The following is a 42,860-nucleotide window of genomic DNA, read 5'->3' on the forward strand; positions in this document are numbered from 1 at the left end:
GACATGGTCGACGTCGATCGACGTCTTCAGCAACTCGCGCACCGTCTCTACATGGCCATAGTGCGCTGCCGGAATCAATGCCGTGCCACCATAACGGTTGGTGCTCTTCAGGTTGGCACCGGCGGCCAGCGTCAGCCGCAAAATCTCCAACCGGCCCCGCGCTCCGGCGTAGAGGAACGGCGAGTCCTGCTGATCGTCCTGCGCATTCACGTCTGCGCCACGCCCGATCAGCAGCTGCGCCGCCTCGACCCGGTTGGCATGGGTGGCAACCAGCAGAGCCGTGCGCTGGCGCGTGCCGCGCGCATCGACCGGCGTTCCGGCATCGAGCAGCCGCCGCAGCGCGGCCACGTCACCGGCTTCGGCTGCAGCCTGCAGCGCGTCTGCCGAAGCGCGCGCCACCACCGGCCAGGCCGCCGCAGCGGCAAGCAAGCCGCGACGCCTCATCGTGGTGCGCCGCCGTCGGTGAGCGCATCGCCGTACACCATGCGCGAGATGCCGGCCCAGCCGGCTGCGGCTTCGCACATGCGGCAAGGCCGCGAGGTGGAGACGAGCACGCAGCCCGAAAGATCGCGAGTGCGCAATTTCCGCGCGGCGTCGCGAATGGCCTCCATCTCGGCGTGCGCGGTCGGGTCCAGCGAGGTGACGACTCGGCTTGGTGCCGCACCAACGACGACGTCACCGCGAAGCACCACCGCGCCATAGGGTTGGTCGCCAGCACGCGAGGCTTCGTCGCGCAGGGCCGCAGCTTGGCGCATCGCCTGCTGCAGCGGGCTTGCAGGCCAGGCTGGCGCGGCCACCAGCCACGGCAGCGCCACCAGCAGGCAACTGCGACGGCGGATGCCCGTTGGGCCTTGAAGCAGAAGCATGCGGTTATTCTGCCGCTAGAGCACCTCGTTGTCCAGCCACTGGCTGGCACAAAAACACAGGGGCTCTGACGTGTTCCGTCACCTCATCCCTGCATAAAAAAGGGCTCGCAGACCGCTTTTCTATTGGCGTCAACCGTTCAGTCCGCCTTGATGCCGTTGTCCTTCACCACCTTGGCCCAGGTGTCGATCTGCTTGTCGATGAACACGCGGGCCGAGTCGGATGAACCGCCGACAATTTCAATGCCCTGGGCGCTGAGTTTTTTGGCAATCTCGGGGTTTTTCAGCGCTATGTTGACTTCCTCGCTCATGCGCTTGATGACATCGGGTGGCGTTTTGGCTGGTGCCAGGATGGCCCACCAGGCTGGCGCGTCGAAGCCAGCAAAGCCGCTTTCGGCCAGCGTTGGCACATTCGGCAACTCGGGCGCGCGTTTACTGGTTGTCACGGCCAATGGGCGCAAGCGGCCGCTGTCGATGTGCGGTTTGGTCACGAACACCGAACCGATGGACAGTGGCACATGGCCAGCCACCGCGTCGGTCATGAGCGGGCCGCCGCCCTTGTAAGGAATGTGCTGCCAATCGATGTTGCCGCTTTTTGCCAGCAGCGCCATCGCCAGGTGGCCCAGGCTGCCTGAGCCGATGCTGCCGTAGCTCACGTTCTTTTTGGCCTTGGCGGCTGCCACCACGTCGGCGAAGGTTTTGTACTCCGATGCGGAAAATGTCGCCAGCACCATGGCCGAGGTACCGATCAGCGTCACCGGCGTCAGGTCCTTGCGGGTGTCAAAAGACATGCCCGGGATCAGGCTGGGGTTGACGCCGTGGGTATCGAACACAAAGGCAAAGGTGTAGCCGTCGCCTGGCGCGGCCGCCACCGCCGCCGTGCCGATGGAGCCGGACGCACCGCCCTTGTTTTCAACAATGATGTTTTGCCCGAGTTGCTGCGACAGCGGCACCGCAAGAATGCGGGCCACCTGATCGACCGAGCCGCCGGGCGGGAAGACGGCAACAAACTTGATCGGCTGTTTGGTGGGCCAGGCCTGGGCCATGGCGCTCATCGATGTGGCGCACAGCGCGGCAGCCGTGACGGCCAGGGCGGTTCTGGAGATCCAGTGTTTCATGGTGAAGCTGTCCTGCAAATAAAGTGACGCCCAGTATCGACAGCACGCCCAGGGAAAGCCATTACGGTTAATACTTAGCATGCTATCGATTTCTAGTCTCATTAACACCGTGCAGCTGTTTCGCGCAAAATCAGGCCATGGTCCGACCTTCCCAACTCCCCTACCCGCAGCGCGAACCCGCGCCCACCCGCCCTGCCGCCACCGTGCTGTTGCTGCGCGACAGCCCCGCAGGTATTGAAGTGTTGATGACGCGGCGCTCCATGACGGCCAGCTTTGCGCCTGGTGCCTACGTGTTTCCCGGTGGGGGTATCGACGCGGCGGACCTTGCTGCGCATTCCCAATCGACACGGCGACCCACCCAGAGCGATTTGCATCTCACACAGGCGATAGCTGCGATCCGAGAAAGTTTTGAAGAGCTGGGCGTGCTGCTGGCCCGCCATGCCGACGGCAGCTACGCCACCACGGCCGACATCGCAGCGTTGGACCGCCTGGCGACGCTTGCGGCGTCAGACAAGACTTCGCCCTTTGCAGAGCAATGCCGTGACAAAGGCCTGGTTCTCGCCGGTGACCAGGTGTTTGTGCTGGCGCACTGGGTCACCGACCGCGATCTACCGCGCCGCTTCGACGTACCCTTTCTCGTCGCGCGCATGCCTGAAGGCCAGGAGCCGGTTGCCGATGAAGCCGAACAGTTCGAACCCTGCTGGGTGCGGCCAGCAGACGCGCTGGCGCGGCACGCGGCCGGCGGTTTTTTCATCATCTTTCCGACCATACGCACGCTGCAGCGCCTGCAGCATTTCAAGACTGTTGAGGCTGTGCTGCAAACCTGCGCCGCATCAGAACAACCGCTGTGGACATCGTGCCCGCGCGCGGGCTTTCTGGAAGGCGCCGAGGCGCGTTACATGGAGCATGAAGCGCCATATGGCGAACTGGCGCTGACCAGCCCTGACGGCCAGATGGTGCACAGCCTGGACTGGCAAACCGCGCAACCCGTCACGCTGCTGAAAAACCTGATGCGCCTGACCGCGCCCAACCCCGGCGTGATGACCGGCCCCGGCACCAACAGCTACCTGGTAGGCGACCCGAACACCGGCTACATCGCCATCGACCCCGGCCCTGCGGACATGGACCACCTCGAGCGCCTGTGGCGCGCGGCGGGTGGCGACATCCGCATGATTGTGTGCACCCACTCACACGCTGACCACTCGCCCGGCGCCAAGCCGCTGCAGGCCCTGTGCAGCAGCCCGCCGCCCATCCTGGGCTTGCCGTCAGCGCCCACGGCGCGCGCCGCCAGCCAGTTCACCCCGGATCGTTCGCTATCAAATCAGGAGCTTCTTGCGCTTGTGGGACAAGGGCCAAAGGGCGAAATGACCCATACCCTGAAGGTCATCCACACCCCCGGACATGCCGCCAACCACCTGTGCCTGGTGCTGGTCGAAGACGGCATCCTGTTCAGCGGCGACCACATCCTCAACGGCAGCACCACCGTGGTGGACCCGCCCGATGGCAACATGAACGCCTATCTTGAGTCGCTCGACGCCCTCAGCGCCGCCTGCGATGAACACGGCATCGCCTTCATCGCGCCCGCCCACGGTTATGTGATCGGCGAGGCGAAAACCGCGATTGCCCAGCTCAAGGCCCATCGCCTCAAGCGCGAGGCCAAGATCATTGGCGTGATGCAGGCGCAGCCTGAAGGATCGCTGGACGACTGGGTCAAACTCGCCTACGACGACGTAGACCCGCGCATCTGGCCAGTAGCCAAACGTTCATTGCTAGCGCATGTGGAGCGAGTCAATGGACTCGGATTGATGAATCAGGACTAGCTGGATTCAAGCGGTCGCCCCACCCAAATAAGCCTGCGCCAGCGACCCATCGGCCAGCAACGACTGCGCCGTGCCTTCAGCCACCACCCGCCCTGACGCCAGCACATAAGCCCGATCCGCCAGCGACAAGGCCAGCGCCGCCATCTGGTCCACCAGCAGCACCGTCAGCCCTTCGTTGCGCAAGTTGTCCAGCGCAGCGAACAACTCTTCAATGACCTTGGGTGCCAGACCCAGCGACGGTTCGTCGAGCAGCAGCAACACCGGCTGACTCATCAGCCCGCGTGCGACGGCCAGCATCTGCTGCTCGCCGCCTGACAGGAGGCCGGCGCGCTGGTGCAGGCGTTCACGCAAGCGCGGAAAGCGCTGCAGCATTTCTTCCATGCGTGCATCCACGCCCTCGGGCTTGAGGAAAGCGCCGAGGCGGATGTTGTCACGCACGCTGAGCTCGGGAAACACCTGGCGGCCTTCGGGCACCAGCACCAGGCCGCGCGCCACCATCTGCTCGGCGCCCTGGCCGGTCAAGTCCATGCCTTCCAGATGCATGCCGCCGCTCAGCGGCTTGTGCAAGCCGGCCAGGGTGCGCATCAAGGTGGACTTGCCGGCGCCGTTGGCGCCCAGCAGGGCCACCAGTTCGCCGCGCCTGACCTGCAGGCTCACCTGCTTGAGCACCGGCTCGGCGCCATAGGCCGCTGTGAGTTGGCCCACGCCCAACAGCTCGGGCGCTGGTTGAGCGTGTGGTCTGGTGCGCTCGCGCGCCGGAACAGCACCTTCGGCAGTACTACCGAGGTAGGCCTGCTTGACCGCCGTGTTGTCGCGTATCTCGCCAGGGGTACCAACGGCGAGCAACTGGCCGTCGGCCATCACCACGATGCGGTCGGAGACAGTCATCACCAGCGACATGTCGTGTTCAACCACCACCACGCCGATGCCGCTGTCGGCAATGCTGCGCAGCAGGCGGCCCAGAGTCTCTTTGTCTTCGCTGGACAACCCCGCGGCCGGCTCGTCGAGCAGCAGCACCTGCGGGTCGGTGGCCAGCGCACGCGCAATCTCGACCAGACGGCGGTCCACATGCGGCAGGCCCGACGCAGCCATGCGCGGTGAACCGGTGTAGCCGCAGCGCGCCAGCAAGGCCCGACTCTGGCTGCGCAATGCGCCGGTGTTGAACCTGCCGGCACTCAGCGGGTTGCCCAGCCGCCCGCGGCACAAGGCCAGCGCCACGTTGTTTTCGACAGTCAGTGAGCCGAACAGCTGCGAGGTCTGGTAGGTGCGTGCCACGCCACTTCGCGACAGTTGCCAGGCAGCCGGGCCTTGCAGGGTCTGGCCCTGCAAGGCAAACGAGCCGGCCGACGGTTTGTAGAAACCGCTGAGCATGTTGAGCACCGTGGTTTTGCCCGCGCCGTTGGGGCCGATCAGGCTGGTCACGCCGCCGGCCAGGGTCTCAAAACTCAGTTCATGCACGGCACGCACGCCGCCGAAGACCCGGCCCAGCCCGGTCACGGTCAGCGCGCCGCGCGGCGCCACGACAGGTGCCGGCAGGGTTTGCGCCTCGGAAGCGCTCAGGGGCACGTCAGCCGGCAACGGCCTCACACGCCGCCACAGGCCACCCAGCAGCCCCGCCATGCCTTGCGGCGCTGCCCACAAGACCAGCAGCAGCAGGCCGCCGAAAAACAGCAGGCGGTACTCTTCCAGGCTGGCCAGCAACTCGGGCAACACACCGACAATCACCGCGCCGATGACGGGCCCGAGAATGGACCCCGCCCCGCCAACCATGACCACCAGCACAAACAGGATGGACTGCAACATGCTGAAGCCCTGAGGCGTGACAAAACCCGACAAGGGCGCAAACAGGCCGCCAGCCAGGCCGGCCAGCGCGGCCGAGACCGCAAAAGCCACCGCCTTGATCAGCAGCGGGTTGATGCCTACTGATTCGCAGGCGGTTTCGCTGTCCTTGACCGCCCGCATGGCCGCGCCCCAGGCACTGCGCGAGAGCCAGCTGTAAAGCGCCAGCACCACGCCGCAGGCGACGATGGAAAGCGCTGCCACACCGCGCACATCAAACTTGAGCGCACCCAGCACCGGCGCGGCCACACCCATGATGCCGTTTTGTCCGCCCGTCATGCTGCGCCACTCGACGATGCCGTGCTCAACGATGAAGCCAAAGGCAATCGTCACCATGGCCAGGTAAGGCCCTTTCACGCGCAAGGCGGGTAAGGCCAGAAGAAAACCCAGCAAGGCGCTAAGCAGCACACCCAGCGGCCAGGCCAGCCAGAAGTTCATGTCGAACTTGGTGGTCAGCACGGCCACCGCATAAGCGCCCAGCGCATAAAACCCTGCATGGCCAAAAGACACCTGACCGGTCAGGCCCAGCAACACATTCAGGCCGATGCCGACAATCGCCAGCAGGGCCACATTGGCCAGCACATAAACAAAATAGCCGTTGACGGTCCAGGCCAGGCCCAGCGCGACCAACATCAGCACGGCCAGGGCGGCGACCGCCGGTGCCGGGCCCAGCCCCCAGAGCAGCGATGGAGGGGTAGAAGGTCGGCTCATACCTTCTTGACCTCCAGCCGACCAAACATGCCGTTAGGGCGCAGCGCCAACACCACAATCACCAGCGAAAACATGATGATCTGCGTGTAGCTGGAGCCCAGCGTGGAGGTGATCAGCGCCTCGCCGACGCCAAACAGCAACCCGGCCAGCATCACGCCCCACGCGCTGGTGATGCCGCCCAGAATGGCGACTGCAAAGGCCTTGAGACCGAACAGCGTGCCCATGTCGGAGTGCACATTGAACAGCGGCGCAACCAGCGCACCCGCCACGCCGGCAAACACCGTGGACAACGCAAACGCGACCAGTACCACCACCTTGACCGGGATGCCCATCAGGCGCGCGGCATCACGGTTCTGCTCGACCGCGAGCAGGGCCACACCCCAGCGCGTGCGACGCGCCACCAGATGCAGCGCACCCGCCAGCGCGAGGCCAACCACCGGAATCAGCAACTGCAGCGGATAGACACCGAGGCCGACTTCACCGAGCTGTATCGGCGTCACAGCCAACGGCGACGGCAGGTTGCGCGGCTCCTTGCCGAAGGTGAACATGACCACGTTGTCGAGCACGATGCCAAGTGCCACGGTGGACATCAGCCAGGCGTTGGAGCCGCGGCTGACAAAGGGCCGCACAGCCACAAACTCGACCAGCATGCCGTACAACGCACACAGTGCCAGCGCGGCCGTCAGCGCCAACGGCCAGGGCCAGCCCAGGGTTTGCGAAAAGGTGTAGGTCAGGACAGCACCGAGCATCATGGAACTGCCCTGGGCAAAGTTCACCGTCGCCGAGACGGCATAGGTGATGTAAAAGCCCAGGGCCATGAGGCCGTACATGCTGCCCAGACCGAGGCCGCTGATCAGCGCCGAAGTCAAAAGCATGAAAGTCTCCTGTCAGGCCGCCACACAGCGGCGCCGCATGTGACTTGACCGATGGCAGGTTGTTGTCAGTTCGTGCCCACGGGCAGGATACGGTTGTCAATGAACTGCGCCCAGACGTAGTCGTTTTCAGTCACGGCGTCATGAACATCAGCAGAGAAAGGTTTCACGTAGGTCTTGATCAGGCCTTCGTAGCGGTCGATCTTGTAGAAGCCCTGGCGCACTTCGTCACCCTTGGTGCTGGCGGCCTTGCTGATCGCCAGCGCGGCGAGCTGCATGCCGTCGTAGGCGTTGGCCACGCCGACCGCTGGTGTCACATCGTCGGCACCCTTGATGTCGGGATACTTGGCCATCAGCGCTTTCATGACCTTCTCGCCGACCGGGGTCTGCTTGCCGAAGAAGCTGTAGGTCTGCACGAAATGCACGGTTTTAGCGCTCGGGCCGGCCAGTTCGGTGAAGCGGCCGCCGGCAGGGCCCCAGTGCGACACCACTGGCACTTTCCAGCTCATGCGGTCAAGCGACTTGACCACCTGGGCCGAGGGGCCAACGTTGCCGACCATGAACAACACGTCGGCGCCGGAGGCGCGCAGCTTGGAGAGCTGTGGCACCACGTCCACATCGTTGGCTTCGAATTTTTCGATACCGACGGCCTTCATGTTCTTGGCGGCCAGCGCGGCTGTCAGGCCCTTCTCATTGGACTCGCCCCAGGGGTTGTTGATCAGGATCATGCCGGGCTTGGCCGATTTGAAAGTTTTTTGCGCATACTGCAGCATCGCCTTGTTGACGATCTCGTCCACGGCTGAAACGCGAAACGCGAAATTGGGGTTGGCACCGTTCCTGGTAATCGGCGTGCCTGCGGCCCACGGACCCATGAAAGGTGTTTTTTCCTGGTTGGCAATCGGCACGATGGCCATGGAAACAGGTGTATCCAGCCCGCCGAACAGCACGGCCACCTGCTCCTTGAAGATCAGCTCGCGCGCGGCGACCACACCTTTGGCCGGGTTGCCCTCGTCGTCACGGCGCACCAGCTCCAGCTTTCTGCCGCCGAGCAGGCCGCCCTTGGCATTGATTTCGTCGATGGCGACAGCCAAACCTCGCGTGATCGCTTCGCCAGCCTTGGCCGACTGACCCGACAGGGCGGTGACCAGGCCGATCTTGATAGCTTCCTGGGCATGAACGGGCAGGCAGGCGATAGTCGCCACAGCCGCAGCGGCGGCAATTAAGGAACGGCGGAACAAAGTCATGGCAATCTCCTGAAATGGGTGGGCGGTTAAAACTCGACACATCCGGATGCAAACTCCATGCCACGCGGGTTCAGATCATTGACACAAGCCAAACATATTGAAAACAATCAACAATTGATATTGTTAACAATTTCATGGATATTTAGGCACCAAAATTGCTCAAACAAACACGATTCATGCACCTTCCCGTACCCCGTCCCTCCATGCACCAAAACCAAACACTCAGGCACAAAAATCGTGCCCCATGCGCCAGACCAGGACCTGGCCGTTCGGAGATCAGGCCATGAGCCACGATCACGGCGCAGCGGGCCGACCTGTGGCGGGTCATGGCCTGTTCAAGTACCAGGCCATCCAAGACCGACCCGACTACCACTGGCCGGGGGGTGTACGGCTGGCGGTCTACATCGGCTTTAATCTCGAACATTTCGCCTTCGGCGAAGGCATGGGCGCCAACCTGGGGCCGGCATCGCCACAGCCTGACGTGCTGAACTACGCCTGGCGGGAGTACGGCAACCGCGTCGGCGCCTGGCGCTGCCTGGCGCTGTTTGACGCCCTGAAGCTGCCCACTGGCGCACTGATCAACACCGCGCTTTACGACCACTGCCCAGATCTGATTGCGGCCTTGGTGGCGCGAGGCGACGAACTGATTGGTCACGGCCACACCAACGCGGAACGCCAGGCCGACAGGGACGAGGCGCAGGAGCGCGCTCTGCTGGCCGATTGCCGGGCGCGCATTGCCCGCGAGAGCGGCTGCGCGCCTGCGGGCTGGCTATCGCCCTGGATTTCCGAAAGCAGGGCCACGCCGCACCTGATGACCGAGGCAGGTTACCGCTACACGCTGAACTGGAGCCACGACGACCAGCCGGTACGCATGCAGACGCGCCACGGCAGCCTGTGGTCCATTCCCTACCCGCAGGAAATCAACGACATCCCGATGATCGTGGCGCGACAGATGGACGCGAAGGATTTCGCGCAGATGATCATCGACAACTTTGACGAGATGCTGGAGCAGTCGGTGCATCAGCCGCTGGTGATGGGCATCGCGCTGCACCCCTACATCATCGGCCAGCCTTACCGGCTGCGCCATCTGCGCCGTGCTTTGCAGCACATCGCCCGGCAGCGCGACGAAGGCCGCATCTGTGTCACCACGCCCGGCGCCATCTGTACACACATGGACCAGCTCTTCCCAGACGCCGTCGCATGAGCCGCACAAAAAAAGTAGCTACCTCCCCAGCCGGCACCACCTTGCCTCTGGTGTCCGGGCTGTCGGACAGCGAAAGCCGCATCTACCACTCGGTATTCGACAGTGTGATGAACCAGCGCATCGCACCTGGCACCAAGCTGCCTGAGCAGGCACTGTGCGAACTGTTCTCGGCCAACCGCCCCACGGTGCGCAAGGTGCTGCAGCGGCTGGCACACGACCACATCGTGGACCTGCGGCCCAACCGCGGCGCGGTGGTGGCCGCACCCACGCCCGAAGAAACCCGGCAGATTTTCGAGGCGCGCCGGCTGCTGGAGGCCACCATCGTGCCGCTGGTAGCGCAACGCATCAGCAAGGCCGAGATCGCCTCCCTGCACAAGCAGTTGCGGGACGAACATTCCGCCATCCACCGCGCCGACCAGCCGGCCTGGGCGCGGCTGGCCAGCGCCTTCCACCTGCGGCTGGCTGAACTCTCGGGCAACACCATCCTGCACGGCTACCTGCACGAACTGGTTTCGCGCTGCTCGCTGATCGTCGCCCTCTACGAGCCGCCGGGCAATGCGGCCTGCGAACACGACGAACACGCGCGCATCGTCGACTACCTTGAAAACGGCGAACCGGCCAAGGCGGTGCGCGTCATGAACGAACACCTGCTGGACCTGGAGCGCCGCATCTGCCTGGACAAACCGCAAGCCGAAAAAAGCCTGGCGCAGATGCTGGGCCTGGGCTGAACCGGAAACACCCTCATGAACATCGATTTTTCCGCCATCACCGAGTACCAGCGCTACAAGCTGATGGCCAGCCTGATCGTGCCGCGTCCGATAGCGCTGATCACCACCCTCAGTGAGGACGGCGTGGTCAACGCCGCGCCTTTCAGCATGTTCAACATGCTGGGCGAGGAGCCCCCCATCGTGATGGTCAGCATCAACCGCCTGCAGGATGGTCAGCTCAAACATACTGCGGCCAACATCGTGCGCACCGGGGAGTTTGTGGTTCACCTGACCGACGAAGCCATGGCCGCGCAAATGCACCGCTGCGGAGAGCGTTTTCCGGCCGACGTCAGCGAGCTGGCCGCGGTCGGACTCACTGCCGCACCGTCGAAGCGCGTCAAGCCCCCGCGTATTGCCGAAGCGCCAGCAGCCTTTGAATGCACCTTGTACGAAACGCTGGAGACCGCGAGCCGGCAGATTTTCATCGGGCAGGTGCACTGGCTGCATGCCCGCGAGGGCCTGATTGACACCGAGCTGTGGCGCGTTCGCCTGCAGGACTACTTCCCGGTGGCACGTTTCGGCGCGAGTTTTTACATCAACACGCGCGAGCGTTTCTCGCTGGAAGCTGCCGCCGGCGCGCAGGGCAGTCCGGCGTTATCCACCGCCATTGACGAAATCTGAAAGCGGCTTCCTCGTAGCGCAGTGTTGCACGCTGCTAATGCGTAAATTTCTGGCGTGCGGAATCGGCAATGGCCGCCACGCAGGGGTGTTTGACCCGCCGCTCCAGCGACACTGCAAAAAAATGTTCCATGATTTCTTCTGTGTGGCCAATCACGTCCACGCCGTATTGGGCTATCGTTTCGACCTCCAGCACACTTGCCGCCATGAACACGCCACGACCTTCACGACCAAAGGACTTCATCAACGGTAGGTCGTCGAATTCACCAATGATCTTCGGCTGTATCTGATGCCTGTCCAACCAGCTTTCGAGCGGTTTGCGTATGGATGCCGAGAGACCCATGACCAACATGGGCGCGTCATCCAGGCACTGAGGGAATTTGCCCTTGAGTGAGGGCTTCAGCGCCGGCGCACAGAAAAAACTCATGGAGGTACTTCCGAGCGCATGGTTGAAGGCTTTGATATGGACGCGGCTGGTGGTGGGCTCATCGGAGAGCACCATGTCAATCCGGTTCAGTCCCAGTTGTCCGAGCAATTCCGGAAATTTCCCTTCGCTGCATACCAGCCGGACCGGCTGTTGCAACGACAGCGCGGGCTCCAGCAGGCGATAAACCACTGCCTTTGCGAAGGAATCAGTCACTCCGACGCGAAACTCCAGCACGCTTTGTTTGTCCCTGGCCCGCCTTAGCGCGGTTTCCATTTCTGCGCTGATCGTAAAAATTTGCTCGGCATAACCCAGCGCCAGCCGTCCTTCGTCTGTCAGCTCCACTTGACGGCCGCTCTTGCGAAAGAGCTGAAGGCCCAGCGAATGCTCCAGAAGCTTGATTTGCCCTGACAGGGTTTGAGGCGTGGTGTGGAGTTGCTGGCCGGCGCGCACGATACCGCCAGCTTTCGCCGCGACCCAAAAATAATGCAAATGCTTGAAATTCAAAATTTGACCTTTGATTCGATGGACCGGGCACTTTCGGAAGGGGTCTGCGCAATAGTTCGCATTTTCCGAATTAAATCCCATCTAAATACGAATTTACACGATGTGATGAGTCGCCTACGCTCCTCCCGTCACAGACATGCGCAGCTGGGCCTGGGTCCTGGCTGCTCCTGTGCGACACCCGCTACCCGGCGGTCACCCGAGAAAAGTTGGCCGATCGCCGCGGTTACCGTGCGCCATTTCACCGCTCACAGTTCATGCTGTAGCCTCCTGTTGCCTCCTGCGGCATCGGTGAAGGTGGGCGCGGTTCATCATTTTCCACAGAGGAGAAAAACCTTGAAAATCAAAAGCCAGCCTGACTTTTTCTCAGGCCTCATGTTCATCGGCGCCGGCATCGCATTCGCGTGGGGTGCCACAAACTACACCGTGGGCGAGGCTGCACGCATGGGGCCGGGCTATTTTCCATTGATTCTCGGCATACTGATGGCGCTGGTGGGCGCCGTCATCACTTTAAACGCGCTGGGAAGCACGGCCTCCAGCGAAGAAGAAATCGGGAAGTGGGCGTGGAGACCGCTGTTCTACGTTATTGGCGCCAACGTTGTCTTCGGCCTGCTGCTGGCCGGAGTGCGTGATTGGGGAATCCCGGCTTTTGGAGTCATCGTTGGCATCTACGCCTTGACCTTTGTGGCCAGCATGGCCCAGGCCAACTGGAAATTCAAGCCGACGCTCATTCTGGCCACGGCGCTGGCCATCGGCAGTTATCTGGTCTTTGTCCTGGCACTCCAGCTTCAGTTTCCGGTCTGGCCTGAATTCATCACAGGCTGAGGATCCACATGGAATTGTTTTCAAATTTGTCGATCGGGTTTGGCGTTGCTTTCACACCCATCAACCTCATGTATGCGTTTGTGGGGTGCCTGCTGGGCACCCTGATTGGCGTCTTGCCGGGCATCGGCCCTGCTGCAACCATCGCCATGCTTTTGCCTGCAACTTACGCTTTGCCGCCGGTGTCGGCGTTGATCATGCTGGCCGGCATTTATTACGGCTCCCAGTACGGCGGCTCCACCACGGCCATCCTGGTCAACCTGCCGGGCGAGTCGTCGTCTGTCGTGACCTGTATCGATGGTCACCAGATGGCCAAGAAAGGCAGGGCCGGGCCGGCTCTGGCCGCTGCCGGGCTGGGCTCATTTTTTGCGGGTTGCGTGGGAACGGTCATGATCGCGGCCTTTGCGCCGGCGCTGACGGAAGTGGCATTCAAGTTCGGGCCCGCTGAATATTTCGCCCTGATGGTGCTCGGCCTGATTGGCGCGGTGGTCCTGGCATCAGGCTCGCTGCTCAAGGCGGTCGCCATGATTTTGTTGGGTCTGCTGCTGGGCCTCGTGGGAACAGACGTCAACTCCGGCGTGGCGCGTTTCAGCTTTGACGTGCCGGAACTGACCGACGGAATTGGCTTTGTGGCTATTGCGATGGGCATTTTTGGTTACGGCGAGATCATCAGCAACCTGGCGCAACGCGAGGAGCAGCGCGAAGTTTTCTCCGTCAAGGTGCAGGGTTTGTTCCCGACCAAGCAGGATTTCAAGGACATGACACCAGCGGTGTTGCGCGGCACAGCTCTGGGTTGCGCCCTGGGCATTCTTCCGGGCGGTGGCGCGTTGTTGTCTGCGTTTGCGGCCTACACCATCGAAAAGAAGGTCAAAGCCCGCCCGGGAGAAGTTCCTTTTGGCGAGGGCAATATCCGCGGCGTCGCCGGCCCCGAAGCGGCCAACAATGCGGGGGCACAGGCGTCGTTCATTCCCCTGCTGACACTCGGCATCCCGTCCAATGTGGTGATGGCGCTGATGGTTGGCGCCATGACGATTCACAACATCCAGCCCGGCCCCCAGGTGATGACCAGCAACCCGGAACTGTTCTGGGGCCTGATCGCCTCAATGTGGATCGGCAACGCCATGCTGGTGATCCTGAACCTGCCACTGATCGGCATCTGGATCAAGCTGCTCACCGTTCCCTATCGCTACCTGTTCCCTGCCATCGTGTTGTTCTGCGCGATTGGCGTTTACTCGACCAACAACAACACCTGGGACATCTGGGTGGTCGGTGTGTTCGGCATCGTCGGATATATCTTCAACAAGCTGCGGGCGGAACCCGCGCCATTGTTGCTGGGCCTGATCCTCGGTCCAATGATGGAGGAAAACCTGCGGCGGGCGCTTCTGCTGTCGCGCGGCGACTGGAACACGTTTGTCACGCGCCCCCTTTCAGCCGGTCTGCTGGTGGCCTGCGTTCTGCTCCTGCTCGTCGTGCTGTTGCCGTCGGTCAGACAGAAGCGCGAAGAGGCCTTTGTGGAATAAAAGCGCCGCCGCGCGCGATTGATAGCGCGAAGCACAACCGCCATGAAAAAAGTGTGAAGCCCGCCGATAGGCCGGATTTTGTGCGCGTCGGCTTCCTTGCGGTTGCCGGCGCGTGACTGCCATTAATCTGGGCCGTCTGTCGCCAGACGGCTCGGTGCTACCTACCCGCACACTCCGGGGGCCCCGTCAACGTGTGCCTACTTGGTATTGCTGCGCGTAGAGATTGCTCGTTTCACCCGGACTTAACCGGCTCGTCTCTGTAGCTCTGATCCTCACCTCACGATGGACAGCTGTTAGCTGCTACGCTGCCCTATGCAGTCCGGACCTTCCTCCAGTGCGGTGTTTCCACCCTTGCACCAGCGGCAGTCTGGCGTGCTTCACGGGGTCTATTATCCCGGCAATTGTCATGCTATTTATTTGATAGCTGCTTGCGCATAGCGGATGGGGGCCAAAGGGTTAAAATGCCCTTATTGATCCGAAATACAGATCCACAAGGTACTGCCACCGATGATTCGCCTGACCGAGCTCAAGCTGCCGCTTGACCACCATGAAGACGCGCTGCCCGCGCTGATTACGCAGACGCTGGGCATCACGCGCGGCGAACTGCTCAGCCACACCGTCTACAAGCGCAGCTACGACGCACGCAAGCAAAAGCTGCTGCTGGTCTACATCGCTGACGTGGAAGTAGCCGATGCGGCGCTGGAGACCAGGCTGCTGCATCAGTTAGCCAACAACCCGCACATCCGGCCCGCGCCGGATCAAACCTACCGCTGCGTCGCCACGGCCAACCAGGCGCCCGCGCTGCGCCCTGTCGTGGTGGGCTTCGGCCCCTGTGGCATTTTTGCGGCGCTGCTTCTCGCGCAGATGGGGTTGAAGCCCATCGTGCTGGAGCGCGGCAAAAAGGTGCGGGAGCGCACCAAAGACACCTGGGGCCTGTGGCGCAAAAGTGTGCTCAACCCCGAATCCAATGTGCAGTTTGGCGAAGGCGGCGCCGGCACGTTTTCGGACGGCAAGCTCTGGAGCCAGATCAAGGACCCGCGTTTCCTGGGCCGCAAGGTCATGACCGAGTTTGTCAAGGCCGGCGCGCCTGAAGAAATCCTGCTGGTCAGCAAACCGCACATCGGCACCTTCAAACTGGTCAAAGTGGTGGAGAACATGCGCGAGCAGATCATTGCCATGGGCGGCGAGATCCGTTTTGAGCAGCGCCTGGCCGACGTGCTGATCGAGGACGGCCCGGATGGCAAGCATATTCGCGGCCTGACGGTGCACCACCTGGTCGACGGCAGCAGCTACGAGCTACGCGCCGACCAGGTGGTGCTGGCACCCGGCCACAGTGCCCGCGACACCTTTGCCATGCTGCATGAGCGCGGGGTGTACATGGAAGCCAAGCCCTTTTCGGTCGGTTTTCGCATCGAACACCCGCAGGGCCTGATCGACCGCGCACGCCTGGGCCAGCACGCCGGCCACCCGCTGCTGGGCGCGGCCGACTACAAGCTGGTGCACCACGCGGCCAATGGGCGATCGGTCTACAGCTTTTGCATGTGCCCGGGGGGCACGGTGGTTGCGGCCACCTCGGAAGAAGGCCGTGTGGTCACCAACGGCATGAGCCAGTACTCACGCAACGAGCGCAATGCCAACGCCGGCATCGTGGTGGGCATCACCCCGGCCGACTACCCGGGCGGACCACTGGCCGGCATCAACTTCCAGCGTGCGCTGGAGTCACATGCCTTCACCCTGGGCGGCAGCAACTACCACGCGCCCGGCCAGCTGGTGGGTGACTTTGTAGCCGGCAAGGCTTCAACCCAGCTGGGCAGCGTGGAGCCGTCGTACAAACCCGGCGTATTGATGACCGATCTGGTCAGCACCCTACCGGACTACGCCATCACCGCCATGCGTGAGGCCCTGCCGGTCTTCGGCAAGAAAATCAAGGGCTTTGACATGGTTGATGCGGTGCTGACTGGCGTGGAGACCCGCACCTCGTCGCCGCTGCGCATCACGCGGGGTGATGACTTTCAAAGCGTCAACATCAAGGGCCTGTACCCGGCTGGTGAAGGCGCGAGTTACGCTGGCGGCATTTTGTCGGCTGGCGTGGACGGCATCGAGGTCGCCGAGGCGGTCGCACTCAGCATCACGCGCGCGGCCCAGGGCGGCCGGGCCAAACCGTGACGGCATGCCTGACATCGGTGGCGGATGCTCAGGCCGCGATAAAATCGGGCACCTCATCTTCGGCATGCGCGCAAACGCCTGCTTCTCTGCGGTGTGGCGCCATGTCCGCCCCCCCACCAGCTCTATTCCTCTTTTGAACCGACGCCATGACTGATGCAACTGCCACCAAGCCCACCCAGGCACCCCCTGCCAACGGCAAGCGCGCACCTGTCCCGAGGCCTCAGCAGGCACGCGCGGTCAACCCCGTGCATGAGCGCTTGTTTGAGCTCTACCCCAAGCTGTTCGGCGCCAGTTTCCTGCCGCTCAAGCTGGGGGTGTTCCAGGACCTGCAGGCGCGCCATCCCGAGGACTTCAAAAAGGACGAGCTCAAGTTGGCCATGGGTCAGCATGCCCGCTCTACCCGCTACCTTGACAGCGTAGCCGCTGGCATGGCGCGCCACGACCTCGACGGTAACCCTGTCGAGCCGGTCGCGCCCGAACATGTGCACCACGCCATCCTCGAGATCTTCCGCCGGCGCCAGGCGCGCTCGCGTGAGGACCTGCGCCCCCGGCTGCGCCTGCGGTTGATGGCTGCCATCGAAGCCTCGGGCCTCAGCCGCGAAGACTACGCCGCCCTGGTGCGCGTGCAGGACGAAGCGACAAATGCGCTGGTCGACGACGCGCTGGCCGAGCTGGCTGTGCAATCGGCCAAGCGCGAGGCGCTGCTGCGCGCCTTTGATGCCAGCGGAAAAACCGAAGCCGAATTTGCCGACATGTACGGCATGCGTCTGGCCGAAGTGACGGAAACACTGGCGCGCGTGCGCACAGAGCAAGCCGCCAAAGCCACCGCCGCGCCATAAAAAAAAGCCGCCGCAGCTGCAGCGGCTTTTCAATGGGAGCCGGCTCGACCTCAGACCTGACCGGGCTGGGCGTTCTGCAGTGCGGCGATGCGCTCTTCAATCGGCGGGTGCGTCGCAAACAGTTTGCCCATGGTGCCGGTGATGCCCATGGCTTCCACCGCCTTGGGCAACTGGCCGGGCACCATGCCGCCCAGGCGCGCCAGCGCATTGATCATGGGCTGCTTGCGGCCCATCAGCTGGGCGGCGCCGGCGTCCGCACGGAACTCGCGGTGGCGCGAGAACCAGGCCACAACAATGGCGGCGGCAAAACCCAGCACGATGTCCAGCACGATGGTGCTGATCCAGTAACCAATGCCGGGGCCGGAGTTGTTGTCGCTGCCGCGGCGCAGAAAGCTGTCCACCGCATAACCGATCACGCGGCTCAGGAACACCACAAAGGTGTTCATCACGCCCTGGATCAGCGCCATGGTGACCATGTCGCCATTGGCCACGTGGGCAATCTCGTGGCTCAGCACAGCTTCGATCTCTTCCCGTGTCATGCCCTGCAGCAGCCCGGTGGACACCGCCACCAGCGAGGAGTTCTTGAACGCGCCGGTGGCGAAGGCGTTGGGCGCGCCTTCAAAAATGCCGACTTCGGGCATGCCGATCTGGGCCGTGGTGGCCAGCTTGCGAACGGTTTCCACAATCCAGGCTTCGTCGGCGTTTTGCGGCTCGTTGATCACGCGCACACCGGAGCTCCACTTGGCAATGGGCTTGCTTATCAGCAGCGAGATGATGGCGCCGCCAAAACCGATGACAGCGGCAAAACCGAGCAGCATGCCCAAGTCCAGGCCTTGCGGCGTGAGGAAGCGGTTGACGCCGAGCAGGCTGGCGACGATGCCCAGCACCACCACCACCGCAAGGTTGGTCATTACGAACAGCAAAATACGTTTCATGGGTTCTCCGTGGGGTCGGTGAAAAAAAATCCGCCTCGCGCAGGATGTGAGGTCTGCAAGACCCATATCAAGTTGCGCCGGCAGCTCAGCCGCTGTTTTTGTGTTGTTGTAGGTTCTGCAGCGTTCGGTGGGGTCTGAATACCAGGTTGTCATCATAAAAGGAAAAGTTCTCGTTTTCCGGCCACCAGCCGGGCACGCCGAGCACCGGCAGCGGCGCAAAAGGCTTGGCGGCAAGTTTCTCCGTACCCAGGTCGCCTGCCACCCACGCGTCCAGATCTGCTATGGAATTCATAGCTGGTTGCGCCCGGTAGACATGGGCTGTGACCGGTTTTCTTGGGTAAACCAGCTTCTCAAGCAAAGCGTGGCCAAACAGCACCAGCTGCGCATGCTGCCACAGGGGGCGCAAGTCGATGAACAGCTTGCGCCAGTCCTTGTCCAGCAGCGCATCCCACAGCGGCTGCGGCGCTGACAGGAAGGCCGCGTTTTCGTCGAACACGGTCAAAGCGTCACGCACCGGCCCGCGCAGCGGAGCCACACCGGCCGCCGCGATCTCCGCCGCCTGCAGCTGATTGAGTTTTGCCTTGGTCAGCGGGAAACGCAGCCAGCACAGGCCGTTAAAAAAGTCGTGCAGGTTGTCGCGCGTTGGCACCGTGCCCGAGTCGAAGATGAACTGTTCGTAGGCCTCGCCGGCGGGCAAAGCGGATTGCGCCACAAACCGCCGCGGCCCATCGGGCTCGCGGTTCAGCGCCTCATGGAAGGCCGCGCCGCCCGCAATGGCCAGCGCCACGCGCTCACCGGATTTGCGCCAGGGCGCCAGCCAGGGACGGTCCCAGTCGTTCACGTCAAATTTTACCGAGCGACGTGGTCTATCCACTGGACTTGCGTGGGCGCCGCTTCGGGCGACAGCCGGAAATCGGCACCGGAATTGCGTAACAACGTGGCCAGCTTGCCGTGTTTGCTAAGAATTTTTTCGTCCCGCAGCCGTTTCACCACGTCGTTCATCGGTACTGGCTTGCCGGTGCGAAGGGCAGGTACAGCCTTCAGGATGGCTTCGGGGCCCTGCGGCGGAGCTTTCTTGGTGGGCGCGCGCCTGGCGGTAGGCGCAACCTTGGGCGCGGACACGACTGCGGAAACAGGTGCCGGGGCCGGTGTCTTGCGCGCAGGCGAGCGTTTAGGCTCGCCGTCCACGTACCGAACATCGGCATAGCACATCTGCAGGGCGTCGGCGTCGGCTTTCTCGCGCCGGGCAAAGCAGATCACGCGCATGCCCGCCTCGCGCAGGCGCAGCGCCAGCGGCGCGAAGTCCGCGTCGCTAGAGGCAATGGCCACGCTGGTTGGCAGCGAATCGTTGTGCATCAGGTCCATCGCGTCAACTACCAGCGCCACGTCAGTCGTGCCCTTGCCTTGGTTGATCAAGGCGCGTACCCCGTTCCGTCTAAGCACGTCCTTGATGCCCGCCAACTTATCGTGACCCCCATAAGCGCGCCGCACGGAAACGGACAGTCCCAGCCCGTCAAGCTGCCGGAATACTTCCTCGACATCGCTGGCAGCGGAGAGGTTGTCGGCATCGATCAACAGCGCAACAAGCGGTTTACGTTCCATCAATTACTCCTGCTGGAAACCAGCTTCCACGGCAAGGTTTCGCCCGAGCGTAGCGGCTTGAGTTCGGCCTCGCCAAACGCAAAGCTTTCGGGTGGCGTCCAGCTTTCTTTCTTCAGCGTGATGGTGCCCTGGTTGCGCGGCAGGCCATAAAAATCGGCGCCGTTGAAGCTGGCAAAGGCTTCGAGCTGATCCAGTGCGCCGGCGGTATCAAAGGCTTCGGCATACAGCTCCATGGCCGCATGGGCGGTGTAGCAGCCGGCGCAGCCGGTGGCGTGTTCTTTCAGATGGGCCGGGTGCGGCGCGCTGTCGGTACCCAGGAAAAAGCGCGGGTTGCCGCCGGTCGCGGCCTCCACCAGCGCCAGCCGATGCGTCTCGCGCTTGAGAACCGGCAGGCAGTAATAATGCGGGCGGACGCCGCCCGTGAAGATGGCATTGCGGTTGTACAGCAAATGGTGCGCGGTGACGGTGGCACCTGTGAAGCGGCCGGCATCATGCACATACTGCGCGGCTTCTTTGGTCGTGATGTGTTCGAACACCATCTTCAGTTCGGGAAAATCGCGGCGCAGCGGGATCAACTGGGTGTCGATAAACACCGCCTCGCGATCAAACAGGTCGATATCCGGCGAGGTGACTTCGCCGTGCACCAGCAGCAAAAGGCCTTCGCGCTGCATCGCCTCCAGCGTCTTGTAAGTCTTGCGCAAATCCGTCACGCCAGCATCGCTGTTGGTCGTGGCGCCGGCCGGGTAGAGCTTGAGGGCAACCACACCGGCGTCCTTCGCGCGCCTGATTTCTTCGGGCGGAAGGTTGTCGGTCAGGTACAGCGTCATCAAAGGTTCAAATGCCACACCTGCCGGCACGGCGGCCTGGATACGCTGTCGGTAGGCGACGGCCTGCGCGGCGGTGGTCACGGGCGGTCGCAGGTTGGGCATGACGATGGCGCGCCCAAATTGCGCTGCGGTGTGCGGCACCACGGTATTCAGGGCATCGCCGTCCCGCACATGCAGGTGCCAGTCGTCGGGACGGGTAAGGGTGATTTGAGTCATGCCGCCATTGTCCCAAATCTCCCGACGATCTCCTGCAAGCCGTGCATTTGGCGCGTAGCGAGCGGGTGTAAGGCAAGGCGCGGGTGTCAGGCTACCGGAACGTACTTCAGGTACGTGAGGATGGCCTGATCGGGACCCGCAACGCCGCCATGCGCCCGCGCAGTAGCGCCAACTCAGTGCGCCAGGATCTTGTTGAGAAAATCCTTGGTCCGCGCCTGCCGGTTTTCCGGGTGCAGGAAAAACTCGTCCTTGGAGCAGTCCTCCAGAATTTTTCCGCCGACGTCCATGAAGATGACCCGGCTGCCCACCTTTTTGGCAAAACCCATCTCGTGCGTGACCACCATCATGGTCATGCCGTCGGTGGCCAGGCCCATCATGCAGTCCAGCACCTCGCCGACCATTTCGGGGTCGAGCGCCGAGGTGGGCTCATCAAACAGCATGGCAATCGGGTCCATGCTCAGTGCGCGGGCAATCGCCACACGCTGCTGCTGGCCGCCTGAGAGCTGGCCGGGAAACTTGTCTTTGTGCAGCATCAGGCCCACACGGTCCAGGTATTTGAGGCCGTGGGTTTTGGCCTCTTCCTGGCTGCGCCCGAGCACCTTGACCTGGGCCAGAGTGAGGTTCTCGGTCACGCTCAGGTGCGGAAACAGCTCGAAGTTCTGGAACACCATGCCCACGCGGGAGCGCAGCTTGGGCAGGTCGGTTTTGGGGTCATGCACCGCCTGGCCATCCACAAAAATCTCGCCCTTCTGGAAAGGCTCAAGGGCGTTGATGACCTTGATCAGCGTGGACTTGCCGGAACCCGAAGGCCCGCACACCACCACCACCTCACCTTTTTTGATTCTGGTGCTGCAGTCGTTGAGCACCTGAACCGTGCCATACCACTTGGAAACTTCTTTCATCTCAATCATCATGTTCTCCAGTCTTCTCTTGATCTGTATCTGGGAGCCTGTCGGCCTTGGGAATTTACCGAATGATGGCTATCTTGTTCTGCAGGCGCTTGACCATGTAAGACAGCCCAAAACACATCACAAAATAAACCACGGCAGCCAGCAGGTAGGCCTCTTCCGTTCGACCGTAAATTTTGCCAGCGGTGCTGAAACCCTTGAGCAGGTCATAGGCACCAATCGCGTACACCAGCGAGGTGTCCTGAAACAGGATGATGGTCTGCGTCAGCAAAATCGGCACCATGTTTCTGAAGGCCTGCGGCAGGACAATGAGTTTCATGTTCTGCGCATAGGTCATGCCCAGCGCGCGCCCGGCATTGACCTGTCCGCGCGAGATCGACTGAATACCGGCCCGCATGATCTCGCTGAAATAAGCAGCTTCAAAAGCGACAAAGGTAATGACGGCCGATATTTCTGCCCGGTAATTACTGCCCCCGGGGATCAGCGCATAAAACCCGGCTGGCACCAGCAGGAAGAACCACAGAATCACCATCACCAGCGGCACCGAGCGCATGCCGTTGACGTAGATGGTGGCAGGAACCACCAGGATTTTCTTGCCCGACAGCCGCATCAGCGCCAGGATGGTACCGAAAATGATGCCGCCGATGGTGGCCACAACTGTCAGCTGAATGCTGAAGATAAAGCCCTTGATGACAAACTTGGAAATGATATCCCAGTTGAAAAAGCTCAGGTCGAGTCCAAACATCTCAGTGCCCCCCACCAGCCGCGCCGGCCATGCTGTAGCCGGGTATCTGGACCTTCTTTTCGATGAAGGCACACACCCGGTTGACCGCAAACGCCGACACCGCGTAGGCCGCGGTGACAGCCAGATAAATCTCGATGCCGCGTGAGGTCTCCTCCTGGGCCTGCATGGCAAACATGGTCAGTTCTGCAATGGACACCGCAAACGCGACCGACGAATTTTTAAGCAGGTTCATCGACTCGCTGGTCAGCGGTGGAACGATGATCCGGAAAGCCATCGGCAGGAGCACGTAACGGTAAGTCTGCGCGGTGGTGAAACCCATCGCCATACCGGCATAACGCTGGCCGCGAGGCAGCGACTGCACGCCCGCCCGGACCTGCTCGGCGATACGCGCCGAGGTAAAAAACCCGAGTGCAAACACCACCAGCACAAAACTCGGCAAATCCTTCATCGCCGGGAACATCTTGGGTACCACAAAGTACCAGATGAAAATCTGCACCAGCAGCGGAATGTTTCGAAACAGCTCGACCCAGGCGTTGGCCAGGCGTACCAGCCAGGGACTGTTGGGCAGTGTGCGCAGTGTGCCGAAAAGCACGCCCACCACCATCGCGACCACCCACGAAGCGCCAGCGACGGCCAGGGTCCAGCCCCAGGCTTCGAACATCCACTCCAGGTAAGTGCGTCCACTGCCGTCGTCGTTTAAAAAAACCTTCCAGTCCCAATTCATGTTGTCTCCCGCCACGAAATTTTTTAACCCTGTCGCCGTGCCCCTCCATCAAAGGCCTTTAACAACAACAAACCCCGTCAGAGCCACACCGACGGGGTTTGTTTTTTAGCTCAGTCCGGAATTACTTCTTGGCGTAGTCTTCCATGGGCTTGTCGTTCGGCGTGGCCCAGGCGGTCTTGGTGCTTTCGCTGACAGCCAGGCCAACGCGGCTGTTTTTCGGCGGGATGGGCTGCATGAACCACTTGTCCCAGACCTTGGCCATGTCGCCGGACTTGATCATGCCGGTGATGGTGTCGGTACCAATCTTCTTGAGACCGGCGTCGTCCTTGCGGATCATGATGGCAATCGGCTCGACGCTCAGAACTTCACCGACGATCTTGAAGTCGGCAGGGTTCTTGGAGGTAGCGATGTTGCCAGCCAGGATGGCGCCGTCCATCACGAAGGCGTCGGCACGGCCTGACTCGAGCAGCAGGAAGCTGTCAGAGTGGTCTTTGCCGAAGATTTCCTTGAAGTCAACGCCGGTGGCGCGCTCGTTTTTACGCAGGGTCTGCACCGACGTCGTGCCGGTGGTGGTCGCCACGTTTTTGCCATTCAGCTGGGCGATACCGGCGATGCCGGAGTTGGCCTTGACCGCGATGCGCACTTCTTCAACAAAGGTGGTCGGCAGGAAAGACACGTCTTTCTGACGGGTAGCGTTGTTGGTCGTGGAACCACATTCAATATCCACCGTGCCGTTCTGCACCAGCGGGATGCGGTTTTGCGACGTCACCGACTGGTACTTGACTTCCAGCTTGCGGCCCACGGCCTTTTCGATGTCGGCAATGATGCGGTTGCAGATTTCGACATGGTAGCCGGCGTACTTGCCGTCACCCAGGGTGTAAGACAGGGCGCCCGACGAGTCGCGAACACCCATGACGATCACGCCGGAAGCCTTGACTTTGGCCAGGGTGTCATTGGCCTGGGCAAAAGCACCGCTGGTGGCGAGCAAGGCGACAGTGAGTGCGGCAAGTTTGAGTTTCATGAAAATTTCCTAAGGGTTGAATCAATCGGTGATGAACGCCATTCTACGGAGCGCGCCATGGGCTTGTGCCCAAGGTTTACCCCATCTCTTGCAACGGCATCCAGCGTGCTGGACAGTCCCTGAACGCAGGCCAGGACAATTGGAGGACAGCATTAACGCGGCCAGAACGCCCGAAGGCAATAAACAGGTCGCGCAAAAAAGTGTCACCAAGATAGTGCTTGCGTTGACAGGAGTGGAACCGGAGCGTCAGGCTAAGCAGGCTTTGTGCCAACCCGGAGAAACACTGGATCAGGTCTCGCCGGGAGATCACGCCACCCGCAGTGGCAGAACGAAACGGACTGTAAATTTAGGGCGTGTGAAAAGCCAATGCTGATAACGCGCGGCATCATGCATTTAATTTATAACCACTAAGGGTTGCCACCTAGTCGCACTTTTCCGGCGGTCTTGGGCAGGGCCTGACTTTCGAGGTAGTTCCACAGCGCCTGGGCCGGGCTTTTGGCTTCGGCCTTGTTGGTGGGCCGCTCGCGGTAGACCCGCAAATCCATGGTCATCTCCAGCCCCGGCCCCGCGCTGACGAGCTTTTTGACGCGCAGCTCTTTCTTGACAGCGCTGAAGGGCAAAAATGCAATGCCGTGGCCTTCCAGCGCCATCGCTTTCAGGCCCTCGGCCATGTCGGTTTCGTAAACCCGGTCCAGGTGGATGGCGACACTGGACTGCTTGAGGATCAGGTCCACCATGCGCCCCAGATACGCCCCGGACGCGTAACCCAGGTAGGGCAGCGGCTGGCCGGCGCGTCCGGGCAGCTTGAACAGCGGTACGCCGTCGGCATCGGCCTTGACAAAGGGCGCAAGCACCTCTTGCCCCAAGCTGATCATTTCATAGCGGTCGGCATCAAGCTGAAAAGGTTGCGAGTCATGGTGGTAGGCGATCAGCAGGTCGCAGCTGCCCTCGACCAGACGCAACACCGCGTCGTGCACATTGAGCGCGATCAGCCGGCTCTTCATGGGCCCGAACTTCTCGCGCAGGCTGCTGACCCAGGCCGGAAAGAAGGTGAAGGCCAGCGAATGGGGCACCGCAAACTCAATCACGTCCTGCCCGGCCGAGTTGTGGCCGCGTAGCATGGCCCGCGTCGACTGCAGGCCCTGCAGCATTTCCAGCGACTGGGTATAGAGGGTTTCGCCGGCAGGCGTCAGGCGGGTCGGGTAGGAGCTGCGGTCCACCAGGTCGGTCCCAGCCCAGGCTTCCAGCGCCTGGATGCGCCGCGAAAACGCCGGCTGCGTGACATGGCGCAGCGTGGCTGAACGGCTGAAGCTGCGGGTTTCAGCAAGACTGACAAAATCTTCCAGCCATTTGGTTTCCATACTTTTTATTATGCGAGCGCGCAGGGCACTTGTGTCTACGGGAATCCCTCATGACGGGCGGGCACCTGCAGGTCAGGCCCGGGCGCTATGCAATCGATAGCTGGAAACGCCCGACCGTCAAGGGCTAGAGGACTAAAACACTCCCAACTTACTCCGCACTCTGCTGCAGCGCCCACATGGCTGCATACCGCCCGCCCAAGCCCAACAGGGTCGTGTGGGTGCCGCGCTCAACGATCTGTCCGGCTTCCATCACCAGGATTTCGTGCGCATCGACCACGGTGGAGAGACGGTGGGCGATGACCAGCGTGGTCTTGTTTTCGGCAATGCTGCGCAGCTCGGCCTGGATGGCGCGTTCATTGGCCGAGTCGAGCGCCGACGTGGCTTCGTCAAAAATCATGATGGGCGGGTTTTTCAGCAGCGTGCGGGCAATCGCCACGCGCTGCTTCTCGCCACCCGACAGCTTCAGGCCACGCTCGCCGACCATGGTGGCGTAGCCCGCAGGCGTAGAGCTGATGAAGTCATGGATGCGGGCGGCGCGGGCGGCTTCTTCCACCTGAGCGCGGCTGGCGCCGGGCTGGCCGTAGGCAATGTTGTATTCGACCGTGTCGTTGAAAAGCACCGTGTCCTGCGGCACGATGCCAATCGCCTGACGCACGCTGGCCTGGGTCACGGCTGTGATGTCCTGGCCGCCCACCGTGATGCGGCCCCCTTCCTGGGGATTAATCACGTCGTAGAAGCGAAACAGCAAGCGCGCAAGGGTTGACTTGCCGGCACCCGAGGAACCGACCACCGCCACCGTCTTGCCCGGCGGGATCTCAAAGCTGATGTTGTGCAGGATGGGCCGGGACGGCTCGTAAGCGAAGCTGACGTTTTCAAAGCGGACTGCGGAGTCCAGCAACGGGGAGCCCTCACCCCTTCCCTCTCCCAGCGGGAGAGGGTGGAAGACCAGGGGCAGCGCGCCGGGCTGGTCGGCGATCTCGCGCTCTTTTTCCATCAGGTTGAACATCTTGGCCAGGTCGGTCAGGCTTTGCTTGATCTCGCGGTAAAGCACGCCCAGAAAGCCCAGCGGGATGTAGAGCTGGATCATGAAGGCGTTGACCATCACCAGGTCGCCCAGCGTCATGCGCCCCTCGACCACGCCTTGCGTTGCCCGCCAAAGCATGGCCACCAGGCCGGCGGCAATGATCAGCTGTTGGCCGGTGTTGAGCAGGCTCAGCGTGGTCTGGCTCTTGACGGCGGCGCGGCGGTAACGCAGCAGGTTCTCGTCGTAGCGGCGCGCTTCGAAGTCTTCGTTGTTGAAGTACTTGACGGTTTCGTAATTGAGCAGCGAGTCGATGGCCCGGCTGTGTGCCGAGGAGTCCAGCTCGTTCATCTCCTTGCGGAACTTGGTGCGCCATTCGGTCACCGTCACGGTGAATGTGATGTAAAACACGAGCGCAATGATGGTGATGCCGGCAAACCAGATATCGAACTTGACCGCCAGCAGGGTCAGCACCAGCGTCACTTCGATCAGCGTCGGGATGATGCTGTACAGCGAGTAGGAGATCAGCGAGTGCACGCCGCGCGTACCGCGCTCGATGTCGCGAGTCATGCCGCCGGTCTGGCGCTCCAGGTGAAAACGCAGGCTCAGCGCGTGCAGGTGGCGAAACACCTCCAGCGAGATGCGGCGCGCCGCGCCTTCGGTGGCCTTGGCAAACACCAGCTCGCGCAACTCGGTAAACAGCGAGGTGGACAGCCTGAGCAGGCCGTAACCGACCAGCAGCGCGGCCGGAACCACCAGCACCACCTGCACATCGCCGGGCTTGAAGCTCATGGCATCGACCAGATTTTTCAGCAGCAGCGGCACGCCGATGTTCGCGACCTTGGCGCCGACCATGAAGCTGAGCGCCGCCAGCACGCGCCATTTGTAGTCCCACAGGTAGGGAAACAGGCGCTTGAGCGTGCCCCAGTCGGAGCGGTTGATGTCGGGTGAGGCAGGTGCGCCGGGAGCAGGCGAACTGGTGGGGACAGGAGCAAAGGAGCGCATCGGAGACAATTGTCCTGTTTATTGATTTTCTATACCTGATTGTGCCTATGTCCATCGAAACCGGCCTTCCCCCTGACCCCTTGAGCGTCAAGCTGCCGCTGGACAAGGAGCTGGTGCTCAAGGTGATCCCCATGCCTGCGGACTGCAATGCCAACGGCGACATCTTTGGTGGCTGGGTCATGGCCCAGGTTGATCTGGCCGGCTCGGTCATCCCCGCGCGTTATGCCGAGGGCCGCATGGCCACGGTGGCGGTCAACGAGTTCATCTTCAAGCAGCCGGTGCGCGTTGGCGACATCCTGTCCTTCTATTCCGAGCTCACGCGCATAGGCCGCACCTCGATGACGGTCAAGGTCGAGGTGTATGCCGAACGTTTTGGCTCGCAGGGGCGCTACATCAAGGTAACCGAGGCCAGCGTGACTTATGTGGCGATTGATGATGCGGGCCAGCCGCGGCCGGTGCCGGTCTCTTCGCTGCCGCGGCCCGCTTCGCCATCGCTATAAAATAGATAGCTCTTTGAACCCGTCCCATAAGGGCTTAAGGCCTTTTTGGCTCTTGTCCGGTTTTTCCATTCAATCATTTATAGACGTGGCACTTTGTGGGCGGGAGCTGGCCGACGGGGCACTCAGCTACGCGAATGTCCCCCGGCCTGCGGCCTCCTCCTTGATTTCGCGACGCTAACCGCCCCGTCAGCCCGATCCTGGCGCGTGGCCGGTAGACGCTTGCCTGATAAAGACAAAGACGCCCGCCGCCAAAGAGCTCGGGTGAGCGGCGCAGCACGTAGGTCGGGTTAGCGCAGCGTAACCCGACATCTTCGCTCGCCAATGCCGCAACCTGATTTCTTGTCTTTCGAAGGCAAGCATTAAAACTTGCCGTGGCGGCCTTGCCCGCCGGCAAAACGTGCAGCGCCCTGCAAGCCTTCGCCGATACACGCCCTGCCGCGGTCCCACTCCTGCTTGAGGGCGTCTGGCAGAGGCAGGTCCCATTGCGTGTACGCGCTGTGGCGGTCAGCCAGCATGGTTTTTTGCGGAAAGGCCGCCAGCTGGCGCGCCAGCAGCAGTGCTGCTTCGCGCGCCGTGCCGGCGGGCACCACCCGGTTGCACAAACCCATCTGCAGGGCCTCGGCCGCTTCCACCTTGCGGCCAGTCAGGATCAGATCCATCGCGTGGCCCATACCGACCAGGCGCGGCAGGCGCACCGTGCCGCCGTCGATCAGCGGCACACCAAAGCGCCGGCAATACACGCCGAAGTAGGCGTTGTCGTCCATCACGCGCATGTCGCACCAGAGCGCCAGCTCCATGCCGCCGGCCACAGCAGCGCCGCTCACGGCGGCGATCACGGGTTTGGACAGCAGCAGGCGCGAGGGGCCCATCGGGCCCGCCGGCCGGTCGTCTGACGCCTCGAAATCCAGGTCGGCAAACACAGCGGCGTCCACACCGCTGTCGCCCGCTTCGCGCAGCATCTTCGCGCCGGACTGCAGGTCCCAGCCGGCACAGAAATGCCCATGCGCACCGTGAAACACCGCCACCTTCACGCTGTCGTCGGTATCGAAGGCCAGGAAAGCCTCGTAGAGTTCACGCGCATGGTCACTGTCCACCGCATTGCGCACGTCGGGGCGATCAAGCGTGATGATCGCGACCTCGCCGTCTTTTTCGACATGAATGCTCACGGCTTGTCTCCCCACCAGCCGACACGCGGCGCTGCCAGACAGGCAGCCAGCTCGTCGGCGTTGACATGAATTTCCATGCGCAGCAGCGCTGCCGCCATGGACTTGCCCAGGTTGTCCAGCCGCAGGTTGCGCGCGCCACCGCCCTGCAGCGCGTCGTGCAGCACCAGCTTGATCGCCAGAATATTGGGCAGTGTCCAGCACTCGACGCGGCCAGGCAGCCAGGGGGCAAAATGCGCCTGCACGCGCTCCGCCGTCACCTCGCGCGCCAGCACGGCGTAACCGGCCGCGTTCCAGGCAAACAGGCCAAAGTCGACCCAGTCGGCCTTGTCGCCACTGCGCGCATGGGCCAGCCGGGCCAGCTGAAGGGTCGATGGTGACGTAGTCATGTTTGCAGCATCTCCACCCTGACCTGTGGCTCAACCAGCGAGCGGTCCAGCAAGACCGGCCAGATGCCCAGCAATTCACTGGTGTTGTGCAGGCCGTGAAAGCCGCAAGTGTAGGCCGGCCCGCTCAGGCCCATCCAGGGGAACAACCGGCCGAAACCGTCGGCGGCCTTTTTGTCCTGGGTGCGCAGCACCATGCGCACCCAGACCTCGTTGAGGTCGGCCAGCGCCTGCCCTTGTGGTAACGGCGCCAGCGCGCCGTGTGCGGAATTGAGCCCCGGAAATTCCACGAACAAGGCCTCGTGCGGCACCGCCTTGTCGGCCAGCTGGCTCTTGACCATCTCCACCGCCGCCAGCGCCTTGTCGTAGGCGTCGGGCCAGCTGAAACCCCAGGTCACCTCGGCCTTGAAGCCATCGCGGTAGCCGCCCACCACCTTGAGCTGTCCGGTGCGCGGGTGGCCGGTTGCGCCGGTCATGCGCACCCGGTCGTGGCTCAAATCCTCGAGGCGGATGGTGGACAGATCAAGCACCACGTCGGGCGAAAAATAGGCATGCGGGTTGTGCACCTCGTACAGCAGCTGCTGGCGCACGGTGTCAAAGTTGACGCGCCCGCCGGTCCCCGGGGCCTTCATGATGACGGCGCTACCGTTCTCCTCGACCTCGGCAATGGGGTAACCGATATGGGCCAGGTCAGGAATGGCTTTCCAGGCCTGCAGACTGCCGAAGTTGCCACCGCTGCCCTGACCCGAACATTCGAGCAGGTGGCCGACCGCCAGACCCTGGGCCAGGCGGTTCAGGTCGGCAGCAGTCGCATCCACGGTGTCACCCAGGTTCCAGTTGAACTCGTGCACCAGCGGCGCAAGAAACAGTGCCGCATCGGCAACACGACCGGTGATCACGATGTCTGCGCCTTGCTGCAGCGCCGAAACAATCGGCCGGGCCCCGAGATAGGCATTGGCAAACACCATGCGCCCCTGCACCGCATCGAAGGGTGCCGCGCTGAGCATGTGTGCGGGTGCGAGATCGTTGACCTGTTGCAAGACCTCATCGCCTGTCACAACGGCGACGCGGGCCGACCATTTTTGTGCCGAAAAGGCAGCCCTGATGGCGGCCGCGGCACCGGCCGGATTCAGGCCGCCGGCATTGCAGATAAAACGCACGCCGCGTGCCTGCATCGCCGGCCACAAATGCATAAGCATAGGCACCACGTCTTTGGCGTAGCCAAGGGAAACATCGCGTTGCAGGTCCTTCTGCAGGATGGCCTGTGTGAGTTCTGCGAGGTGGTCGCTGGCAATGTATTGCACACCGCCTTTTTCGATGCTCGCAAGCACGGGTTCCCACGCGTCTCCGTAGAAACCCAACCCGGCACCAATCCTTATTGATTTTTTCATTGAATGCAGCTCATGATCACTCCCGTCAGATTTCAAGCCGGAAGGGTTAGCGGCCTGCTCGCCTTCGGGCTCTTGCTTATTTTTACCAAGCGAGTGCTTTGTAAAAATTTATTGTGGAGTAAAAGTGCTGTTATTGCAATTGATCATCAGCGGCATCGCACAAGGCTGCATTTACGGGCTGATCGCCCTGGGTTTTGTTCTCATCTACAAAGCCACCGAAACGGTGAGCTTCGCGCAGGGCGAGCTGATGATGCTGGGCGCTTTTGGCGGCCTGGCCTGCATGACCATGCTCGGTTTTCCTTTCTGGCTGGCAGTGCTCAGCGCCATCGCGGGCATGGCGCTGTTCGGCGTGCTGCTGGAGCGGCTGGTGATACGGCCCATCCTGGGGCAACCGGCGTTTTCGATCGTGATGCTGACCATAGGCGTCGGCTACGTGGCGCGCGGCCTGATCACCATGATCCCGGGCATAGGCACCGAAACCCACGTTTTGCCCGTGCCCTACAAGGACATGATCTGGCAGCTCGGCGGGAACGCGGCCGGACAGGGCGCGCTGATCATCAATATCGAGCAGATGGCCGTCATCGCCAGCACCGCCGTGTTGTGCCTGCTGCTGTTCGCGCTGTTCAAGTACAGCAAGCTCGGCATCGCCATGCAGGCATCCTCGCAAAACCAGCTGGCGGCGTACTACATGGGCATCCCGGTCAAGCGGCTCAACGGCATGGTCTGGGGCCTGGCCGCTGCCGTGGCCGCCGTCGCCGGCCTGCTGCTGGCACCCATCACTTTTGTTCACGCCAACATGGGGTTCATCGGCCTGAAGGCCTTTCCTGCCGCGGTGGTCGGCGGCTTCGGCAGCTTGCCTGGCGCAATTGTCGGCGGCCTGCTCATCGGCATCGTTGAATCGCTGGCCGGCTTCTATGCGCCCGATGGCATCAAGGACATCGCGGCTTATGTGGTGGTTCTGATCATGCTGATGGTCAAACCCAACGGCCTGTTCGGCGAAAAACTCAGAAAGAAGGTATGACCCAAAGACAGCGCAATGCGTACCCAATTGAAAGGCCAAGTCACCACGGAACCGGCTTCGCCGGGCCGCAGGTGGTGCCCCCTTGGGGGGGAGGCGCCGAGGGCGCTTCGGGGGGGGTATGAGGTTTATCTTCAAGACCGATTACGGACAGGACATCAAGCTTGCCAAACACGGCGGCCATGTGTTCTGGTATGGCGCGCTGATGCTGCTGCTGGTCGCAGCACCCTGGCTGTTTGCCGAGTACTGGCTGGCGCAGCTGACCTTTATCCTGATCTACTCGATTGCCGGCCTCGGACTGATGCTGCTGGCCGGCTTCACTGGCCTGTTCTCCCTGGGCCATGCGGCCTTTTTGGGGGTCGGCGCGTACACCCAGGCGGTGATGACCAACGCTGGTGTGCCTTTCCCGATTGCCCTGGCATTCGCCGCCGGCCTGTCTGCCGCGGTGGGCCTGGTGGTCGGTTTGCCGGCGCTGCGCGTCAAGGGCATTTACCTGGGGATAGCCACGCTGGCCTTCGGCTTCATCGTCGAGGAAGTTTTTGCACGCTGGGAAAGCGTCACCGGCGGCAATGCCGGTATCCACATCAAGGCGCCTGACATGTTCGGCTGGAAGCTGGACAGCGGCGAAGCGTTTTATTTTCTCTGCCTGGTGATTGCCATAGGCGCCACGCTGGCCATTCTCAACCTGCTGCGTTCGCCGACGGGCCGCGCCTTTGTCGCCATCCGGGACTCCGAAATCTCCGCGCAGAGCATGGGCATTCACCTTGCCCGCTACAAAACGCTGTCATTTGCGCTGTCGGCTGCGCTCGCTGGCATCGCCGGTGCCCTGTATGCCCACAAGCTGCAGTTCATTTCGCCCGACCAGTTCAACATCCTGCAGTCCATCGACCTGTTGCTGATGATTGTGGTCGGCGGCGTGGGCTCGGTACACGGGGCCTTCCTGGGCGCGATCTTCCTGATTTCCATGCCCCAGGCGATTGCGCTGGTCAAGGACTACCTGCCTGCCGCCATCGGCCAGGCGCCCGGCCTGCAGGGCGTGGTCTACGGCATGGTGCTGATTGCTTTTGTGCTGTTTGAGCCGCTCGGGCTCTACGGACGCTGGCTGAAGATACGTACCTATCTGCAGACCTTTCCGTTCTACCGCAAGGGCATGTTCAAGCGCCAGAAATCTTTTCAAAAGTCAGATCGCCTGAAATGAGTTCCATCCAATTACCCGCTGACCAGCCTCTGCTGTCAGCCCGCAACCTCAGCGTCCGTTTCGGAGGCGTGCTGGCCGTCAACAACGTCAGCTTCGATGTGAAGCAGGGCGAGGTTTTCACGCTGATCGGCCCCAACGGCGCGGGCAAAACCACGGTATTCAACCTGATCAGCCGCATTTACACGCCCACCAACGGCGAAATTGATTACATGGGCGCCAGGCTGACCGACCAGCCGCCGCACAAGATTGCCGCGCTGGGTATTGCCCGCACGTTCCAGAACATCGAGCTGTTCGAACACGCGACGGTGCTGCACAACCTGCTGATCGGCCGTCACACGCACCGTCAAACCGGCCTGTGGAGCGAGATTTTCTTCACGCAGAAAACCCGCGAAGCCGAAATACAGGCGCGCGAAAAAGCCGAGCAGGTCATCGACTTCCTGGACCTGCAACACCACCGCGACTCCTTCGTTGCCGGCCTGCCCTACGGTGTGCGCAAGGTGGTGGAGCTGGGCCGGGCGCTGTGCACCGAGCCGAAACTGCTGTTGCTGGACGAGCCTTCTTCCGGGCTGAATGTGGAAGAAACCGACGACATGGCTTTCTGGATTCATGACATCAAGAATGAGCTGGGCATCACCGTGCTGATGGTCGAGCATGACATGACGCTGGTCTCCAAGGTGTCCGACCGGGTGCTGGCGATGAACCAGGGCGAAGTCCTGGCCATGGGCACACCGCGCGAGGTGCAGAACGACCCCGGTGTGATCGAGGCCTATCTCGGCTCCGTCGACGATGTGTCCTCGCTGCGTCGTCAACACAAAGCTGTCGACGTGCATGCGGAGGCCCGCTCATGAGCCGCCGCGCCGTTTGCAGGGCGACTACCGCAGCAGCCCGCAAGGCGGAGGTCCTCCAATGAGCGCGGCACCCCCTCCCGTGAGCGATCAGCCCGTGCTCAAACTGCTCAATGTCGAAAGCTCCTACGGGCCGATCAAGGCCATACGCGGCGTCAGCCTGCAGGTGCGGCGCGGTGAGATCGCCACCGTGCTGGGCTCCAACGGCGCGGGCAAGACCACGATTTTGAAAACCATCTCGGGCATCATTGACCCGCGCAAGGGCTCCATCGAATTCAAGGGGGGCAACATCACGGCCCAGGACCCGGCCTACATTGTTCAGCAGGGCCTGAGCCATGTGCCCGAGGGCCGTGAGGTCTTCCCGCTGCTCAGCGTGCGCGACAACCTGCTGATGGGTGCCTACACCCGCAAGGACCGCGACGGCGTGGCCAGGGACATCGAAGTGGTGTTCGGCTACTTTCCCATCCTGCGCGAGCGCGCCTTGCAAGACGCCGGGCTGCTGTCCGGCGGCCAGCAACAGATGCTGTCGATCTCGCGCGCGCTGATGGCCTCACCCGACCTGATCCTGCTCGACGAGCCGAGCTTGGGCCTGAGTCCCAAGCTGACCAAGGAAATCTTCGAGATCGTGGTGCGCATCAACCGCGAGCGCGGCACCACCATCTTGCTGGTCGAGCAAAACGCCAACATGGCCCTGAACGCTTCCGACTACGGCTACGTGCTGGAAAACGGCCGCATCGTGATGGAAGACACCTGCGCACGCCTGCGGGAAAAGGAAGACATCAAGGAGTTCTACCTCGGCATGAAGGAAGACGGCGTGCGCAGCGAGCGCCGCTGGAAGAAGAAAAAGACGTGGAGATAAAACGGATGACATCAAAACTGGCTTTCTCACAGCCGCAGCGACAGGCGTGGGGGCTTCCTCCTCACCAGCAGGGGCCGCGGAACCGGCTTTGCCGGGCCGCAGGCGCAGCGCCCCCGCGGGGGGCAGCGAAGTACGCGAAGCGACAAGCGTGGGGGCTCTATGTCTAATCTTTGGGATCTTTCCCACATCCAGCCCGAGACCCGCGTGGTACTTGAGGGCGAAACCATTCCGGCGATGTTCTGGAACGCGGTTGCGCAGCGCCAGGACAAGGTCTGGATGCGTCAGAAAAAACTTGGCATCTGGCGCAGCTGGAGCTGGAACCAGACCGGGCAAGCCGTGCGCGAAATCGCCGGCGGCCTGATCAGCCTGGGTTTTGCGCCAGGAGAATGCGCCTCCATCCTGTCGAACACCGTGATCGAATGGGTGCTGGCCGACCTGGCCGTGCTCAGCTGCGGTGGTGTATCCAACGGCATTTACCCGACCGATGCGGCCTCGCAGGTGCACTACCTCTGCGAGGACTCGCGCACCACCATTTTGTTTGTCGAGGACGACGAGCAGCTCGACAAGGCACTCGAAGTGCGCAGCCAGCTGGCCGGTCTGCGCAAGATTGTGGTGTTCGACATGGAAGGCCTGCGCGACCTGGACGAGCCCGATGTCATCAGCCTGGCGGCCCTGCGCGAGCTGGGACGCAGCTACCTGAGCGCGCATGCCGGTGCGGTTGAGGCGCGCGTTCAGGCCTGCCGTCCCGAGGACCTGGCTATTTTGGTCTACACCTCAGGCACGACCGGCAGGCCCAAGGGAGCCATGCACAGCCACAAAGGGCTGGTATTCACCGCGCGCGGCTACAACACGCTGGTGGCGCAGGACGAAAACGACGAGCGCATGTGCTTTTTGCCGCTATGCCACATCGCCGAGCGCATGGGCGGCGAATACTTTGCGATGTACACCGGCGCCAAGCTCAATTTTGTCGAGAACCCGGAAACCATCCCGGAGAACGTGCGCGAGATCGCGCCCACGGTGTTCACTGCCGTGCCACGCGTCTGGGAAAAGTTTTATTCAGGCGTGATGATTTCGCTCAAGGAAGCCAGCCGGCTGCAACAAGCCGCCTATGCCTGGGGCATCGGTGTGGGCAGCGAGATCGCCGACAAGGTCATGGCCGGCCAGCCCGTCAACGGCTGGCTCAAGCTCAAGTTCCAGATTGCCCGCTGGATTGCGCTGGACAACGCGCGCAAGCTGATAGGCATCCATCGTGCACGCTTTTGCGTGACAGGCGCAGCGCCGATCTCGCCCGAGCTGGTCAAGTGGTACATGGCGCTGGGTGTGCCCATGCTGGAGGTGTGGGGCATGACCGAGACCTGCGGCGCGTCCACTGGCGTTCCGGCCAGCCGCATGAAGCCGGGCTCCATCGGCCCGGCAGCCGGCTACAACGAGATGAAGCTCGACCCTGCAACAGGTGAAATTCTGGTGCGCGGCAGCAATGTCTTCATGGGTTACCTGAACCTGCCCGACAAAACTGCCGAGACCATCGATCCGGACGGCTGGTTGCACACGGGCGACGTCGGCCAGGTGGATGACGACGGTTTTTACCGCATCACTGACCGCATGAAAGACATCATCATCACGGCTGGCGGCAAAAACGTCACGCCCAGCGAACTGGAGAACGAGCTGAAATTCTCGCCCTACATCACCGATGCAGTGGTCATTGGCGACAAGCGCCCTTACCTGACCGCCATCATCATGATCGACCAGGAAAACGTGGAGAAATATGCGCAGGACAATGACGTGCCCTTCAGCAATTACCTGAGCCTCACGCGTTCGGCCCCGGTGCAGGAGCTGATCCAGGCCGAGCTGGACCGGGTCAACAAGAAATTCGCACGGGTCGAACAACTCAAGAAATTCTTCCTTCTCGAAACGCAACTCAGCGCCGAAGACGAGGAACTGACGCCGACGATGAAACTCAAGCGCAAACTGGTGGAGAAGAAATACGCCGAACCCATCGAGGCGATGTACCGCTAAAGCCCCACCCGGCTCGTCCCCCGCGAGGCCACCGCCTCGCCGTTTCCCCAAAAGCGTGAATCACGTGGGATTACCCTGCGCGTGCCCGCCTGGAAAAAGTGCTTTATTTTTTACGCATCTGACTTTCAGCAGTTGGGTCGGGACGCCAGGCGCCCCAACGCCTGTTTATTTTCAGCAGCAACCCATTCGACAACAGGAGATTTTCATGAAATTCAAATCCAGCGCGGCGCTCGCCATATTGGCTCTCGGTACCGGCTGCGTCATGGCGCAGAGCGGGAACCAGGGCGTAACAAAATCCGAGATCACCCTCGGCTCGATCCAGGACCTGTCTGGTCCGCTGGCGGGCTTCGGCAAGCAGATTCGCCAGGGCATGATCCTGCGCGTCGATGAGCTCAATGAGCAAGGCGGCATCAACGGTCGCAAAGTCAAGCTGCTGATCGAAGACTCCGGTTATGACCCCAAAAAAGCCATTCTGGCTGCGCAGAAGCTGGTCAACCAGGACAAGATTTTCATGATGGTCGGCCATCTCGGAACGGCACAGAACCTGGCGGCAATGCCAGTGCAGTTCGAAAAAAATGTCATCAACTTCTTCCCGATCACCGCCGCGCGTGAAATGTACGAACCCTTCGACAGGCTAAAATACGCCTTCGCTGCGACCTACTATGACCAGATCCGCATCGCAACGCCGAAGCTGATGAAGGACAGAAACATCAAAAGCGCCTGCATCATTTATCAGGACGACGATTTTGGACAGGAAGTGCTGCGTGGCGCGGAGGCCGGGCTCAAGACCATAGGCGCGACCTTTGTCGAAAAGACCTCGTACAAACGCGGCGCAACGGATTTCTCATCCCAGGTGGCCAAAATGAAGGCCTCGGGTTGCGAAATGGTCGTGCTGGGTACCATCATCCGTGAAACCATTGGCACCATTGGCGAGTCGCGCAAGACCGGGTTCAACCCGCTGTTCCTGGGCTCCAGCGCCGCCTACACCGACCTGATCCATAAACTGGGCGGCAAGGCAATGGATGGCCTGTTCGCCACCATGACCTCGCAGCAACCCTACCTCGATGCCGCAGAGCAACCGGTGCGCTTCTGGGCCAACAAGTACAAGACCAAGTTCAACGACGATCCAACGGTGTTCTCGGTCTATGGTTACGCGGCCATAGACGCCTTCGTTCGCGGCGCCCAGAAGTCCGGCACGGACCTCACGACCGGCAGCTTCATCAAGGCCATGGACACCATGGTGATCCCGCGCGACATGTTTGGCACCGCCGAGGCCAGCTTTAGCCCCACCAAACGCCTGGGCAACAACTTCTCGCGGCTTTCGCAAATCCAGGACGGCCGCTGGAAAGTGGTGTCCGAGTATGTGGCGTTCAATGGTCTGCGCCCGGTGTTGCAGAAAAACGGGACGTGGAAGATCACTGCTGATCAATTCAAGGAATGAGGCATACGCCGCACGGGGGCCAGGCGTCAGGTAAACCCTGACCGGTCGCCGATGTGACAAGGTCGCTCCCGAGGAGCGACTTTTTTTTGTGCCGCCACGATGACAGGGATGGCCCCTAAGTGAATACGCCAACTTGACAGGCGCGGACGAAGGTTAAGAATGCCAAGCTGCAAGCACCTTCTTTTTTTCAGGAGACACCGATGAAATTCAAAACCACCGCTGCACTGGCCATTTTGGCCCTGAGCGCCGGCTACGCCAGCGCCCAGCAAGGCGTGAGCAAAACAGAAATCACCCTGGGCTCCATCCAGGACCTGTCGGGACCCATCGCCGGATTTGGCAAGCAGGCCCGCCTGGGCATGTTGCTGCGGGTCGATGAAATCAACGAGCAGGGCGGCATCAATGGCCGCAAGCTGAAAATCATCGTCGAAGACTCGGCCTACGACCCGAAGAAAGCCGTGCTGGCTGCCCAGAAGCTGGTCAACCAGGACAAAATTTTCATGATGGTCGGCCACATCGGCACGGCGCAGAACCTGGCCGCCATGCCGGTCCAGTTTGACAAGAACGTGATCAACTTCTTCCCGATCACCGCGGCGCGCGAGATGTACGAGCCTTTCCACAAGCTCAAGTATTCATTTGCGGCCACCTACTTTGACCAGATGCGCAATGCCGCCCCCAAGCTGGCCAAAGAAAAAGGTGCAAAAAAGGTCTGCACCATGTACCAGGACGACGAGTTCGGCCTGGAGGTCATGCGCGGCGGGGAAGCCGGCCTGAAAACCATAGGCATGGAGTACGCTGAAAAAACCTCGTACAAACGCGGCGCAACAGATTTCTCATCCCAGGTGGCCAAGATGAAAGCCGCCGGCTGCGAGATGGTGGTGCTGGGCACCATCATCCGTGAAACCATAGGCGCCATTGGCGAGTCGCGCAAGACAGGCTTCAACCCGGTGTTCCTGGGTTCCAGCGCGGCCTACACCGACCTGATTCACAAACTGGGCGGCCCGGCCATGAATGGGCTGTATGCCACCATGACGGTGCAGAACCCCTACCTCGACGAAGCGTCGCAGCCGATCCGTTTCTGGGCCAACAAGTACAAGACCAAATTCAACGAAGATCCAACCGTCTTCTCGGTCTATGGCTACAACATCATCGACATCTTTGCCAAGGCAGCTCAAAAGGCCGGCCCCAACCTGAACACCGAGAGCTTCATCAAGGTCATGGACACGATGGTGATTCCACCCGACATGTTTGGCAGCGCGGAAGGTACCTACTCGCCGACCAAACGGCTGGGGAGCGACGTGTCACGCCTGTCGCAAATCACGGATGGCAAGTGGAAACCCGTCTCCGAGTACATCAAATAAACCGCAGCCAGCCAGCGCAAAAAAGCCACCAGCAGGTGGCTTTTTTCATGACACGATGTAAGCGCCCGCCCCCGTGGACAGCAGCTTGCCATCGGCACCCAAAAATTCCATGCGTGTGCTGGCCACGCGCGAGCCCAGGCGCAAAACTTCGGCGCGCAGCTCAAATTGCTCGCCAATGCCGGGGCGCAGGTAGTCCACCCGCAGGTCGATGGTTCCAAGTTTGGAAAAACGTTGCAGGCGCTGCAGCGGCGACTCGTCCATGTGGCGGGCACCTATCGCGGCCATCACAGCCAGTCCGCCCATGGCGTCCAGCCCGGCGCTGATGACGCCGCCGTGAATGCGGTTGTGTGCGTAGTGGCCCACCAGGTGCTCGCTCATGGTGATGCGCGCTGTGACACGTTCGGGCTTGAGCGAGATGATCTTCAGGCCCAGCACGCGGTTGAAGGATATCTTCTCTTCAAAAAGTATCTTCAGCCCGGTGATGAACTCGTGCTCGAAGTCGGCAGGTGGGTCGGGCTGGGTTGGGGAAGCAGGCGTCATAGGCCCAATTGTCGTGCAGCCAGGTCTTTCATGATTTCCTCGGCACCGCCGCCAATCATCATGACCTTGACCTCGCGGTAGATGCGCTCGCTTTTGGTGCCGCGCATGAAGCCCATCCCGCCAAGTATCTGCACCGCCTGGTCGGCGCAGAACTGCATGGTCTGGGTGGCGTGATTTTTGAGCATGCAAACATGGGCCACCCAGTCAGCGCCCTGCTCGCCCGCATCTGCCCGGTTCGCCACGGCCTCCACCCAGGCCTGGGTGGAGGCGATGCGCATCTGCATATCGACCAGCTTGTGGCGGATCACCTGCTTGTCGACCAGCGTGCTGCCAAAGGCCTTGCGCTCGCGCGCCCAGTCCAGCGCTTCGTCATAACAGGCCTGGGCAAACCCGAGTGCAGCCGCCGACATCGCCAGGCGCTCGCCGTTGAAGTTGCCCATGATGATCTTGAAGCCGCCACCTTCTTCGCCCAGCAGGTGGCTGGCCGGCACCCGTACGGCGTCAAAACGCAGGTGTGCGGTGTCTGAACACCACCAGCCCATTTTGTCGAGCCGGGTACGGCTCAGGCCGGGCGCGTTACCGGGCACGAGCAGCATGGAGATACCGCCTGCTCCTTTGCTGCCGGCTTCGCCGGTACGCACCGCCACGGTGATGAAGTCGGCACGCATGCCCGAGGTGATGAACACTTTTTCACCGTCGACCACATAGTCGCTGCCGTCGCGCCGCGCCGTGGTGCGCAGGGCCGCCACGTCGGAGCCGCCGCCGGGCTCGGTGATGGCCAGGGCGGCGATCTTCTCACCACGCAGCACCGCAGGAATCACCGCCTGTTGCAGCACTGTCGAGCCGTGGGCCAGCACCGGCGGCAGGCCGATGTTGTGCGAAAACAGGCTGGCAAGCACACCACCGCTGCCGCCGAAACGGCACAGCGCCAGGGTCATGGCATTGCGCAGGCACCAGGATGCTGGCGTGCCGCCCAGCGCTTCGGGGTACCCCAACGCCAGCAAACCCAGCGCCGCCGCTTCAAGGTACAGCGCGCGAGGAAACTCCCCAGCATCGTCCCACTGGCTCACATGCGGCGCGATCTCACGCAGCGCAAAACGTTTGACCGACTCGGTGATGTCGGCCAGCGCCTCGAGATCCTCAACCGGCTGCTTCGCGTTTGCAGTGTTTTCGTTCATGTGTCAAACCTCAGCAAAACCTGGCCGGGGACGGTTTGCTGGCCGGGCGCCACCGCAACCGCTGCAACCACTGCATCGCGCGTGGCGCACACCGCGTGTTCCAGCTTCATCGACTCGATGACCATCAGCGTGTCACCACGCCGGACCGCGTCGCCCACAGCGGTGTGGACCGCAATCACCTTGCCGTTGAAAGGTGCCCTGAGCTCCATCGCCTGGCTGGTCGCGCCCGCCTCAGACGCAGGCTCGAAACGCGCATCCTGGAGCCAGATATCGACGGCGCCCACCTGCACATGCCAGCGCCCATCGACCACTTGGCAAGCGCGCACCGTGCTGTCCAGGCCATCGACCGTGACCTGCAGCTCGCCGGGGCCGCCAGCCACGCAGGCCGCCGCGTGGACCTGTAACCCGGCAGAAACTTCCAGCAGCCCGCAGCCGGTTTCCGTCACCGTGAGGGCAAGCAGCTGCTGCCCGTGCGACACACGCCAGGCTTTGCCGAACGGACACGGCAAGGCCTGCGCGGCGCCCGCGCTGCCCGCGAAGTGCAGGCCGATTGCAGCAGGCAGGCGTACCAGCGTCTGCTGGTCCTGCAAGGTCTGGCGAATCGCGTCGCCGTGTTCTGCCAGAAAGGGAATCAGCGCCCGCCCGGCACGAAACACCGGGTGCGCCAGGCAGGCTGCCAAAAAGGCGCGATTGGTCGGCAGGCCCAGCACCTGTGTGCCATCCAGTGCGGCGATCAGCCGGGTGATGGCTTCGTCACGCGTCGCCGCATGCACGATGAGTTTGGCAAGCATGGAGTCGTAGAAAGGCGTCACCTCCAGCCCGGTATGCAGGGCATGGTCAAAGCGCGCACCGAACGGCTCCCGAAAATGCAGGACGCTGCCGGCATGTGGCATGAACTGATCATCTTCAGCACATAGCCGCACCTCGATAGCATGGCCGGTGAAACACACTTGCCCCTGTGCCAGCGGCAAAATTTCTCCGCGTGCCACCCGCAACTGCCATTCGACCAGGTCCAGCCCGGTCACGGCTTCGGTCACCGGATGCTCCACCTGGAGCCGCGTGTTCATCTCCATCAAAAAGAATGTGGCCCCCACGCCCGGCACTGACGTGTCCTCGCTGCCCCCCGAGGGGGCGCATTTTTCCTTGGGACGGCCCGGCGGAAAAGCCGGGGCCCCCACGCTCCCCACTTCGTGTGGTTCGCTGCCCCCCGAGGGGGCGCATTTTTCCTTGGGACGGCCCGGCGGAAAAACCGGGGCCCCCACGCTCCCCAC

At 62.1% G+C, this 42,860-nt stretch carries 39 protein-coding genes and 1 other RNA gene; 16 read left to right on the forward strand and 24 right to left on the reverse strand.

The annotated features are described in order from the left end of the window. The 3 genes from ACESMT_RS07780 to ACESMT_RS07790 all read right to left on the reverse strand — a co-directional run. A partial coding sequence (locus tag ACESMT_RS07780) for an ankyrin repeat domain-containing protein (RefSeq protein ID WP_372825996.1) occupies positions 1 to 444 on the reverse strand: 444 nt, incomplete at its 3' end. After that, positions 441 to 866, reverse strand: coding sequence for a nucleoside deaminase (locus ACESMT_RS07785; protein WP_372825997.1), 426 nt, complete (start codon positions 864 to 866; stop codon positions 441 to 443). The genes ACESMT_RS07780 and ACESMT_RS07785, both read right to left, overlap by 4 nt. Positions 867 to 1,003: 137 nt before the next feature. Beyond that, positions 1,004 to 1,981, reverse strand: coding sequence for a tripartite tricarboxylate transporter substrate binding protein (locus ACESMT_RS07790; RefSeq protein WP_372825998.1), 978 nt, complete (start codon positions 1,979 to 1,981; stop codon positions 1,004 to 1,006). A gap of 137 nt (positions 1,982 to 2,118) precedes the next feature. Here ACESMT_RS07790 and ACESMT_RS07795 point away from each other — a divergent pair, with 137 nt between their 5' ends. Continuing rightward, positions 2,119 to 3,801 (forward strand): MBL fold metallo-hydrolase, encoded by a 1,683-nt coding sequence (locus ACESMT_RS07795; RefSeq protein ID WP_372825999.1) that lies wholly within the window; start codon positions 2,119 to 2,121, stop codon positions 3,799 to 3,801. Between the two features lie 6 nt (positions 3,802 to 3,807). Here the strand turns inward: ACESMT_RS07795 and ACESMT_RS07800 are convergent, their stop codons facing one another. The 3 genes from ACESMT_RS07800 to ACESMT_RS07810 form a co-directional block, all read right to left on the reverse strand. Then, entirely contained in the window at positions 3,808 to 6,351 is a 2,544-nt protein-coding gene (locus ACESMT_RS07800) for an ATP-binding cassette domain-containing protein (protein WP_372826000.1), read from the reverse strand. Next, entirely contained in the window at positions 6,348 to 7,226 is an 879-nt protein-coding gene (locus ACESMT_RS07805; protein ID WP_372826001.1) for a branched-chain amino acid ABC transporter permease, read from the reverse strand. The genes ACESMT_RS07800 and ACESMT_RS07805 overlap by 4 nt, the downstream gene beginning before the upstream one ends. A 65-nt stretch (positions 7,227 to 7,291) precedes the next feature. After that, positions 7,292 to 8,467, reverse strand: coding sequence for an ABC transporter substrate-binding protein (locus ACESMT_RS07810; protein ID WP_372826002.1), 1,176 nt, complete (start codon positions 8,465 to 8,467; stop codon positions 7,292 to 7,294). A gap of 283 nt (positions 8,468 to 8,750) precedes the next feature. Here ACESMT_RS07810 and ACESMT_RS07815 point away from each other — a divergent pair, with 283 nt between their 5' ends. The 3 genes from ACESMT_RS07815 to ACESMT_RS07825 are packed head-to-tail and all read left to right on the forward strand — an operon-like array spanning position 8,751 to position 11,059. Then, positions 8,751 to 9,671, forward strand: coding sequence for a polysaccharide deacetylase family protein (locus tag ACESMT_RS07815; RefSeq protein WP_372826003.1), 921 nt, complete (start codon positions 8,751 to 8,753; stop codon positions 9,669 to 9,671). Continuing rightward, positions 9,668 to 10,399, forward strand: a complete 732-nt coding sequence (locus ACESMT_RS07820) for a GntR family transcriptional regulator (RefSeq protein ID WP_372826004.1) — start codon at positions 9,668 to 9,670, stop codon at positions 10,397 to 10,399. Before ACESMT_RS07815 ends, ACESMT_RS07820 begins: the two co-directional genes overlap by 4 nt. 15 nt (positions 10,400 to 10,414) lie before the next feature. Next, positions 10,415 to 11,059, forward strand: a complete 645-nt coding sequence (locus ACESMT_RS07825) for a flavin reductase family protein (RefSeq protein WP_372826005.1) — start codon at positions 10,415 to 10,417, stop codon at positions 11,057 to 11,059. A 34-nt stretch (positions 11,060 to 11,093) separates the two neighbouring features. Here ACESMT_RS07825 and nhaR read toward each other — a convergent pair whose 3' ends face one another. Then, a complete protein-coding gene (nhaR, locus tag ACESMT_RS07830) occupies positions 11,094 to 11,987 on the reverse strand; it encodes a transcriptional activator NhaR (protein ID WP_372826034.1) in 894 nt (297 codons plus the stop codon). 333 nt (positions 11,988 to 12,320) lie between these two features. On the opposite strand from nhaR, the gene ACESMT_RS07835 reads away from it, so the two are divergent. Together ACESMT_RS07835 and ACESMT_RS07840 are read left to right on the forward strand one after the other, a co-directional pair. Further along, the gene (locus ACESMT_RS07835; protein ID WP_372826006.1) at positions 12,321 to 12,809 is read left to right on the forward strand and encodes a tripartite tricarboxylate transporter TctB family protein; all 489 of its coding nucleotides are present in this window, start codon (positions 12,321 to 12,323) and stop codon (positions 12,807 to 12,809) included. Positions 12,810 to 12,817: 8 nt separating this feature from the next. Then, on the forward strand, positions 12,818 to 14,326 hold the full coding sequence (locus tag ACESMT_RS07840; RefSeq protein ID WP_372826007.1) for a tripartite tricarboxylate transporter permease: 1,509 nt from the start codon (positions 12,818 to 12,820) through the stop codon (positions 14,324 to 14,326). A gap of 51 nt (positions 14,327 to 14,377) precedes the next feature. Here the strand turns inward: ACESMT_RS07840 and rnpB are convergent. After that, an RNA gene (rnpB, locus tag ACESMT_RS07845) (RNase P RNA component class A) lies at positions 14,378 to 14,705 on the reverse strand. A 128-nt stretch (positions 14,706 to 14,833) separates the two neighbouring features. Between rnpB and ACESMT_RS07850 the strand changes: the two genes are divergently transcribed. Continuing rightward, positions 14,834 to 16,492 (forward strand): NAD(P)/FAD-dependent oxidoreductase, encoded by a 1,659-nt coding sequence (locus ACESMT_RS07850; RefSeq protein ID WP_372826008.1) that lies wholly within the window; start codon positions 14,834 to 14,836, stop codon positions 16,490 to 16,492. 146 nt (positions 16,493 to 16,638) lie between these two features. Further along, entirely contained in the window at positions 16,639 to 17,331 is a 693-nt protein-coding gene (locus tag ACESMT_RS07855) for a ProQ/FINO family protein (RefSeq protein WP_372826009.1), read from the forward strand. A 50-nt stretch (positions 17,332 to 17,381) separates the two neighbouring features. Here ACESMT_RS07855 and htpX read toward each other — a convergent pair whose 3' ends face one another. The 10 genes from htpX to ACESMT_RS07905 form a co-directional block, all read right to left on the reverse strand. Continuing rightward, a complete protein-coding gene (gene htpX, locus ACESMT_RS07860) occupies positions 17,382 to 18,266 on the reverse strand; it encodes a protease HtpX (RefSeq protein WP_372826010.1) in 885 nt (294 codons plus the stop codon). A gap of 85 nt (positions 18,267 to 18,351) precedes the next feature. After that, positions 18,352 to 19,107, reverse strand: a complete 756-nt coding sequence (locus tag ACESMT_RS07865; protein WP_372826011.1) for a DUF3025 domain-containing protein — start codon at positions 19,105 to 19,107, stop codon at positions 18,352 to 18,354. Between the two features lie 8 nt (positions 19,108 to 19,115). Then, complete coding sequence (locus tag ACESMT_RS07870) at positions 19,116 to 19,868, reverse strand: NYN domain-containing protein (RefSeq protein WP_372826012.1); 753 nt, start codon at positions 19,866 to 19,868, stop codon at positions 19,116 to 19,118. Beyond that, positions 19,868 to 20,911: a dihydroorotase gene (gene pyrC, locus ACESMT_RS07875; protein ID WP_372826013.1), complete on the reverse strand. Its 1,044-nt coding sequence runs from the start codon at positions 20,909 to 20,911 to the stop codon at positions 19,868 to 19,870. Before pyrC ends, ACESMT_RS07870 begins: the two co-directional genes overlap by 1 nt. Positions 20,912 to 21,084: 173 nt before the next feature. Continuing rightward, positions 21,085 to 21,822, reverse strand: coding sequence for an amino acid ABC transporter ATP-binding protein (locus tag ACESMT_RS07880; protein WP_372826014.1), 738 nt, complete (start codon positions 21,820 to 21,822; stop codon positions 21,085 to 21,087). Positions 21,823 to 21,877: 55 nt separating this feature from the next. Further along, the gene (locus tag ACESMT_RS07885) at positions 21,878 to 22,564 is read right to left on the reverse strand and encodes an amino acid ABC transporter permease (protein WP_372826015.1); all 687 of its coding nucleotides are present in this window, start codon (positions 22,562 to 22,564) and stop codon (positions 21,878 to 21,880) included. Position 22,565: 1 nt separating this feature from the next. Then, positions 22,566 to 23,288 carry an amino acid ABC transporter permease gene (locus tag ACESMT_RS07890; RefSeq protein WP_372826016.1) on the reverse strand — a complete coding sequence of 241 codons (723 nt, stop codon included), beginning with the start codon at positions 23,286 to 23,288 and terminating at the stop codon, positions 22,566 to 22,568. A 121-nt stretch (positions 23,289 to 23,409) separates the two neighbouring features. After that, positions 23,410 to 24,309, reverse strand: a complete 900-nt coding sequence (locus tag ACESMT_RS07895) for a transporter substrate-binding domain-containing protein (protein WP_372826017.1) — start codon at positions 24,307 to 24,309, stop codon at positions 23,410 to 23,412. A 407-nt stretch (positions 24,310 to 24,716) separates the two neighbouring features. Beyond that, positions 24,717 to 25,670 (reverse strand): LysR family transcriptional regulator, encoded by a 954-nt coding sequence (locus ACESMT_RS07900; RefSeq protein WP_372826018.1) that lies wholly within the window; start codon positions 25,668 to 25,670, stop codon positions 24,717 to 24,719. 148 nt (positions 25,671 to 25,818) lie between these two features. Further along, positions 25,819 to 27,696 carry an ABC transporter ATP-binding protein/permease gene (locus tag ACESMT_RS07905; protein WP_372826019.1) on the reverse strand — a complete coding sequence of 626 codons (1,878 nt, stop codon included), beginning with the start codon at positions 27,694 to 27,696 and terminating at the stop codon, positions 25,819 to 25,821. A 47-nt stretch (positions 27,697 to 27,743) separates the two neighbouring features. On the opposite strand from ACESMT_RS07905, the gene ACESMT_RS07910 reads away from it, so the two are divergent. Next, positions 27,744 to 28,196 (forward strand): acyl-CoA thioesterase, encoded by a 453-nt coding sequence (locus ACESMT_RS07910; RefSeq protein ID WP_372826020.1) that lies wholly within the window; start codon positions 27,744 to 27,746, stop codon positions 28,194 to 28,196. A gap of 359 nt (positions 28,197 to 28,555) precedes the next feature. Here the strand turns inward: ACESMT_RS07910 and ACESMT_RS07915 are convergent, their stop codons facing one another. From ACESMT_RS07915 to ACESMT_RS07925, 3 genes are read right to left on the reverse strand one after another with little or no spacing between them, the layout of a single operon-like run. After that, a complete protein-coding gene (locus tag ACESMT_RS07915; protein ID WP_372826021.1) occupies positions 28,556 to 29,362 on the reverse strand; it encodes a crotonase/enoyl-CoA hydratase family protein in 807 nt (268 codons plus the stop codon). Next, complete coding sequence (locus ACESMT_RS07920; RefSeq protein ID WP_372826022.1) at positions 29,359 to 29,748, reverse strand: hypothetical protein; 390 nt, start codon at positions 29,746 to 29,748, stop codon at positions 29,359 to 29,361. The genes ACESMT_RS07915 and ACESMT_RS07920 overlap by 4 nt, the downstream gene beginning before the upstream one ends. After that, entirely contained in the window at positions 29,745 to 31,136 is a 1,392-nt protein-coding gene (locus ACESMT_RS07925; RefSeq protein ID WP_372826023.1) for an acyclic terpene utilization AtuA family protein, read from the reverse strand. The genes ACESMT_RS07920 and ACESMT_RS07925 overlap by 4 nt, the downstream gene beginning before the upstream one ends. A gap of 124 nt (positions 31,137 to 31,260) precedes the next feature. Here ACESMT_RS07925 and ACESMT_RS07930 point away from each other — a divergent pair, with 124 nt between their 5' ends. The 7 genes from ACESMT_RS07930 (at position 31,261) to ACESMT_RS07960 (ending at position 39,871) form a co-directional block, all read left to right on the forward strand. Further along, entirely contained in the window at positions 31,261 to 32,157 is an 897-nt protein-coding gene (locus ACESMT_RS07930; protein WP_372826024.1) for a branched-chain amino acid ABC transporter permease, read from the forward strand. A 118-nt stretch (positions 32,158 to 32,275) separates the two neighbouring features. Beyond that, entirely contained in the window at positions 32,276 to 33,352 is a 1,077-nt protein-coding gene (locus ACESMT_RS07935; RefSeq protein ID WP_372826025.1) for a branched-chain amino acid ABC transporter permease, read from the forward strand. Next, positions 33,349 to 34,200, forward strand: coding sequence for an ABC transporter ATP-binding protein (locus ACESMT_RS07940; RefSeq protein WP_372826026.1), 852 nt, complete (start codon positions 33,349 to 33,351; stop codon positions 34,198 to 34,200). The genes ACESMT_RS07935 and ACESMT_RS07940 overlap by 4 nt, the downstream gene beginning before the upstream one ends. A gap of 58 nt (positions 34,201 to 34,258) precedes the next feature. Then, on the forward strand, positions 34,259 to 35,056 hold the full coding sequence (locus ACESMT_RS07945) for an ABC transporter ATP-binding protein (RefSeq protein WP_372826027.1): 798 nt from the start codon (positions 34,259 to 34,261) through the stop codon (positions 35,054 to 35,056). A 159-nt stretch (positions 35,057 to 35,215) separates the two neighbouring features. Further along, entirely contained in the window at positions 35,216 to 37,072 is a 1,857-nt protein-coding gene (locus ACESMT_RS07950) for a long-chain fatty acid--CoA ligase (protein WP_372826028.1), read from the forward strand. A 205-nt stretch (positions 37,073 to 37,277) separates the two neighbouring features. Continuing rightward, a complete protein-coding gene (locus ACESMT_RS07955; protein ID WP_372826029.1) occupies positions 37,278 to 38,513 on the forward strand; it encodes an ABC transporter substrate-binding protein in 1,236 nt (411 codons plus the stop codon). 200 nt (positions 38,514 to 38,713) lie between these two features. Beyond that, positions 38,714 to 39,871 (forward strand): ABC transporter substrate-binding protein, encoded by a 1,158-nt coding sequence (locus ACESMT_RS07960; RefSeq protein WP_372826030.1) that lies wholly within the window; start codon positions 38,714 to 38,716, stop codon positions 39,869 to 39,871. A gap of 45 nt (positions 39,872 to 39,916) precedes the next feature. On the opposite strand, the gene ACESMT_RS07965 is transcribed toward ACESMT_RS07960, so the two are convergent. From ACESMT_RS07965 to ACESMT_RS07975, 3 genes are all read right to left on the reverse strand, one after another. Next, the gene (locus ACESMT_RS07965) at positions 39,917 to 40,411 is read right to left on the reverse strand and encodes a thioesterase family protein (protein WP_372826031.1); all 495 of its coding nucleotides are present in this window, start codon (positions 40,409 to 40,411) and stop codon (positions 39,917 to 39,919) included. Continuing rightward, positions 40,408 to 41,589 (reverse strand): acyl-CoA dehydrogenase family protein, encoded by a 1,182-nt coding sequence (locus tag ACESMT_RS07970; protein ID WP_372826032.1) that lies wholly within the window; start codon positions 41,587 to 41,589, stop codon positions 40,408 to 40,410. The genes ACESMT_RS07965 and ACESMT_RS07970 overlap by 4 nt, the downstream gene beginning before the upstream one ends. Further along, the coding region (locus ACESMT_RS07975) for a biotin/lipoyl-binding protein (RefSeq protein ID WP_372826033.1) at positions 41,586 to 42,860 on the reverse strand (1,275 nt) is incomplete at its 5' end. The genes ACESMT_RS07975 and ACESMT_RS07970, both read right to left, overlap by 4 nt.

Source organism: Polaromonas sp. (assembly GCF_041689105.1).
Taxonomy (GTDB): Bacteria; Pseudomonadota; Gammaproteobacteria; order Burkholderiales; family Burkholderiaceae_C; genus Polaromonas.

Coding starts and splice junctions, on each gene's coding strand:
- ACESMT_RS07785 (WP_372825997.1), bottom strand. CDS start 866: ATGCTTCTGCTTCAAGGCCCAACGGGCATCCGCCGTCGCAGTTGCCTG.
- ACESMT_RS07790 (WP_372825998.1), bottom strand. CDS start 1,981: ATGAAACACTGGATCTCCAGAACCGCCCTGGCCGTCACGGCTGCCGCG.
- ACESMT_RS07795 (WP_372825999.1), top strand. CDS start 2,119: ATGGTCCGACCTTCCCAACTCCCCTACCCGCAGCGCGAACCCGCGCCC.
- ACESMT_RS07800 (WP_372826000.1), bottom strand. CDS start 6,351: ATGAGCCGACCTTCTACCCCTCCATCGCTGCTCTGGGGGCTGGGCCCG.
- ACESMT_RS07805 (WP_372826001.1), bottom strand. CDS start 7,226: ATGCTTTTGACTTCGGCGCTGATCAGCGGCCTCGGTCTGGGCAGCATG.
- ACESMT_RS07810 (WP_372826002.1), bottom strand. CDS start 8,467: ATGACTTTGTTCCGCCGTTCCTTAATTGCCGCCGCTGCGGCTGTGGCG.
- ACESMT_RS07815 (WP_372826003.1), top strand. CDS start 8,751: ATGAGCCACGATCACGGCGCAGCGGGCCGACCTGTGGCGGGTCATGGC.
- ACESMT_RS07820 (WP_372826004.1), top strand. CDS start 9,668: ATGAGCCGCACAAAAAAAGTAGCTACCTCCCCAGCCGGCACCACCTTG.
- ACESMT_RS07825 (WP_372826005.1), top strand. CDS start 10,415: ATGAACATCGATTTTTCCGCCATCACCGAGTACCAGCGCTACAAGCTG.
- ACESMT_RS07840 (WP_372826007.1), top strand. CDS start 12,818: ATGGAATTGTTTTCAAATTTGTCGATCGGGTTTGGCGTTGCTTTCACA.
- ACESMT_RS07850 (WP_372826008.1), top strand. CDS start 14,834: ATGATTCGCCTGACCGAGCTCAAGCTGCCGCTTGACCACCATGAAGAC.
- ACESMT_RS07855 (WP_372826009.1), top strand. CDS start 16,639: ATGACTGATGCAACTGCCACCAAGCCCACCCAGGCACCCCCTGCCAAC.
- htpX (WP_372826010.1), bottom strand. CDS start 18,266: ATGAAACGTATTTTGCTGTTCGTAATGACCAACCTTGCGGTGGTGGTG.
- ACESMT_RS07870 (WP_372826012.1), bottom strand. CDS start 19,868: ATGGAACGTAAACCGCTTGTTGCGCTGTTGATCGATGCCGACAACCTC.
- pyrC (WP_372826013.1), bottom strand. CDS start 20,911: ATGACTCAAATCACCCTTACCCGTCCCGACGACTGGCACCTGCATGTG.
- ACESMT_RS07880 (WP_372826014.1), bottom strand. CDS start 21,822: ATGATTGAGATGAAAGAAGTTTCCAAGTGGTATGGCACGGTTCAGGTG.
- ACESMT_RS07885 (WP_372826015.1), bottom strand. CDS start 22,564: ATGTTTGGACTCGACCTGAGCTTTTTCAACTGGGATATCATTTCCAAG.
- ACESMT_RS07890 (WP_372826016.1), bottom strand. CDS start 23,288: ATGAATTGGGACTGGAAGGTTTTTTTAAACGACGACGGCAGTGGACGC.
- ACESMT_RS07895 (WP_372826017.1), bottom strand. CDS start 24,309: ATGAAACTCAAACTTGCCGCACTCACTGTCGCCTTGCTCGCCACCAGC.
- ACESMT_RS07900 (WP_372826018.1), bottom strand. CDS start 25,670: ATGGAAACCAAATGGCTGGAAGATTTTGTCAGTCTTGCTGAAACCCGC.
- ACESMT_RS07905 (WP_372826019.1), bottom strand. CDS start 27,696: ATGCGCTCCTTTGCTCCTGTCCCCACCAGTTCGCCTGCTCCCGGCGCA.
- ACESMT_RS07910 (WP_372826020.1), top strand. CDS start 27,744: ATGTCCATCGAAACCGGCCTTCCCCCTGACCCCTTGAGCGTCAAGCTG.
- ACESMT_RS07920 (WP_372826022.1), bottom strand. CDS start 29,748: ATGACTACGTCACCATCGACCCTTCAGCTGGCCCGGCTGGCCCATGCG.
- ACESMT_RS07925 (WP_372826023.1), bottom strand. CDS start 31,136: ATGAAAAAATCAATAAGGATTGGTGCCGGGTTGGGTTTCTACGGAGAC.
- ACESMT_RS07935 (WP_372826025.1), top strand. CDS start 32,276: ATGAGGTTTATCTTCAAGACCGATTACGGACAGGACATCAAGCTTGCC.
- ACESMT_RS07940 (WP_372826026.1), top strand. CDS start 33,349: ATGAGTTCCATCCAATTACCCGCTGACCAGCCTCTGCTGTCAGCCCGC.
- ACESMT_RS07945 (WP_372826027.1), top strand. CDS start 34,259: ATGAGCGCGGCACCCCCTCCCGTGAGCGATCAGCCCGTGCTCAAACTG.
- ACESMT_RS07950 (WP_372826028.1), top strand. CDS start 35,216: ATGTCTAATCTTTGGGATCTTTCCCACATCCAGCCCGAGACCCGCGTG.
- ACESMT_RS07955 (WP_372826029.1), top strand. CDS start 37,278: ATGAAATTCAAATCCAGCGCGGCGCTCGCCATATTGGCTCTCGGTACC.
- ACESMT_RS07960 (WP_372826030.1), top strand. CDS start 38,714: ATGAAATTCAAAACCACCGCTGCACTGGCCATTTTGGCCCTGAGCGCC.
- ACESMT_RS07965 (WP_372826031.1), bottom strand. CDS start 40,411: ATGACGCCTGCTTCCCCAACCCAGCCCGACCCACCTGCCGACTTCGAG.
- ACESMT_RS07970 (WP_372826032.1), bottom strand. CDS start 41,589: ATGAACGAAAACACTGCAAACGCGAAGCAGCCGGTTGAGGATCTCGAG.